The organism is Pollutimonas subterranea, assembly GCF_002849655.1.
GTDB lineage: Bacteria > Pseudomonadota > Gammaproteobacteria > Burkholderiales > Burkholderiaceae_B > Pollutimonas > Pollutimonas subterranea.
Map to the genome: position 1 here is coordinate 57672 of NZ_PDNW01000015.1, position 56103 is coordinate 113774.

The 56103-nt window shown below is 61.2% G+C and carries 56 protein-coding genes and 1 pseudogene (1 of these 57 cut by a window edge); 35 read left to right on the top strand and 22 right to left on the bottom strand.

From position 1 onward, the window contains the following. Both CR159_RS16050 and alr read left to right on the top strand, forming a co-directional pair. Nucleotides 1–153, top strand: partial view of an ATP-binding protein gene (locus CR159_RS16050; RefSeq protein ID WP_102074976.1) — the end only. The gene continues 291 nt to the left of window position 1, outside the view; 153 of the gene's 444 nt are visible here — the last part of the coding sequence; its start codon lies off the left edge, out of view; it ends in the stop codon at nt 151–153. 3 nt (nt 154–156) lie between these two features. After that, nucleotides 157–1266 carry an alanine racemase gene (gene alr / locus CR159_RS16055; protein ID WP_102074977.1) on the top strand — a complete coding sequence of 370 codons (1110 nt, stop codon included), beginning with the start codon at nt 157–159 and terminating at the stop codon, nt 1264–1266. Here alr and CR159_RS16060 read toward each other — a convergent pair. After that, complete coding sequence (locus CR159_RS16060; protein ID WP_102075035.1) at nt 1226–3616, bottom strand: MFS transporter; 2391 nt, start codon at nt 3614–3616, stop codon at nt 1226–1228. The genes alr and CR159_RS16060 overlap by 41 nt on opposite strands. Before the next feature lie 180 nt (nt 3617–3796). Between CR159_RS16060 and CR159_RS16065 the strand changes: the two genes are divergently transcribed. Together CR159_RS16065 and CR159_RS16070 are read left to right on the top strand one after the other, a co-directional pair. Continuing rightward, on the top strand, nt 3797–5818 hold the full coding sequence (locus CR159_RS16065; RefSeq protein ID WP_102074978.1) for a SpoIIE family protein phosphatase: 2022 nt from the start codon (nt 3797–3799) through the stop codon (nt 5816–5818). After that, nucleotides 5815–6993, top strand: a complete 1179-nt coding sequence (locus tag CR159_RS16070; protein ID WP_102074979.1) for an ABC transporter substrate binding protein — start codon at nt 5815–5817, stop codon at nt 6991–6993. The genes CR159_RS16065 and CR159_RS16070 overlap by 4 nt, the downstream gene beginning before the upstream one ends. On the opposite strand, the gene CR159_RS16075 is transcribed toward CR159_RS16070, so the two are convergent. Together CR159_RS16075 and ilvA are read right to left on the bottom strand one after the other, a co-directional pair. Then, nucleotides 6975–8438 (bottom strand): glutamate-cysteine ligase family protein, encoded by a 1464-nt coding sequence (locus tag CR159_RS16075; protein WP_439650557.1) that lies wholly within the window; start codon nt 8436–8438, stop codon nt 6975–6977. The genes CR159_RS16070 and CR159_RS16075 overlap by 19 nt on opposite strands. Nucleotides 8439–8484: 46 nt before the next feature. Further along, complete coding sequence (gene ilvA, locus CR159_RS16080) at nt 8485–9993, bottom strand: threonine ammonia-lyase, biosynthetic (protein WP_102074981.1); 1509 nt, start codon at nt 9991–9993, stop codon at nt 8485–8487. A gap of 101 nt (nt 9994–10094) precedes the next feature. On the opposite strand from ilvA, the gene CR159_RS16085 reads away from it, so the two are divergent. The 5 genes from CR159_RS16085 to CR159_RS16100 all read left to right on the top strand — a co-directional run bounded on the left by CR159_RS16085 (nt 10095) and on the right by CR159_RS16100 (nt 15589). Further along, nucleotides 10095–10616 carry a YqaA family protein gene (locus CR159_RS16085; RefSeq protein ID WP_102074982.1) on the top strand — a complete coding sequence of 174 codons (522 nt, stop codon included), beginning with the start codon at nt 10095–10097 and terminating at the stop codon, nt 10614–10616. Between the two features lie 71 nt (nt 10617–10687). Further along, on the top strand, nt 10688–14629 hold the full coding sequence (locus CR159_RS16090) for a DUF3683 domain-containing protein (protein ID WP_102074983.1): 3942 nt from the start codon (nt 10688–10690) through the stop codon (nt 14627–14629). A 209-nt stretch (nt 14630–14838) separates the two neighbouring features. Beyond that, a complete protein-coding gene (locus CR159_RS21600; RefSeq protein WP_158238553.1) occupies nt 14839–14991 on the top strand; it encodes a hypothetical protein in 153 nt (50 codons plus the stop codon). A gap of 29 nt (nt 14992–15020) precedes the next feature. Further along, nucleotides 15021–15308 carry a CopG family ribbon-helix-helix protein gene (locus tag CR159_RS16095; RefSeq protein WP_102074984.1) on the top strand — a complete coding sequence of 96 codons (288 nt, stop codon included), beginning with the start codon at nt 15021–15023 and terminating at the stop codon, nt 15306–15308. Next, nucleotides 15305–15589: a type II toxin-antitoxin system RelE/ParE family toxin gene (locus tag CR159_RS16100; RefSeq protein WP_199173339.1), complete on the top strand. Its 285-nt coding sequence runs from the start codon at nt 15305–15307 to the stop codon at nt 15587–15589. Before CR159_RS16095 ends, CR159_RS16100 begins: the two co-directional genes overlap by 4 nt. Nucleotides 15590–15644: 55 nt before the next feature. Here the strand turns inward: CR159_RS16100 and CR159_RS16105 are convergent, their stop codons facing one another. Both CR159_RS16105 and CR159_RS16110 read right to left on the bottom strand, forming a co-directional pair. Then, on the bottom strand, nt 15645–16535 hold the full coding sequence (locus CR159_RS16105) for a DMT family transporter (protein ID WP_233208356.1): 891 nt from the start codon (nt 16533–16535) through the stop codon (nt 15645–15647). Between the two features lie 438 nt (nt 16536–16973). Next, complete coding sequence (locus CR159_RS16110; RefSeq protein ID WP_102074985.1) at nt 16974–17519, bottom strand: adenine phosphoribosyltransferase; 546 nt, start codon at nt 17517–17519, stop codon at nt 16974–16976. Between the two features lie 230 nt (nt 17520–17749). Between CR159_RS16110 and CR159_RS16115 the strand changes: the two genes are divergently transcribed. From CR159_RS16115 to CR159_RS16160, 10 genes are all read left to right on the top strand, one after another. Next, a complete protein-coding gene (locus CR159_RS16115; protein WP_102074986.1) occupies nt 17750–18751 on the top strand; it encodes a KpsF/GutQ family sugar-phosphate isomerase in 1002 nt (333 codons plus the stop codon). A 15-nt stretch (nt 18752–18766) separates the two neighbouring features. Then, entirely contained in the window at nt 18767–19366 is a 600-nt protein-coding gene (locus CR159_RS16120) for a KdsC family phosphatase (protein WP_102074987.1), read from the top strand. A gap of 4 nt (nt 19367–19370) precedes the next feature. Continuing rightward, nucleotides 19371–19985: an LPS export ABC transporter periplasmic protein LptC gene (lptC, locus tag CR159_RS16125; RefSeq protein ID WP_102074988.1), complete on the top strand. Its 615-nt coding sequence runs from the start codon at nt 19371–19373 to the stop codon at nt 19983–19985. 5 nt (nt 19986–19990) lie between these two features. Then, nucleotides 19991–20644 carry a lipopolysaccharide transport periplasmic protein LptA gene (gene lptA / locus CR159_RS16130; RefSeq protein WP_102074989.1) on the top strand — a complete coding sequence of 218 codons (654 nt, stop codon included), beginning with the start codon at nt 19991–19993 and terminating at the stop codon, nt 20642–20644. 60 nt (nt 20645–20704) lie between these two features. Continuing rightward, nucleotides 20705–21499, top strand: a complete 795-nt coding sequence (lptB, locus tag CR159_RS16135) for an LPS export ABC transporter ATP-binding protein (RefSeq protein WP_102074990.1) — start codon at nt 20705–20707, stop codon at nt 21497–21499. A gap of 150 nt (nt 21500–21649) precedes the next feature. Next, nucleotides 21650–21979: a ribosome hibernation-promoting factor, HPF/YfiA family gene (gene hpf / locus CR159_RS16140; RefSeq protein ID WP_102074991.1), complete on the top strand. Its 330-nt coding sequence runs from the start codon at nt 21650–21652 to the stop codon at nt 21977–21979. Between the two features lie 158 nt (nt 21980–22137). Beyond that, complete coding sequence (locus CR159_RS16145) at nt 22138–22593, top strand: PTS sugar transporter subunit IIA (protein ID WP_102074992.1); 456 nt, start codon at nt 22138–22140, stop codon at nt 22591–22593. 10 nt (nt 22594–22603) lie between these two features. Further along, nucleotides 22604–23533, top strand: a complete 930-nt coding sequence (gene hprK, locus CR159_RS16150) for an HPr(Ser) kinase/phosphatase (protein ID WP_102074993.1) — start codon at nt 22604–22606, stop codon at nt 23531–23533. Between the two features lie 96 nt (nt 23534–23629). Further along, nucleotides 23630–24502, top strand: coding sequence for an RNase adapter RapZ (rapZ, locus tag CR159_RS16155; protein WP_102074994.1), 873 nt, complete (start codon nt 23630–23632; stop codon nt 24500–24502). After that, a complete protein-coding gene (locus CR159_RS16160; RefSeq protein ID WP_102074995.1) occupies nt 24499–25578 on the top strand; it encodes a septal ring lytic transglycosylase RlpA family protein in 1080 nt (359 codons plus the stop codon). The genes rapZ and CR159_RS16160 overlap by 4 nt, the downstream gene beginning before the upstream one ends. A 371-nt stretch (nt 25579–25949) precedes the next feature. Here the strand turns inward: CR159_RS16160 and rsmI are convergent, their stop codons facing one another. Further along, nucleotides 25950–26882: a 16S rRNA (cytidine(1402)-2'-O)-methyltransferase gene (gene rsmI / locus CR159_RS16165; protein ID WP_102074996.1), complete on the bottom strand. Its 933-nt coding sequence runs from the start codon at nt 26880–26882 to the stop codon at nt 25950–25952. A 33-nt stretch (nt 26883–26915) separates the two neighbouring features. Between rsmI and CR159_RS16170 the strand changes: the two genes are divergently transcribed. From CR159_RS16170 to CR159_RS21930, 6 genes are all read left to right on the top strand, one after another. Then, nucleotides 26916–27419 (top strand): YraN family protein, encoded by a 504-nt coding sequence (locus tag CR159_RS16170; protein ID WP_102074997.1) that lies wholly within the window; start codon nt 26916–26918, stop codon nt 27417–27419. Between the two features lie 77 nt (nt 27420–27496). Further along, a complete protein-coding gene (locus CR159_RS16175) occupies nt 27497–28090 on the top strand; it encodes a phosphoheptose isomerase (protein ID WP_199173340.1) in 594 nt (197 codons plus the stop codon). Beyond that, nucleotides 28090–28809: a BON domain-containing protein gene (locus CR159_RS16180; RefSeq protein ID WP_102074999.1), complete on the top strand. Its 720-nt coding sequence runs from the start codon at nt 28090–28092 to the stop codon at nt 28807–28809. The genes CR159_RS16175 and CR159_RS16180 overlap by 1 nt, the downstream gene beginning before the upstream one ends. A gap of 21 nt (nt 28810–28830) precedes the next feature. Beyond that, the gene (locus CR159_RS16185; RefSeq protein ID WP_102075000.1) at nt 28831–29322 is read left to right on the top strand and encodes a peroxiredoxin family protein; all 492 of its coding nucleotides are present in this window, start codon (nt 28831–28833) and stop codon (nt 29320–29322) included. Between the two features lie 116 nt (nt 29323–29438). Beyond that, nucleotides 29439–30338 (top strand): acetylglutamate kinase, encoded by a 900-nt coding sequence (argB, locus tag CR159_RS16190; protein ID WP_102075001.1) that lies wholly within the window; start codon nt 29439–29441, stop codon nt 30336–30338. 5 nt (nt 30339–30343) lie between these two features. Beyond that, nucleotides 30344–31204: a pyrimidine 5'-nucleotidase gene (locus CR159_RS21930; protein ID WP_102075002.1), complete on the top strand. Its 861-nt coding sequence runs from the start codon at nt 30344–30346 to the stop codon at nt 31202–31204. Here CR159_RS21930 and CR159_RS16200 read toward each other — a convergent pair. From CR159_RS16200 to gpmA, 4 genes and pseudogenes are all read right to left on the bottom strand, one after another. Further along, nucleotides 31167–31913: pseudogene (locus CR159_RS16200) on the bottom strand (HesA/MoeB/ThiF family protein); the annotation flags it as partial. The gene CR159_RS21930 and the pseudogene CR159_RS16200 sit on opposite strands and share 38 nt — an antisense overlap. Further along, nucleotides 31913–33466: a S41 family peptidase gene (locus CR159_RS16205; protein WP_102075004.1), complete on the bottom strand. Its 1554-nt coding sequence runs from the start codon at nt 33464–33466 to the stop codon at nt 31913–31915. The pseudogene CR159_RS16200 and the gene CR159_RS16205, both read right to left, overlap by 1 nt. A gap of 90 nt (nt 33467–33556) precedes the next feature. Next, nucleotides 33557–35041 (bottom strand): murein hydrolase activator EnvC family protein, encoded by a 1485-nt coding sequence (locus CR159_RS16210; protein ID WP_102075005.1) that lies wholly within the window; start codon nt 35039–35041, stop codon nt 33557–33559. 1 nt (nt 35042) lies between these two features. Then, nucleotides 35043–35795, bottom strand: coding sequence for a 2,3-diphosphoglycerate-dependent phosphoglycerate mutase (gene gpmA / locus CR159_RS16215; RefSeq protein ID WP_102075006.1), 753 nt, complete (start codon nt 35793–35795; stop codon nt 35043–35045). Nucleotides 35796–35884: 89 nt separating this feature from the next. Here gpmA and CR159_RS16220 point away from each other — a divergent pair, with 89 nt between their 5' ends. The 5 genes from CR159_RS16220 to CR159_RS16240 are packed head-to-tail and all read left to right on the top strand — an operon-like array spanning nt 35885 to nt 39264. Continuing rightward, nucleotides 35885–36295, top strand: coding sequence for a rhodanese-like domain-containing protein (locus CR159_RS16220; protein WP_233208357.1), 411 nt, complete (start codon nt 35885–35887; stop codon nt 36293–36295). Between the two features lie 30 nt (nt 36296–36325). Continuing rightward, the gene (gene grxC / locus CR159_RS16225; protein ID WP_102075007.1) at nt 36326–36583 is read left to right on the top strand and encodes a glutaredoxin 3; all 258 of its coding nucleotides are present in this window, start codon (nt 36326–36328) and stop codon (nt 36581–36583) included. A gap of 41 nt (nt 36584–36624) precedes the next feature. Beyond that, a complete protein-coding gene (gene secB / locus CR159_RS16230; protein WP_102075008.1) occupies nt 36625–37155 on the top strand; it encodes a protein-export chaperone SecB in 531 nt (176 codons plus the stop codon). A gap of 23 nt (nt 37156–37178) precedes the next feature. Beyond that, a complete protein-coding gene (locus CR159_RS16235) occupies nt 37179–38237 on the top strand; it encodes an NAD(P)H-dependent glycerol-3-phosphate dehydrogenase (protein ID WP_102075009.1) in 1059 nt (352 codons plus the stop codon). 25 nt (nt 38238–38262) lie between these two features. After that, entirely contained in the window at nt 38263–39264 is a 1002-nt protein-coding gene (locus CR159_RS16240; RefSeq protein WP_102075010.1) for a Bug family tripartite tricarboxylate transporter substrate binding protein, read from the top strand. A 108-nt stretch (nt 39265–39372) separates the two neighbouring features. Here CR159_RS16240 and CR159_RS16245 read toward each other — a convergent pair whose 3' ends face one another. From CR159_RS16245 to CR159_RS16255, 3 genes are all read right to left on the bottom strand, one after another. After that, a complete protein-coding gene (locus CR159_RS16245) occupies nt 39373–40212 on the bottom strand; it encodes a DUF4351 domain-containing protein (protein WP_102075011.1) in 840 nt (279 codons plus the stop codon). 477 nt (nt 40213–40689) lie between these two features. Further along, nucleotides 40690–40998, bottom strand: coding sequence for a BrnA antitoxin family protein (locus CR159_RS16250; RefSeq protein WP_102075012.1), 309 nt, complete (start codon nt 40996–40998; stop codon nt 40690–40692). Then, nucleotides 40979–41284 carry a BrnT family toxin gene (locus CR159_RS16255; RefSeq protein ID WP_102075013.1) on the bottom strand — a complete coding sequence of 102 codons (306 nt, stop codon included), beginning with the start codon at nt 41282–41284 and terminating at the stop codon, nt 40979–40981. Before CR159_RS16255 ends, CR159_RS16250 begins: the two co-directional genes overlap by 20 nt. Before the next feature lie 554 nt (nt 41285–41838). Between CR159_RS16255 and CR159_RS16260 the strand changes: the two genes are divergently transcribed. Beyond that, nucleotides 41839–42084 carry a CcdB family protein gene (locus CR159_RS16260; protein WP_255398914.1) on the top strand — a complete coding sequence of 82 codons (246 nt, stop codon included), beginning with the start codon at nt 41839–41841 and terminating at the stop codon, nt 42082–42084. Here the strand turns inward: CR159_RS16260 and CR159_RS16265 are convergent. From CR159_RS16265 to CR159_RS16275, 3 genes are all read right to left on the bottom strand, one after another. Next, complete coding sequence (locus tag CR159_RS16265) at nt 42081–42551, bottom strand: tRNA (cytidine(34)-2'-O)-methyltransferase (RefSeq protein ID WP_102075015.1); 471 nt, start codon at nt 42549–42551, stop codon at nt 42081–42083. The two genes, CR159_RS16260 and CR159_RS16265, sit on opposite strands and share 4 nt — an antisense overlap. Before the next feature lie 24 nt (nt 42552–42575). Next, complete coding sequence (locus CR159_RS16270) at nt 42576–43394, bottom strand: N-formylglutamate amidohydrolase (protein WP_233208358.1); 819 nt, start codon at nt 43392–43394, stop codon at nt 42576–42578. Nucleotides 43395–43460: 66 nt separating this feature from the next. Beyond that, nucleotides 43461–44441, bottom strand: a complete 981-nt coding sequence (locus CR159_RS16275; protein WP_102075017.1) for a Bug family tripartite tricarboxylate transporter substrate binding protein — start codon at nt 44439–44441, stop codon at nt 43461–43463. 178 nt (nt 44442–44619) lie between these two features. Here CR159_RS16275 and CR159_RS16280 point away from each other — a divergent pair, with 178 nt between their 5' ends. After that, nucleotides 44620–45564 carry a LysR substrate-binding domain-containing protein gene (locus CR159_RS16280; protein ID WP_102075018.1) on the top strand — a complete coding sequence of 315 codons (945 nt, stop codon included), beginning with the start codon at nt 44620–44622 and terminating at the stop codon, nt 45562–45564. Here the strand turns inward: CR159_RS16280 and CR159_RS21940 are convergent. Beyond that, the gene (locus CR159_RS21940) at nt 45534–46328 is read right to left on the bottom strand and encodes a ComF family protein (protein WP_233208359.1); all 795 of its coding nucleotides are present in this window, start codon (nt 46326–46328) and stop codon (nt 45534–45536) included. The two genes, CR159_RS16280 and CR159_RS21940, sit on opposite strands and share 31 nt — an antisense overlap. Before the next feature lie 105 nt (nt 46329–46433). On the opposite strand from CR159_RS21940, the gene CR159_RS16290 reads away from it, so the two are divergent. Then, nucleotides 46434–47408, top strand: coding sequence for a methyltransferase domain-containing protein (locus tag CR159_RS16290; RefSeq protein ID WP_102075019.1), 975 nt, complete (start codon nt 46434–46436; stop codon nt 47406–47408). Nucleotides 47409–47484: 76 nt separating this feature from the next. Here the strand turns inward: CR159_RS16290 and CR159_RS16295 are convergent, their stop codons facing one another. Genes CR159_RS16295 through rsmB form a run of 4 tightly spaced genes read right to left on the bottom strand, consistent with a single transcriptional unit; the run spans nt 47485 to nt 52520 of the window. After that, nucleotides 47485–48183: a response regulator gene (locus CR159_RS16295; RefSeq protein ID WP_102075020.1), complete on the bottom strand. Its 699-nt coding sequence runs from the start codon at nt 48181–48183 to the stop codon at nt 47485–47487. 6 nt (nt 48184–48189) lie between these two features. Beyond that, nucleotides 48190–50583, bottom strand: a complete 2394-nt coding sequence (locus CR159_RS16300) for a sensor histidine kinase (protein WP_102075021.1) — start codon at nt 50581–50583, stop codon at nt 48190–48192. Beyond that, nucleotides 50535–51110 (bottom strand): DUF4390 domain-containing protein, encoded by a 576-nt coding sequence (locus tag CR159_RS16305; protein WP_102075022.1) that lies wholly within the window; start codon nt 51108–51110, stop codon nt 50535–50537. Before CR159_RS16305 ends, CR159_RS16300 begins: the two co-directional genes overlap by 49 nt. Nucleotides 51111–51161: 51 nt before the next feature. Next, nucleotides 51162–52520, bottom strand: coding sequence for a 16S rRNA (cytosine(967)-C(5))-methyltransferase RsmB (gene rsmB, locus CR159_RS16310; RefSeq protein ID WP_102075023.1), 1359 nt, complete (start codon nt 52518–52520; stop codon nt 51162–51164). 104 nt (nt 52521–52624) lie between these two features. On the opposite strand from rsmB, the gene rimO reads away from it, so the two are divergent. Together rimO and ertE are read left to right on the top strand one after the other, a co-directional pair. Next, nucleotides 52625–53938, top strand: a complete 1314-nt coding sequence (gene rimO, locus CR159_RS16315; protein WP_102075024.1) for a 30S ribosomal protein S12 methylthiotransferase RimO — start codon at nt 52625–52627, stop codon at nt 53936–53938. Nucleotides 53939–53978: 40 nt separating this feature from the next. Further along, the gene (gene ertE, locus CR159_RS16320; protein WP_102075040.1) at nt 53979–55250 is read left to right on the top strand and encodes an N-carbamyl-l-glutamate amidohydrolase ErtE; all 1272 of its coding nucleotides are present in this window, start codon (nt 53979–53981) and stop codon (nt 55248–55250) included. A 15-nt stretch (nt 55251–55265) separates the two neighbouring features. On the opposite strand, the gene CR159_RS16325 is transcribed toward ertE, so the two are convergent. After that, nucleotides 55266–55958, bottom strand: a complete 693-nt coding sequence (locus CR159_RS16325; protein WP_102075025.1) for a response regulator transcription factor — start codon at nt 55956–55958, stop codon at nt 55266–55268. Nucleotides 55959–56103 lie beyond the last annotated feature (145 nt).

Below are 56103 nucleotides of genomic sequence, written 5' to 3' on the forward strand. Positions count from 1 at the left end.
GCTGCGCTTGCAGAGTCGCTTGACGACGCAACTATCGGCGGTCACGGTCTGCGGCTCATGCAACATTATCTGGAAGACATCGAGTATCGGCGCGTCAACGAGCAGAATCACCTGCGCCTGACTGCGACGCCTGAACCCGATCCCGTCGGCTGAACCATGCACGGGGCTTTTACCTGCATAGACCGCGACGCCATTGCCCATAACCTTCTGGCAATCCGGCGGCATCTGCAGGTGGAGCCGGGCGCAAAGCGCCCCTTAATGTGGGCCGTCGTCAAGGCCGATGCGTACGGCCATGGCCTTGAACACGTCCTGCCAGCCCTGCATGCGGCCGACGGACTGGCGGTGCTGTGCGCCGCCGACGCCTATCGTTGCCGCATGCTGGGTTGGACCAAGCCCCTGCTGGCCATGTGCGGCCACTTCACCCTCGATGAACTCAACGACCCTGCTCTTTACCCTTTGCATGTGGTGATCGAACATGCCGGCCAACTGGAACAGCTGGAGCGCCTTGCCGGCGGTGTTTCACCACATGCGTGGCTACGCCACGCCGGCCGGCTGCACCATGCCGGCTTTCAGGCGAAAGACTACCCACTCGCCTATGCCCGGCTCCAAGGGCTGTTGGCCGCCGGCCACGTGTCGGGCATCGGGCATTTCCAGCACTATGCCAATGCGGAGGACGCTGCGGACTTGGGGCTTGAACGACAGTCGTTCAAGCAACTGACGACTGGCTTGCCGGGCCGGATCTGTACCGAGAACTCCGCTGCTCTCCTAATCGATTCCGCATCGGCGGCGAGCACGGACTGGTTGCGCACCGGGATTGTTCTTTATGGCGTAAGTCCCTTGTCCGGTCACACCGGCCCCGACCTGGGGCTCAAACCCGCCATGGCCCTATATGCTCCGATCTATGGTATTCAAGAACTAGGCAGCGGCGACGGCGTAGGGTATAACAGTGCCTTTCGGGCCGACCGGGCGCTGCGTATCGGATTAGTGCGCTGCGGCTATGCGGATGGTTACCCGCGCACCGCACCCAGCGGCTGTCCCGTCCTGGTGGGGGGCATGAGGGCCCGCATTCTGGGCCGCGTGTCCATGGATACGCTCACCATTGATCTCACCAACTTGCCCCACGTGGCTACAGGCGACAGCGTCACGCTGTGGGGCACGGTGAACTTGCCGGTGGAAGACGTCGCACGTGCCGCCGGGACTATCGCCGCGCAGTTGCTCACCGGTCTTACAGCACGGGTGCCACGGCGGCTTGCGGGCGCTGCCTGAGACCGGGCGCGAACACCAGAAAGGCCAGGGTCGCGATCAGGTAGATCCCACCGGTCACGACAAGTCCGCCGGAAATTCCCATGGAAGCAAACAGGCCTCCCACCAGCAAGGGACCGAGCATCTGGCCGAATTTATCCGCGGCCCGCATAACGCTGGTGGCGCCGGCGGCGCCATAGTCTTGTACGGCTTTCAGGTCCAGCATATAGGCAGCCTGGGCGCCCCCCGCAAAACAGCTGGCCAACGCAAGCAATACCACGGCCGCCGCGGCGGCCAGCAGGCCGCTGGCAAAATACAGGCTAAGCAGGCCAGCGCTGCCTATCAGCCCGCCTGCCACGATCCAGTGTTTCTTGCTGGCGCTTTGATCCGCGACGCGGCCCATATAGGGCCCGATATAGATCACAAACAGGCCGTACAGCATGAGGACCCGCCCGACGCTGGAGGCCGTAGCCCCATACGCCTCGAGATACAAGGGAAGCGCGTAGGTAAGCAGCCCGACCTGGGCAATGGAAAAAGGAATGACACAACCCAGCAGCAATAAGCCGAAGTCCCTGGTCAGCAACAGGCGCCGCAGCGCCGTCCATGATTTCCCGGCCCTGGACGAGACCGCCTGCGCCGAGAGCTGGCGATAGGGCCACATCAGGGTAAGGACGCCCACCAACGGCAGGCACAACAGCGCCGCGCCAATATAAAAAACAGCAGCAAAACCCAACTGCTGCATCAGCATGGCACCCACTGCCGCGCCAGACAGGTGACCGGCAAACAGTCCGGCGATGACCGTGGCCATGTTGCGTCCACGATAAGCGGCGGGACTGCGCGTCACGATAAAACCCTGCAAGCCCATCCAGGCAAGGCCGTAACCCAGTCCAACCAGGCCGCGGGCCAATACCAAACCGGGCAGGGTATCAACGCCGGCGCAAGCAAGGTTGCCCAGGACCGATACCAGCACACCAGCCAACACCGGCGTCTGCCAGCCACGGCGGTCCGTCAGCCGCCCTGCTAGCAAGGCAGTCATCAGGCCGCAGCCCATTTCGGCGGCAATCGGCAATGCCATCAGGAACTCGGCCGCCGGACCGTTACCGCCATCGGGCAACAGGGTGCGCGCCAGGATAGGGAGGAAACTGAGTGGCAGGGCCAACGCAAACAGGAAGCCGAACATGACCGGCCGCACTACTTGTCCTACACCGGAGAGGTCATCCAGGCCTTGCGTTTCGCCCGTCGCCGTCTGCTTGCGCACGGCAAAGGCCCGATCCATGAGCAGTGTCAACAACAGCAACAGCTCGATGGCGGCAACCAACGCGACCACTGCGACCGTGGCTGCGTCCATAATCCGTTCACGCACGCCGGCAGCAATCAGGTCCTGGTCCAGCATCACGTCCAGCCGGGCCAGTACCGGACCGGTCCCTGCTGCCTGCAGGGGAAACACCAGGATGTTTTCGGAAGCGATATCCGCATCGGCCAACCCAGGCAGTAATCCCTTTGCATCGGCGCGGACCAATACCCGCCCATCGGCATCCTGCAGCTGCAGCTCCTTGATCAGCGGAAATGAACGGGCGAGCCGCATCATGGGCCGCTCGACGCCGGCAAGCCGCTCGGGCTCGATGCCGTAGCCCAGCACGCGGTTCAGGTCATGCCGCAGCCCTTCACCCAGCATGCGCGTGTTATCGCGGCTTACGCTTACCCATACATCGCGAAAAGTCTGGATCGTGTAGGCGGCATACAAGCCCTGTGCTAGCAGAAGCACCAGCAGAGGCGCCACCATCCTGGCCTTGCTGGCGGCGGCTACGCGGTGCAAGGGCAGTCCATAACGAAACGTCAGCACCAACAGCAAGGCAGCGCCCAGCGTGGTGACCGCCAATACCCTGAGGTTTTCAAGAAGCAATGCGCTGTCCCCCGCATTCCCGGCTTGCACCTGAAGCACGAGCGCCCCCGTGATGCGTCCGCCGCCCTCACCCAGCGGCAGCGCGAGCTGCAAGGCCTTTCCTTCGCGGCGTTGTACCGTAGCGGACCGTTGCGGCCCGGAAGAAAGGAGATCCAGCAGAGGGCCTGGTGTCGGCGCCTGAGCGAGCGTGGCGATCACACGCCCGTCAGCCAACACCACACTGGCGCCCAGCATATCGGGAACGCGGACCTGCAAATCGGCCAGCAATTGCGACAAACCAAAAAACTGTGGCAGGGGCTTGCCCAGGTCGAGCCCGGTTTGTATTTGCGCCGATGTCTGGCGAGCCATCAAGCCGACCCGCTCGGCCGTGTTGTCGGACACCAATCGATTCAGGGCGGAAAGACTCAATGCACCGATCAAACCCTGCGCCAGCAGGAGCACCACCATACACGCCAGCAATATGTCTCGCATGGGCCGGCGGCGCCTGGATACCTTGTGTAGCGGCTTGTCATTCATCATATTGCGGCCGACAATGCGGCACCACCTTGCTTTTAGGGTTACTGCAACCGCAATAGTAATTTACAATTTGCCGCAAAACTACTATTCCTCGCCCACACTCGGCGCATTTCCCGCCCAACAGAGCATCCATTCATGCGTTTGACCTCGTTGCGCAGCAAAATCTTCCTACTTGTCGGAATCACCCTCCTGGCAGGCGCAATTGCCGTCATGCTGGTCACACAGCGCGACGTGACGCGCACCGTGGTGGCCAGCGAAGAAGTGGCCGTACGCAATGTGCTGAACTTGCTGATTAAAGATAGCGAGGCCCGCTGGGGCGGCTTGCTCACCGACAAGATATCCACGGTGCGCGCCGGACGCGGTGAACTGGCCAGCCTGGGCGCCACCATGCGATCCGTGCTCGACATGTACGTCGAGCAGGTGGAGCAAGGCAGCCTTGACACGGAACAGGCGCAAGCGCTGGCAAGGCAATGGATTGCCGACATGCCCGTAAACGCCCAGCGCTTTGCCTTTGCCTTCGGGCCGGAACTCGTCACCCTGACCAGTAGCAGGCACGAAATGACCGGGCAGGACTTGTCGACAGTTACCGATTTCAAGGGCAATGCATTAGCCGCCGCAGCCTATCAGGAAGCACGAACCGTCGGCCAGAGTTTTGCCATTTACCGATGGCCGGCCTCAGGCGACCCGGGCGCGTCCGGTCTGCGTTATGCCTGGTTCGGCTACTTCGAGCCCTGGGACTGGCTGTTTGCCATCAGCGGTGACGCCCATGCCATCGTCACGCAGTTCGACCAGCGCCGCGATGAAATGGAAACGTCGATCAAGGAGGTGCTGCAGTCATTGCAGATCGCACGATCCGGATTTGCCTTCATTCTTACCGGCGAAGACCAACCGCTCGCCCCCTTGCCGCAGGCCCACACAGGACTATTGGACGAACAGGACACGGCCACCAGCCGAACGCTGCGCCAACTTTTGCGCAGCGTACCAAGCAATGGCGATATCGAAACCCTGCAATTCGATCCAGTCGATAACGGCGAACCCTGGCAAATCAGCGCAGCGCATTTCAAGCCCCTGGGCTGGACGATCGTGGCGGCCGTTCCTGCACAGGACCTTACCAGTGCGGCCACATCGCTGCGCAATCGCCTGGGCTGGATCTTCCTGCTGGTATTGGCGGTTACGCTGGCCGTTGCGTGGGCCCTGTCGGCACGGCTTACGCGCCCGCTGCAGCAGCTCAGCGATTTCGCCCGCGCTTTGCCGGACCAGGACCTCAGCGTGGCCAGCCCCATACCTGAACACATTTCTCGCCTACCCCTGAAACAGCCCGACGAAGTGGGACGCCTGGCCGCCACCTTCATCTTCATGGACCAGCAACTGCGCGAGAAAATCGCCAGTCTGCTGCTCGAAACCTCCAGCCGGGAGCGCTTCGAAAGCGAGCTGAATATCGCACGGGACATACAGATGGGCCTACTGCCCACTCCGCTGGCGAGCGAGGTCCTGCGGCAGGTCGACCTCTACGCCACCATGATTCCGGCCAAGGAAGTGGGCGGCGACCTATACGACTATTTCATGCTGCCTGATGGCCGCCTGTGTTTCGCCATTGGCGATGTATCCGGCAAGGGCGTGCCGGCCGCCTTGTTCATGGCCATCACCCGTACCCTGATCCGTGCCTCGGCCGAAGACGAAACCGATCCGGCCATGCTTATGGAACGCGTCAACAATCGCCTGTCGGAAAACAACCCTAACATGATGTTCGTTACCCTGGTGATCGGGGTTCTGGACCTCGTCACCGGCGACCTGGACTGGTCCAACGGCGGCCACCCCGCGCTGTGCCTGGTGCAGACGGACGGCCAATTACGCCTGCTGGAAGGACGTAGCGGCCCTGCCTGCGGCGTGCAGGAAGACCTTCCCTACCGAAGATTCTCAACCAGGCTTGAACCCGGCGAAATTCTCCTGGGCTATACGGACGGTGTCACCGAGGCGGTGGGGCCGGACGGCACGCTTTACGGCGAAGAACGTCTATTCGCCAGGCTTGCCGGACTGCAGGAAAGCAGCGCTGTGGACTTCTCCACCACGCTGCTGCAGGACTTGCACGAATTCGTCCAGCAAACCGAACAATCGGATGACATCACTTTGATTGCCGCAAAAAGGGCCACGCCATGATCCGCCATTTCATGCTTGCTTTATTGACGTGCGCCAGCCTGTTCGGCGCCCCCATCCTGCACGCCCAGATCGCGGCCGAACCCAGCCCATCATCCGCCAAGGTCTTTGCCACGACGCCGGCGACCAAAGCGGATGGGACGCGCTGGCGCCTGGGCTATGTGGAAAGCGGCGACTATGGCGATTATCCGTTAACACTGGGCGAGATCGCCGACGGCCTGCAAAACCTGGGCTGGTTGCGCTACCGGGGCAGCCGCCCCGATGGCTTGTCCGGCCAGGCACTGTGGCAATGGCTGGCGGCAAATATCGATAGTGACCATCTGCACTTCGTGCCTGACGCCTATTGGCAGCCCGGCAACTTCGATGCCGAAAAGCGCGAACCCATGCGCGCCGCGATCGCCGCACGCATCAAGGAGAAGAGCGACATCGACCTGATGATCGCCATGGGCACATGGGCGGGACAAGACATGCGCAAGCTGGGTCCGCCCCTGGCCACGGTCGTGGGCTCGACCAGCGACCCGATCGGCGCAGGCATTTCCGACAGCGTGCAAGACAGCGGCCTCGACCAGTTGCACGCGCGTATCGAGCCCGAGCGCTATCCGCGCCAACTGCGCCTGTTCCGGGAAATCGTCCCCTTCAAGACGCTGGGCATCGTCTATGAAGACAGCCCTGAAGGTCGGACATACGGCGCGGTCGCCGCCGTGGAAGAAGTAAGCCGCAAGCTGGATTTCAAGGTCGTGCATTGCCACGCCCGCTCCAGCAGCGTCCCGATCGAAACGGCTGTGGATAATGCGCTGCGCTGTTACAAGGATCTCGCCGAACAACATGTCGACGCTGTCTATGTCACAACGCATCGCGGCGTGAGCAGCAGCTCGATCGGCGCCATCGCCCGTGTCCTGGCGCAGGCCAAGATAGCCAGCTTTTCGATGGCGGGGTCGAAGGAGGTGGAGCAAGGAATACTCCTGAGCCTGGCCCAGGCCGACGTCTCGTACGTAGGGCTGTTCCATGCCGAAACCATCGCCCGGATACTGAATGGCGCAAAGCCCCGCGAAATCAGCCAGGTATGGATAGACCCGCCCAAGATCGCCCTGAACCTCGCCACGGCGCGCACCATAGGCTTTGACCCTCCGGTGGACATCCTGCTGGCCGCCGACGAAGTCTACGAGGCCCGGCCGTAGCAATCCGGGTGTAGCGCCGTATGTAAGGGCAGTAAGCCCTGCAGGCGGCCTTCGCCCCCCGGCAGGCTGTTCCACGTCTCCATCAAGCGATCAGCGCCGCTACGTCCGGATTGCAAGACGTAGTCGGCATAGGCCAGGTGGTGTGCATCATCGGCGTGCAAACCTCCATGTGCGACCGCAAGCACGTCCGCGCACAGCGCGCGCACACGCGTATCCGCCAAGCCATCGCGTATGGCCACTTGCCTGAGCCGGCCCAGTTCGTCCCAGCCCCAATCCTGCACCAGTTGCCACGAGGCTTCCGGCTCGGCCAGCAAGCCCTGCTGCAAGGCCGTCGGCGCAACAAGTACCGAACGGGCTTCCTGCCTGCCTGCCTCGCGCACCAGGCAGGCGTCGGCGAAGCCCGCGCCCGGCGCCCTGCCTTCGATATAGCCGTCTACGCCGCAGGCTGCAAACAAAGCCTCCAGGCCTCCGTCCCTGTCCCACGCAGCCAGCACATCGGCCAGGCAGGGCAGCTCGGCCAAGCGATAGCGCCATCGTGCATCCAGGAACTGGGCGATCTGCGAATGTTCGAAGTGCATGGCATGCGCGGTGATCGACGCGGGCTCTCCGTTATCGGTCCGCCGGCCAGTCCATAGACCGGTGCGCAGGAAATCGCTCAGGCAAGGGTCGCCGTCCAGGATCACCGTAGGCGCCGACTTGTAGTCATAACGATGAAGCAGGGGCAGGCTGCGCGATACCGTACCCGCCTGGAACATCCAGCGAAAATAATCGCCCAGGTCGCGGAATGGGCGTGCCGGATACTGGGCCAGCATCGCGTCGCCGACAAAGCGCGCCGGCTCGAACACCCGCGGCCAGATCGTGAGCCGATTCTCCTTGAGACCCGTGGCTGCACCGGATTCCAGCGGACTGTTGGCAAACAGCGCAATGCTGGCGGCCGCCAGGCCCAGCACCACATTCAAGGACCGGGCCGCGCCTGCGATCGGCACCGAGGTATTCGCGCCGTTCTGCGCCTTGGCATCCATGCCTTCCCAGTGATGCCAGCCGCGATGATCCCGCAGCTCGCGATAAATGGGCCTGGGCACGCAGACACGGTCATACCAGGCGGCATCGCGGGGGCAGTCGGGGTGTTGGGAAACATTCAGGACACAAGCGCCGTCCGCATCCAGGGCGCCCAGCGTATCGGCCAACTCACGATGCGCCAAGGCGCTCAGGCGCGCCAGGCCTCCGGGACCGCCTTCCACCGCAACGGTGGCGGTCTCCAGCAGATTGAAGCCATTGTCCAGGCCGCAGTAGGCCTCATCGGTTTGCAGGCCCACGCAGCGTCCGGAAAGCAGGACAGGCGTGGAGGATACGCCTCTTGTCCGTTTGATACGGCTCAACGCGTCGAAATAACGGTCGACCGGGAGGCTCGCGCCGCTGACCGCGTGCGCCACCACCATTTCCATTTCCAGCCCCAGGCGGGGCGGGTAGGCTACTGAGGCAAGGGATCGGCTACAGGAAGAGCTGGTAGGCGGGATTTTCGGATTCATTCCAGTAAGGGTAGCCCAGGCCGTCCAGGAAGTCCTTGAATTCTTTCTTGTCGGCCGGCGGCACCTGTATGCCCACCAGGATGCGGCCGTAGTCGTCGCCCTGGTTCCGATAGTGGAACAGGCTGATGTTCCAGTCCGGGCTCATGGCACCCAGGAACTTGATCAGCGCGCCGGGCCGTTCAGGGAATTCGAAGCGAAACAGCAGCTCGTGCTCGGCCAATGCCGATCGCCCGCCCACCATATAGCGCAAATGGGTCTTGGCCATTTCATTGCCGGTGAGATCCAGCGTGGGAAAACCTTTCTTGCGGAAACTATTGGCCAGCTTTTCAGGCTCCGCCGCCGAGGCGATCTGCAGGCCCACGAATACATGCGCCTGTTCCGCGTCGGAAATCCGGTAGTTGAATTCCGTCACGCTGCGATTACCCACGGCTTCGCAAAGACGCAGGAAGCTGCCCCGCTTTTCCGGCAAGGTCAGCGCGAACAAGGCTTCACGGGCTTCGCCCACATCGGCGCGTTCGGCCACAAACCGCAGCCGGTCAAAATTCATGTTGGCGCCGCAGGTAATGGCCACCAGCGTCTTGCCCTTCCACTTGTGTTCCGCGGCATAACGCTTGGCCCCCGCCAGCGCCAAGGCACCGGCCGGTTCCAGCACGCTGCGGGTGTCCTGGAATACATCCTTGATCCCCGCGCAGATGGCGTCCGTGTCGACCAGTACAAAGTCGTCGACGTATTTCCGGGTGAGCTTGAAGGTTTCGGCACCCACCTGCTTGACCGCCGTACCGTCGGAAAACAAGCCCACATCGGTCAGCGTGATGCGTCGACCGGCCTTGACACTGCGCCTCATGGCGTCGGAATCGACCGTCTGTACGCCTATGACCATGGTTTCGGGCCGCAACTGCTTGATATAGGCCGCCACACCGGATATAAGGCCGCCGCCCCCTATCGCCACGAATACGGCATCGATAGGTCCGCTGTGCTGGCGCAGGATCTCCATGCCCACCGTGCCCTGGCCCGCGATGACGTCAGGATCGTCAAAGGGATGGACGAAGGTCAGTTTTTCCTTTTTCTCGATTTCCCTGGCGTGCTCGTGGGCGTCGGAAAAGCTGTCGCCGAACAACACCACTTCGCCTCCAAAACCGCGCACTGCATCGATCTTGACGTTAGGCGTGGTAACCGGCATGACGATGACCGCACGACAACCCAGGCGCCTGGCCGACAACGCCACGCCTTGGGCATGATTGCCCGCCGACGCCGCAATGACGCCGCGCTTCAGGTCCGCCGGGCTGAGATTGGCCATCTTGTTATACGCCCCGCGCAGCTTGAAGCTGAATACCGGTTGCGTATCTTCGCGCTTCAACAGAATCTTGTTATTAATTCGAGCCGAAATCAGGGGAGCAAATTCTAGGGCCGACTCGATAGCGACGTCGTAAACCTTGGAGTTCAGGATGCGCTTAAGATAATCTGTTGACATGGAAAAAGAAGGGGTTCATAGGTAAACGAGCAGAATACCATAGCGTCCGCGACGCATCGGGGCAGGCGCAAGACGGCATTTCAGCGATACACTAACGCGCTATGGAAGCAATGTTGCAATCGTCGGTACACTGGCTGCTCCTTACTCTTGCCTTGCCAAGCGTAGGGCTCAGCGCCATTTTCATCGTCGCCCTCATCTCCGCGACCCTGCTTCCGCTGGGTTCCGAACCAGCCGTTTTCGGCTTAGTAAAGATTGCGCCCGACATGTTCTGGCCCGCCATCCTGGTTGCCACCCTGGGCAATACCACGGGTGGCGCCATCAGCTACGGCATGGGCCTGGGTGCTGAAAAAGCCTACGAGCGCTGGCGCGAAAAGCATCCGGAAAAACAGCATCACAAGGCCGGCGGCCGCTGGCACGACTACATCAGCTACTGGCTGCATAGACTGGGTCCGCCCGCTCTGTTTTTTTCATGGGTTCCCGTTTTCGGTGATTTGCTGTGCGCGGTCGCCGGCTGGCTGCGCCTGCCTTTCTGGCCCAGCGTCGCCTATATGGCGTTCGGCAAGTTCCTGCGCTACGCCATCATGACCGCAGCCCTCATCTGGTTCTTTCCCGGCAAAGTCTGAGCCGGTTTGGTCCAAACCTGTCGTTATCCCTTACACTATGTCTTTAAGGGCCACCTTCTTTTCCTTCCCCCATGAACGCCCCCATCGCCAGCCAATTACTCGCCGCTACGCTTCCTCTCTCGGCCACCACGCGCCTGCGTGAAATCCCCTACAACTACACGTCGTACTCCGATCGTGAAATCGTGTTGCGCTTGCTGGGGTCCGAGGCATGGCAAATGCTTTCCGAACTTCGCGAGGAACGCCGGACCGGCCGTTCGGCCCGCATGCTGTTCGAAGTGCTGGGCGACATCTGGGTGGTACGGCGCAATCCTTACCTGGTCGACGACCTGCTCGACAACCCCAAGCGCCAGAACCTGCTTATCCAGGCGCTGAACCACCGGCTGGGCGAAGTCGACAACCGGCGCGACAATAGCGTGGCCGAACGCGACAGCAAAGTGGCCCGCCTGCTGGCGGCGGCGCGCACCGCGGTAGCCGAATTCGAAGAAGAATTCAGCCGTACCCGGGACCTGCGCAAGAAGGCCGTACGCACCCTGTCGCGCATCACCGCCAAGGACAACATCAAGTTCGACGGACTGTCGCGCGTCTCGCACGTCACTGACGCCACCGACTGGCGTGTCGAATATCCCTTCCTGGTGCTCACACCCGACACGGAAAACGAAATGGCCGCGCTGGTGCGCGCCTGTATCGAGCTCGAGCTGACCATCATCCCGCGCGGAGGCGGCACCGGCTATACAGGCGGCGCCATTCCCCTTACCTGGCGCTCGGCCGTCATCAATACCGAGAAGCTCGACACCCTGGGCGCCGTCGAAGTCTCGCAACTGCCCGGCGTCGCCGACCCGGTCCGCACCATACACACCGGCGCGGGCGTCGTGACGCGCCGCATTGCCGAAGCCGCCGAAGCCGCCGGGCATGTATTCGCCGTCGACCCCACGTCCGCCGACGCCTCCTGTGCGGGCGGCAACGTGGCCATGAATGCCGGCGGCAAGAAAGCCGTCCTGTGGGGCACCGCCCTGGACAACCTGGCCGGATGGCGCATGGTCGACCCCGACGGCAACTGGCTGGATGTCACCCGCCTGGATCACAACATGGGCAAGATCCACGACGCGGCCGAGGCACGATTCCTGTTGCAGTGGTCCGACGGCAAAGCGCTGCCCGGCGCCCTGCCTTTGCGCAACGAAACACTGGTCATCGACGGCTCGCGTTTTCGCAAGGCCGGCCTTGGCAAAGACGTCACCGACAAGTTCCTGTCAGGCCTGCCCGGTGTGCAGAAAGAAGGCTGCGACGGCCTCATTACCTCGGCACGGTGGGTGCTGCACCGCATGCCCGCCCATACGCGTACCGTCTGCATGGAATTCTTCGGGCAGGCGCGTGACGCGGTGCCGTCCATTGTCGAGGTCAAAGACTATCTCGACGGGCCGGGCCGGGAACGCGGCGCCATTCTCGCGGGCCTGGAACACCTGGACGAACGCTACCTGCGCGCAGTCGGCTACGCCACCAAAAGCAAGCGCGGCGGACTGCCAAAAATGGTGTTGATCGGTGATATCGTCGGCGATGACGCCGATGCCGTCGCCATCGCCGCCAGCGAAGTCGTACGCATTGCCAACACCCGCCATGGCGAAGGTTTCGTCGCGGTCAGCCCTGAAGCCCGCAAGAAATTCTGGCTGGACCGCGCCCGCACCGCCGCCATCGCGCGCCACACCAATGCCTTCAAGATCAACGAAGACGTCGTCATCCCCTTGAATCGCATGGGCGAATACACCGACTCCATTGAACGCATCAACATAGAACTGTCCACGCGCAACAAACTGCGCCTGCTCGACAAGCTCGAAGACTTCCTCAATGGCGACCTGCCCATCGGCAAGATCGAAGATCACGACGATGCCGAGCACACCCGCGCCGAGATCCTCGCCAGCCGCACGCAAGACGCCATAGGCACGATCCAGGCCGTGCGCCGCCGCTGGACCTGGCTGCTGGACAACATGGATGCGCCGCTCGCCCAGAACATGGACGTCTTCGGCACCCTGGGCATGGACGAACTGGCTCCCATGCTCACCCAGCGCCTGGCCGAACAGCCGGACGCCCGCGTGTTCGACGTCGTGCAGGATCGCAGCATACGCGTGTCCTGGAAGACCGAAGTCCGTGCCCTGATGGAACGCTATTTCGCCGGCGCCGATTGCGCCGCCGTGCTGGCCGAACTGCAGGCCATCCACGACCGTGTGCTCAAAGGCCGCGTGTTCGTGGCCTTGCACATGCATGCCGGCGACGGCAACGTCCACACCAACATCCCGGTCAACTCCGACGACTACGAGATGCTGCGCGAAGCCAACGAGGCCGTGGCGCGCATCATGCAGATCGCCCGCGACCTGGACGGCGTAATATCCGGCGAACACGGCATCGGCCTGACCAAGTACGAATACCTGACGCAAGAAGAGCTCCAGCCCTTCCAGGACTACAAGCAGCGCATCGACCCGGAAGGCCGCTTCAACAAGGGCAAGCTTATGCCCGGGGCCGACCTGCGCCACGCCTGGACGCCCAGCTTCAACCTGCTGGGCCATGAATCGCTGATCATGCAGCGCAGTGAAATCGGCTCGATTTCCAACGCCATCAAGGACTGCCTGCGTTGCGGCAAGTGCAAGCCGGTGTGCGCCACCCATGTGCCGCGCGCCAACCTGCTGTATTCGCCCCGCAATAAAATCCTGGCCACGTCCCTGCTGATCGAAGCCTTCCTGTATGAAGAACAGACCCGGCGCGGCGTCAGCCTGAAGCACTGGGAAGAATTCGAAGACGTCGCCGACCACTGCACCGTTTGCCACAAGTGCTACAACCCCTGTCCGGTCGACATCGACTTCGGCGACGTTTCCATGGAAATGCGCGCCCTGCTGCGCGGCATGGGCAAGAAATCGTTCAATCCCGGAACGACCGCCGCCATGTTCTTCCTGAACGCCAAGGACCCGCGCGTCATCAAGGCCACCCGTACCGCCATGATAGACATCGGCTACAAGGCACAGCGCCTGGCCCATGACGTCCTTGCACTGCCCGCGCGCAAACAAGTCGCCGCCCCGCCCGCCACCGTGGGCAAGGCGCCCATGCGCGAGCAGGTCATCCACTTCATCAACAAGAAGATGCCCGGCGGCCTGCCCAAGCAGACCGCCCGCAAGCTGCTGGACATCGAGGACGCCGACTACGTCCCCATCATCCGCAACCCGGCCGCCACGACGCCCGAAACCGAAGCCGTGTTCTACTTCCCCGGCTGCGGTTCCGAGCGCCTGTTTTCGCAGGTAGGCCTGGCCACCCAGGCTATGCTGTGGCATGCCGGCGTGCAAACTGTGCTGCCTCCCGGCTACCTCTGCTGCGGCTACCCGCAGCGCGGCAACGGCATGACGGACAAGGCCGAGAAAATCATCACCGACAACCGCGTGCTGTTCCATCGCATGGCCACCACGCTGAACTACCTCGACATCAAGACCGTCGTCGTCAGCTGCGGTACCTGCTACGACCAGTTGTCCGGCTACGAATTCGAGAAAATATTCCCAGGATGCCGCCTCATCGACATCCACGAATACCTGCTGGAAAAAGGGATAGAAATGAATGGCGTGCAAGGCGTGCGCTACATGTATCACGACCCCTGCCACACCCCCATGAAGCTGCAGGAGCCCATGAAAACGGTCAAGGCGCTGGTGGGCGATACCGCCATCAAGACCGACCGATGCTGCGGCGAATCAGGCACCCTGGCCGTATCGCGCCCCGACATCTCGACCCAGATACGATTCCGCAAGGAAGAAGAACTCGCCAAGAACACCGCCACCATACGCGCCGACGGCTTCGAGGGTGAAGTCAAAATGCTCACCTCCTGTCCGTCCTGCCTGCAAGGCCTCTCGCGCTTCGAGGGCGACACTGGCATGGATGCCGACTATATCGTCGTCGAAATGGCCCGCCACATCCTGGGTGCCGACTGGATGCAGGACTACGTACGCGACGCGAATGCCGGGGGGATAGAGCGGGTGTTGGTGTAGCGGGCACGCTTCATGAAGCGCCGTACACTTCTTTTTCTTGCCCGCATGAGTGACGGCCAACGCATTACATCCATCATGGCCGGGTTTGACGTGGCCTGGCGCCTAGCGAAGGCCAAAAGATCGAGTTTCCGGCTGATCGCCAACTGTATTGGGAGCCAGACCCGGCAACGCTCCCAGTCGGTTGGGTGGCCCTTCCCGCCGTCGAGCAAATGCAAATTACCACCATTTACGACTTTACCTTTGACGAGCGCCTGGCGTCGCTGGGTACCGACGCTGCTGGACAGCGACTACGCGACCTCATGGGCCAAACCGCTACTCGTAGCGGCCATCATTCGGACAGCAGCCGACGTGCTACCATATAGTAATCCTGTAACACATAAGGGCGAGAGCCATGAGTGAAGCAACTTTTACTTTCCGGGTTGATGAGTCTCTTAAATCTGACTTTGCCACTGCCGCCAAAGCCCGCGACCGTAGTAGCGCGCAGCTCCTGCGCGACTTCATGCGCGAGTTCGTACAGCAGCAAGAAGATGTGGCCGCACAGAACGCCTGGTTCCGTCGTCAGGTGCAAATTGGCATTGATTCGGCCAATGCTGGCAATCTTATACCAGCAGCCGACGTTGAAGCCAAGTTCGCGGCCAAACGGGCGGCCACACGCCGCCGACTTGAAACGTCGAAATGATAGAACTGTACTGGACGCTTGAAGCTACCCAGGACCGCGAAGCGATATATCATTACATTGAGGCCGACAATCCTGCTGCCGCACTGGCCCTTGATGAGCTGTTCGCAGAGAAGGCCGGCCGCCTGATCGATCATCCCGGTCTTGGGCGTGCTGGTCGCGTCGCCGACACTCGCGAGCTGATAGTGCACCAAAATTACATTCTGGTTTACGACTTGGCCGACGGCCAGATACGCGTGCTCCGTGTGCTGCATGCAGCTAGGCAATGGCCGCCGCAGAAGTGAAACAAGCATGACTTCATCAGCAAGACCCCATGGGCCGCTGCGAATAAGACTATTCTTATTTACTTAACTTTCGCCCGCCATATTCAGCAAGGCCTATCCCCATCAGGATCATCGTCAGGGCAGCCGCGTGATAAACGTGAAATACCTCTCCGAGTATAGTGACTGCCAGCAATGCACCCCAGACGGGCAGCAGGTTGATGAACAAGCCGGCACGATTGGCCCCGATCAGCTCCACAGCCCGGATGTAGAAAACCTGCCCCAAAAAAGTCGGAAATATGACGATGTAAATAATCGCGGACCAACCGTGCATATCCGGGAATAGGGTCGCCCCTTGCGCCATTTCAACCATCAGCAAAGGCACGGACGCCAACGTTGCCCCCAAACAGAAAATGAACATCAAACTGGTCCAGTGCACCTGGGGCTTGCTACGTAGTGCAGCCGTGTAGACGCCATAGGAGATGATCGCGACAAGCATCAGCGCATCGCCAACATTGATATTCAGAGCAATCAAATCAGCGAAGTCACCCCGTACTGCGATGACGATCACCCCTACAAACGAAATCAAAAACCCTATCGCCTGCTCCACGCCGATGCGGCTGGCAAACATAATGAAGCTGGCACAAAATACGAACAGCGGCATGCCTCCCTGCAAAATGCTGGTATTGATTGCGGTGGTATGGATCAATGCGTAATAGAGCGCGACGCTGAAACCTGTGAACCCCATCGCCCCCAGCAACAGCAAATAGACCAGCCGTGACCGGATCACCGGCCAATCTGCAGCGATCTGGTGTCTCTTGAAGAAATACAGTGCCACCATCACACTTGCCCAGCGAATAGTGACGAGGACCATCGGCGAGACATGGCCAACCGCCAATTTGCCCGCGATTGAATTACCCGCCCAGAACAGGGTGGTCAATGCCAGGAGAGCATACGCTTTATAAATCACAGCAGCCGCTCAGTCATAGACGCACAATAGACAAATAGACAGTGGATAGTAGGTAGTAGGTAGTAGGTAGTAGGTAGTAGGCGGACAACACCGACAGCCCTTATTTTCACTCTTCATCGGCTTCGTCGTCCAATATCCACATCTTCAAGGCGCCGGTGGCCGCTGCGGGCCAGGCGAAATTTGAGCGCGCCCTGCGGTCGGCCTGGATCGGGGATACAAGCCCGCGCTGTCCGAGCGGGACGCTTACGGACAGCCAGTGGCTGTCCGTTCCGCGAGTTCGCGGGCGCCCCGATCCGGGCTGACCGCAGGGTCTGCCCCGGCGAAGCACGGGGCCGCAGCGATATTGAGCAGGGTCCGCAGCGGCCACCGGCGCCGCTTAAGAAAGAAGATGGCAGCTCCAACATGCGAGTCGCCACAGCATCCCAAATCAGTAGCGGGTCAATCCCCGTCGAACGAGCAAACCGTATAAATATCCAGCCCCGTTTCCTTCAGCGCCTTCGACCCGCCCAAATAAGGCAAATCGATAATCGCCGCCGCCTCCACCACATTCGCCCCAAGACGCTGCAGCAGCTTCGACGCCGCCACCATCGTCCCGCCCGTCGCGATCAAATCATCAATCAGCAACACCCGCTGGCCCGGACGCACCGAATCCGTATGCATCTCCACCGTTGCATTCCCATACTCCAGCGAATACTCCTCCGCCACCGTATCGAACGGCAACTTCCCCTTCTTGCGCACCGGCACGAAACCCAGGTTCAGCTCATACGCCAGCACGGCACCCAGAATAAAGCCCCGCGCATCCACACCCGCGACCAGGTCCAGACGCTGCCGCATATACCGGTACACGAACAAATCGATAAGCACCCGGAACGAACGCGGGTCTTGAAGCACAGGCGTGATATCGCGAAAGGTAATGCCGGGCTTGGGCCAATTGGGAACGCTACGAATCGCGTTGCGAACGTAGTCGGCAGGATCAATATGCATGTGTTTCGCCAAAACTGAAAATAGCTGAAAAGAAGACAGCCCCTATTTTCGCATGTGCACTGCCATGCTCGGGCCAGCCATAACTATACGCGGCTATACGCGGGCCATCGCACCGGCGGCTTTCACAATCCACGCTTTTACAAATAAACCACACAAGCAATGATGAAATCGGCCGCACCTTCGCCATCATTGCCCGTCCACAGCCATGGATGTACGTTTAAAATCATCGCATGGACAAAACACCCACCTCCGCACCAGCCGCCCCGGCAGGCGAAACACTGGCCTCCGCGCACCGCACCTTCGCCATCGAGATCGCCGCGCTGCAGGCCTTGGACGCCTCCCTTGACGACACATTCCGCCAGGCCGTCGCAATGCTGCTCGACTGCCAGGGCCGCGTCGTCGTCACCGGCATAGGAAAATCCGGCCATATCGCCCGGAAAATCGCCGCAACCCTGGCGTCCACCGGCACGCCGGCTTTTTTCATGCACGGCGCCGAAGCGGTCCATGGCGACCTGGGCATGCTGACCCGCCAGGACATCGTCCTTGCCATTTCCTATTCCGGCACCGGCCAGGAGCTCCTCACGGTCCTCTCGGTCGCCAAGCGCATGGGTGCGCCCCTTATCTCGATCACGGGCTATCCCGAGTCCGAACTGGCGCGCAGCGCCGACCTGCACCTTAACGCCCACGTCGAGCAAGAGGCCTGCCCCTTGAACCTGGCGCCCACCGCCAGCACCACGGCCGCCCTGGTGCTGGGCGATGCGCTGGCCGTAGCGTGCCTCGAGGCGCGCGGGTTCAGCCGCGAAGACTTTGCCCGCTCGCACCCGGGCGGAGCACTGGGACGGCGCCTGCTTACCTTCGTGCGCGATGTCATGCGTCAAGGCAGCGCGCTACCGATCGTTCCGGCCCATGCCAAGGTACCCGATGCACTGGTCGAAATGTCGGCCAAGGGCATGGGCATGACTATTGTCGTCGACGACAAGCAGGCACCGGTGGGCATCTTCACCGATGGCGACCTGCGCCGCCTCATTGCCCGCCACGGCGACATCCGCCTGCTTACCGTGGCCGACGGCATGACCCGCAATCCGAAAAGTGTGCCGCCCGGGGCTCTGGCCATCGAGGCGGCCACGCTGATGGATGCCGGCCGGCTGAACCAGATGCTCGTGCTCGACGATACCGGGCTATTATTAGGAGCTTTACACATGCATGACCTGCTCGCTGCCAAGGTCATCTAGAACCTGCGTGCCCAAATGAACTTTCCCACCATTTCACATCCCGCCGAAGCTCTCGTCCTGGCCAAGATCGCGCCCGCAGTACTCGAGCGCGCGCGCCAGGTCCGCGTCATGGCCTTCGACGTCGACGGCGTACTGACCGACGGCTGCCTCTGGTATGGCGAGCACGGCGAGCTCATGAAGCGTTTCAATGCCCTCGATGGCCATGGTTTGCGCCTCATGCGGGAAAGCGGCATCACCGTCGCCCTGATCACAGGCCGCGAAGGCCCTATCCTGGCGCGCCGCGCCGCCGAACTGGGCATTGCGCTGGTCCAGCAGGGCATACGCGACAAATCGCAGGCGGTCGTGGCGCTTGCCCGGGACCAGGGATGCTTGCTCAGCGAAGTCGGCTATATGGGCGACGACATCATCGACCTGCCGGCGCTGCAGCGCGTGGGCTTTGCCGCCAGCGTACCCAATGCGCCCGCTTATGTCTCGCAGGTGGCGCACTGGGTGTCGACCAAGCCGGGCGGATCGGGCGCCGTGCGCGAATGCTGCGATCTCATCCTGGCGGCACAAGGCCGCCTCGGCGCCTTTTTCTCGCCCACAGCCATGCTGATGAGCGGCGCCATCCAATAAGACCATGAAAGAACGCGCCCCCGCCCTTATTGCCGTAGGCTTGCTGATCGCACTGGTGTTTGGCACCTTCTGGGCGGCCGACTACGCGCAACGGGCCATCGCTATCGATCCCCCCCGACGCATCACGCACGAACCCGACTCGTGGGCCAACGATTTCGTCATGATACGCACCGACCCCGCAGGCGTTGCCATCAACCGCCTGGAAGGCACTTTCATGCAGCATTTTCCGGACAATGACTCCTACGAGATCACTAAGGCAAAAGCCATAGGCCAGCAGCCCAATTCTCCGATTACCATAGGAACGTCCGACACGGCGGTCATGGACCAGAATGGCGAGCGTATCGTCATGACGGGCAATGCCCATGTACACCGCATGCCGGGCGAAGGCAGGGCCGCCATGGACGTCACCAGCGACGTGCTTACCATCAGGCCGGATGACAATTTATTATTTACCGATCATCCGGCGCTGGTGGTCAATGGCAACTCGACCATGAACGGCAAAGGCATGCGTTACGATAACAATACCCGTCAGCTGCAAGTGTTTTCGGCGACCGACGTAAAGATCTCCGGCCAAGACTCGCAGCCAGGCTCTTCCACCAAACCTGATACGACAAAATAAAAACCATGAACCTTAAGCGACCTATCTCCCTTGCTGCGTGGCTGTTCGCATCCGCGCTGGTTGGCCTTGCGGGCACAACGCACGCCCAGGCGCCGGCTCAAGCGCCGGCCCAGCAGTCCGCTCCCGCTCCCGCCGCCTCGCCAGGCACCGCGCCAGCCGAAGAACCCGACACTCTGATCCTGTCCGACACCTTGAATTACGACGACATCAAGAAGGAAAGCGTTTTCACGGGCAATGTCATCATGACGCGCGGTCTCATGACCCTGCATTCCGACAAACTCACGATGCGCGAAGATGCCGAAGGCTTCCAGTTCGGCACCGCCACCGTCGAACCAGGCAAGCTTGTATTCATCCGCCAGGAAACCCCCGAGAAATTCGAAGTCCTTGAAGCACGCGGCCTACGCGCCGAGTACGATGGCAAGAAAGAGCAGATCGAAATGATAGGCCAGGCCGTGGTCACCCGCTACATCTGCGGCAAGGCGTTCGACAACGTCAAGGGCGAGCGCGTCATCTACCACCAGACTACCGGCACCTACCAGGCCTACGGCGGCGCAAATTCAGCCGCCGCGGGCGGCAGGGTTCGCTCGATGGCTCGGCCCCAGGCCAAAGCCGACGCCGCCGCCGCCGAATGCCGGGAAAAGTCGGCGCCGCGCAAATAAAACGCCGCTACGCAGCCAGCTTGCGCCCCGGCATTACCTGATATCAAAAAGCACCTGTTTATGTTTCCTTCGAACAAGCCGGCCTCCGGTGGAACCCGCTCTCCCAGCGCCGCTGCGGGCAGCCTGCATGCCACCGGTCTGCGCAAGACCTACGGCAAGCGTACCGTCGTGCACGACGTCTCGCTGTCGGTCGACAGTGGCGAAGTCGTGGGCCTATTGGGCCCGAACGGCGCAGGCAAGACCACCAGCTTCTACATGATTGTGGGCATAGTACCCACCGATGCGGGGCGTATCGAGATCGACGGCAAGGCTATTACCAGCATGCCCATGCACAAGCGGGCGCGCATGGGTTTGTCCTACCTGCCGCAAGATGCGTCGGTGTTCCGCCGCCTTACCGTTGAAGAAAACATCCGCGCCGTACTCGAACTGCAACTGGACGACACCGGCCGGCCGCTCACGTCCGCGCTTATCGGCGAGCACCTGGAATCGCTGATCGACGAATTGCAGATCGGCCATATCCGGCGCAATACCGCCATATCGCTGTCGGGCGGCGAACGACGGCGCGTCGAAATCGCCCGCGCACTGGCTACGCATCCGCGCTTCATCCTTCTTGACGAGCCCTTTGCCGGCGTGGACCCCATCGCCGTCATCGAAATCCAGCGCATTGTCCACTTCCTGAAGGGCCGGAATATCGGCGTGCTGATCACCGATCACAACGTGCGCGAAACCCTGGGTATTTGCGACCGCGCCTATATCATCAGCGAAGGCAAGGTGCTGACCAACGGCCATCCCAGCGAAATTATCGACAACGAGGCCGTGCGCAAGGTTTATCTGGGCAAGAACTTCAAAATGTAGCCGGGTGATTCGCCCCGGCTTGATCTGGCGCACTTGATTTACTCTGCATAATCTATACACTGAAATCATTAACAACGCATTACAAGGAGAACCATCACACCCCTGAACGCGCATACCGCGCACCCCTCATTTCTGCAAGGAGAGCACAATATGAACCTGAGTCTTACTGGCCGTCATCTAGAAGTCACTCCCGCTATCCGCGAGTACGTAATGAACAAAATGGCACGCATCACGCGGCATTTTGATAACGTTATCGACACCCAGGTCATTCTCTCGATCGAGCGTCTCAATCACACCGCCGAAATCACCATGCGCTTACGTGGAAAAGACATCCACTGCGAAGCCGTCGACGAAAACCTCTATGCAGCCATCGACTTGCTCGCCGACAAAATAGATCGGCAGGTCATCAAGTACAAGTCCAAGGTGCAAGACCACGCTCACGAGCCTGTCAAGCGGCAAGAAATTCCTGCCGTGGAATAATCCCATCCAGCTTTACGTGCGCCCCGGCCGGCACAAACCGCGCCCACTCTGACTAGCGCTTCGTAATCCTGGCAAACTGGCCTCAATCGCCTCAAGTGATTGGGGCCTTGGTTATCCTGCTTTGTATGGCGGCACCCAAACCCCATATAATAACCACTATGAACTTAATGTCGCGTATCTTGCCGCTGTCGAATGTTGTGCTTGATTTGGCTGCCACCAGCAAGAAAAGAGCATTCGAACAAGCCGGCCTGCTCTTTGAAAATCAGCACGGAATAGCCCGCACGGCAGTTTTTCAAAGCCTCATTGCCCGCGAACGGCTCGGCTCCACAGCGCTCGGCCATCACGTGGCGGTTCCGCACGGACGCATCAAGGACCTCAAGGAGCCTTGTGCCGCCTTCATCCGGCTGGCTGATCCGGTGCGCTTTGACACCACCGACGGGCGCCTGGCCAGCCTGCTGTTCATTCTGCTGGTTCCCGAAACGGCCACACAGACGCACCTGGAGCTGCTGGCCGAGATTGCCAAGCTCATGTCCGACCCCAAGCTGCGGCAAACCCTGTCCACCGAAACCGACCCGGCCGCCGTCCACAGGCTTCTCACCTCCTCGCCCGCCTAAGGCCATCCGCATGCTGACCATACATGAACTCGTCAGTGACAACGCGGACAAGATCCCGTTCACCTGGATCGCCGGCGCCAATTCGGCCAACCGGCTTATTCCAGACGTAGGCATGTCGGGCGCCGACCTGGTGGGTCACCTGAACCTGATCCACCCGGCACGCATACAGGTGTTCGGCGCGGAAGAGCTCTCTTACTACACACGCTTCGAGATCAGGCGTCGCGTCCATCACCTTGAAGACCTCGTAACGGGGGGGGTGCCGGCCATACTCATTGCCGACGGAATGGCCCCGCCCGACGACCTGCGCGACTTCTGCAACCAGCAGAACATCCCCCTGCTGTCGACCTCCATAGAAGCCGCCCAGCTGATCGACCTGCTGCGCATCTACCTGGGCAAGCGGCTGGCGCCAAAAACCACCGTCCATGGCGTGTTCATGGACGTGCTGGGCGTGGGCGTACTCATTACCGGCGAATCCGGACTGGGGAAAAGCGAACTTGCCCTCGAACTGATTTCGCGCGGGCACGGTCTGGTGGCCGACGATGCCGTCGAACTTTCGCGCACCGCACCGAACATGATCGAGGGCCACTGCCCGCCTTTATTGCAGAATCTGCTCGAAGTCCGCGGCCTGGGCCTGCTTGATATACGTACGATTTTCGGCGAGACGTCGGTGCGCCGGAAAATGAAGCTCAAGCTGTTGGTGCATCTTATCCGGTCCACCCCCGACGCCTTCGAACGCCTGCCTGTGCAGGACCAGACCGAAGACGTCCTGGGCATACCGATACGCCGCGTCATGCTGCAAGTGGCAGCCGGGCGAAATCTGGCGGTACTCGTCGAGGCCGCAGTACGCAATACCATCCTTGCCTTGCGCGGCATCGACACCATGGGCGAGTTCATCGAGCGCCAGGCCCTGGCCATCATGGAAAGCAGTCGCCGCGAATAAGGCCGCGCCGGCTGCAACGCGGCTTGTAGCCATTCTTCGAACACCCGGGATGCACGCTCTTGACCGCATCCTTCAACGTGGAAAACCCCCATCGTCATGTTGAACATTGTCCTGATCACAGGAATCTCCGGCTCCGGCAAATCGGTTGCCCTGCGTTTGCTTGAAGATGCGGGTTATACCTGCGTCGATAACCTGCCGGTGCGCTTTCTCCACGAATTCATTGCCAACACGCGCGAAAGCGGCCTGGAGCGTGTCGCTGTATCGATAGACGTGCGTTCGCCCGGCGAAATCAACGAGCTTCCCGACGTCATTACCGGTTTGCGGGCGATGGGCACCGCATTCCGGGTCATTTTCCTGGATGCCAATGACCATACCCTGCAACAGCGTTATTCCGAGTCGCGGCGCCGTCATCCCCTGACCAACCGCCTGCAGGCGGGCGGCAAATCGCCTTCCCTGCAAGAGTGCATCGATACCGAGCGCGAACTGCTGGCGCCCCTGCGCGAGCAGGAACACGTCATCGACACCTCCGACCTCACACCCGGACAGCTGCGCGCCTGGGTACGCGACCTGGTCCAGGCGGACCGGGCGCCTGTCGTGCTGACCTTCGAATCTTTTGCCTACAAACGCGGCGTACCCGGCGATGCCGACCTGGTGTTCGATGTGCGCTGCCTGCCCAACCCCCATTACGACAGCGCCTTGCGCCCGCTGACGGGACGCGACGAACCTGTGGCAAAATGGCTGGGGCAATTCGGCAGCGTTGAAACCATGATCGAAGACATTGCCGGATTTATCCGGCGCTGGCTGCCTCTTTACATGCAAGATACCCGAAGTTACCTAACGGTGGCGGTGGGATGCACCGGCGGCAAGCACCGATCGGTCTACGTTACCGAGCAGCTCGCCCAGCGCTTTGCCGATCACTCGCCGCTTTTGATTAGGCATCGCAACCAGCCGCCACCCGACCTGCCATGACATCACGACGCCTTCCCATCCCGCTTCTTGCCTTATGCATCATCCTCGCCATCCTGGCCGGCTGCTCCACGCCGAAGAAGACCGGCACCAAAGGCAGCACCACGCGCGGCGGCGGCTATTACATGGATGACGGGCCTGGCTCGAACATACCGCCCGGCATCGAAAACATCCCCGATGCAGTTCCACAGATTGAAGTACACGCCCCGGCAAACTTCCGGCCTTATGTCGTGTTCGGCAAGAAATATGTTCCGGTCAGCGACGAAAAACCCTTCCGCGAAGAAGGCACGGCGTCCTGGTACGGACGCAAATTCCACGGCAAGAAAACCGCCAATGGCGAAGTCTACGACATGTACGCAATGTCGGCCGCCCACCCCACGTTGCCCATACCCAGCTATGCCCGCGTGACCCACGCCAATACTGGAAAATCCGTGGTCGTACGCGTCAATGACCGCGGACCGTTCCACAGCAAGCGCATCATCGACGTTTCCTATGTCGCGGCCAGCAAGCTGGGCCTGATAGGCCCCGGCAGCGGCCAGGTCATCGTCGAAGCCATCACCAACGACGACATACGGAATACGCGAGTGGCCAGTACGCCTGCCGCGCCACGAACGGTCCGAGTCAGCGAGTCGCGGCCGGCCGAGACGCGACCGGCACCAGTGAAAATTGCACAAATGACGCAGCCGCTGCCCGACGCGCTCGAGGTACTGCGGCTCAGCGAGGCCCGACCTACCGAAGCCAACCCGGACGCCCTGCATGCTCTGAAGACCGACGACCAGATCGGCCATATCACCCCGGCCGGCACAGGCACCCAGGCCGAGGTGGTGCAGGACCAGCCCAGTCCCGGACAAATCTATCTTCAATTCGGCGCGTTCAGCGCCTCGCACACCGCCAACGGCCTGGCCCAAAAAATTAATCAGCAAATCAGCCAGGTTGAAAGCCGCCCGGCCAAGATCCGAACTGTCAACGAACTGCACAAAGTTCAGATAGGCCCTTATTCCTCACGCACCGAAGCCGTGAATGCGGCCTTTCGCATCCGGGAAGTCACAGGCATACAAGCCACGCTTGCCTTGAGCTAACGGATTTTCGGTGCAAGTGCTTACGGCTTGAGGCGCACGGTGGCTAGTAGGCTGGCCCAAGCTTCGCTCATGCAAAAAGGCGGGTGTGTCGGGGGCTGTGCAGGCGCCTCGCGCACGCCGTTTCGGTCAGTCCCATCGAGGAGGCGAGGCCGCGGCTGTCTGAGCCCGACGGGTGTCGGGCCACTGGCCCGACCGGGCGAGTTCCGCGGGCGCCTCGATGGCACTGACCGAAACGGGCACCCTGGCAACGCCAGGGCGTGACGCGTGAAGCCGAAACAGCCCCCGACTCACCCGCCTTTCTAAAGAACAGATAGCCGCCCCAACGCCTCGGCAATGCAGCCATCCTTATAGCCACCTCGACCAAAAACCCGCTAATCCGTCTTCTGACGCCCCAGCGCCAAGGCATACAACACATCGCGCGGCATTCCCGTGACCTTGGCCGCCACCTTGCTTGCATCGCGCAGCGACATGGTCTCCAGCAAGGCGTCCAGCAACACCAGGGTGGACGGATCGATATCTTCCGTCGCCTTGGCGTCATCCGCTTCGTGCACGATCAGTACGAACTCTCCCTGGCTGCGATGAGCGTCCTCGGCCAGCCAGGCCGCCGCGTCGGCCAACGGCATGGTGACCACCTGCTCGAAGCGCTTGGTCAATTCACGCGCGATCGTCAATTTGCGCATGGGCCCGCAGACCTGCAGCATGTCCTTTACCGCGGCGCCCAACCGGTGCGGCGACTCGAACATCACGATAGGTGCCGGCACGGCACACCAGCGCTGCAGCCACTTCTGGCGTGCGCCGGCCTTGGGCGGCATGAAACCGGCAAAGACATAGGCGGGATTTTCGTCGGACGTAACGCCGCTGGCCATCAACGCCGCAATGACGGCGCTGGCGCCTGGAATGGCAATCACGCCATAACCGGCATCGCGCGCGGCGCGCACGATGCGGGCGCCCGGGTCGCTTACCGCGGGCGCTCCCGCATCGGACACCAGCGCCACCCGTTCACCGTTGGACAAGCGATCGACAATGGCCTGCGCCGCTTCGGCCTCGTTATGCCGATGCGCCGCAATCAGCGGCGTACTGACGCCCCAGGCATCCATCAGCGGCCGGCTTGCGCGTGTGTCCTCCGCCGCGATCACGTCGCAGCGGGCCAGCGTCTGCCAGGCACGCAAGCTCATGTCGCCCAGGTTTCCTATGGGTGTCGCCACGACGTAGAGCGTGGCCGTGGGCCAGTGCTGCGCGTCCACGCGCTCGGTGAGACGTTTCCATGTCGCTGGAGTGTCCAAGAAATCGGGCGTTTCATTCATACTAGGAAACAAAGCCTTTAGAAGGATAAAAAGATGGCCCAGGACCCGAGCCCGTATGACCTGGCGCAGGCGGCGCAGAAGGTAGCGCTTCGGGCGCGACGGCGCGCGCAACAGCGTAAAAGCCGGCAAGCCTTGCTGACGTCGCAAATCGATGCCGAACGCCCGCGGCCGCAGCGTTCGCCCACGCAGAAAGCCGGCTACCAGGGCGAGGAACAGGCCGGGCGCCATCTGCTAGCCAGCGGCCTGATCATAGTAAGCCGAAACCTGCGCGCCAAGACCGGCGAAATCGACCTGGTGGCGCTGGACGGCAACATACTGGTGTTTATCGAGGTCCGCCAAAGGCACTCGCAGCAATACGGTGGCGCGGCCGCCAGTGTAAACCGGGATAAGCAGCGCCGCCTCATCCATACGGCACAGTACTTCCTGCCGCGCCTGACCCAGCGCTATTGCGGCGGCGTTACACCCGCCTGCCGCTTCGACGTCGTCAGCCTGGAGCCCGACGGCCTGGTCTGGATCAAGGGTGCATTTGCCCTATAGCCGCGGCTTGCGGCATGAGTGACACAAGATTACTTCCGTTCACGAATTTTGCATTCGAACATGAGATAATGGCCGCTATGGACATGACCTCTCACATGACGTCGCATTTCAACGACGCTATCGACGCCTTCAAACTGAGTGCGCGCGAACTCGCCGCGCCCTTGTCCGCGTCCGTAGACCTCGTCTTCGGATCGCTGGCCAATAACGGCAAGATCCTGGCTTGCGGCAATGGCGGCTCAGCGGCCGATGCCCAGCACTTTATCGCCGAACTCGTCGGCCGATTCGAACGCGACCGCCTGCCCTTGGGGGGCGTGGCGCTCAATACCGATACCTCCATCATGACCGCGGTCGGCAACGACTACGGGTTCGACGCCATCTTCGAACGCCAGGTCACGGCCCTGGGCCAGCCGGGCGATGTCCTGGTGGCCATCTCCACCAGCGGCAATTCCGCCAACGTCATCCGGGCCATCGACGCTGCACACGACCGCGAAATGCCGGTCATTGCCCTGACCGGCAAAGGCGGCGGAAAAATCGGCGAAATCCTGTTCGACACCGACATCCATCTTTGCGTACCGCACGATCGCACCATGCGCATCCAGGAAGTACACATCGTGCTGCTGCACGCCTTGTGCGACGGGATCGACGCGCTATTACTAGGAGACACGCTTTAATGTCTACATCACGACGCGCTCAACGCCTATGGCTGGCCACGCTTGCTCTCGCGGGCATCACCGCCCTATCGGGCTGCGGATTGCTGGTGGTGGGCGGAACCGCCGCCACCACCGCCACGGTTGCCACCGACCGCCGCACCGCCGGCGAACAGGTCGAGGACCAAGCCATTGAAATGAAAGTCGGCGCAGAAATGCGCAAGCTGTTCCCCGGCGATAACGCTCGCGTCAATGCCACCTCGTACGCGGGCCTTGTGCTGCTGACGGGCGACATCCCCGCGGGGCAAGATAAACAGCAGGCAACCACCGCGGCCAAGCAGGTCGAAAAAGTAAAGAACGTCATCAACGAAATCCGCATAGGTGAAATCACCCCGGTCAGCGTGCGCAGTAATGACACCTGGCTCACCTCCAAGGTGAAAGCCACCCTCATCAACACCAAGGGCGTACCCACGCGTACCATCGTGGTGACCACCGAACGCGGCATTGTTTATCTGCTGGGCAGGGTCACCGCCACAGAAGGACAAATGGCCGGCGTCGCGGCATCCGGGGTTACCGGCGTCAACAAGGTAGTAAAATTGTTCGAGATCGTTCCGGCATCAAGCATTAACGAACCCGTCGCCACGCCGGCGGCCCCCGTGCATAACGGAAACTCCGGCACCATGTCGGCGCAGCCACCCGGTACCGGGGCCAGCGACGGCGTGGAAACCATGCCGGTTCAATAAAATCAGGCTTTACGAATCAACATGAAAAAAGCATTCATAGGCATCGTTGTCGTGCTAGCCCTGGCCGGGGCGGGCATTTGGCAATTCGCGGGCTCGGCCAAAACGGTGCCCGACCTTACGTTCACGTCCCTGACGGGCGAAAAGATCACCACGCAAGACCTTCGCGGCAAGGTGGTGCTGGTCAAGTTCTGGGCCACCAGCTGTGTGACCTGCATTGCACAAATGCCCGACGCCATACAGAACTATGTCGATCTATCGCCCCGGGGCTTCGAGACCATTGCCGTTGCCATGCAATACGACCCGGCCAATTACGTCAAGAATTACGCCGAAACGCGCAAACTGCCCTTTACCGTGGCCATCGACTCGCGAGGCGAGATCGCCAAGGCATTCGGCGATGTAAAACTTACTCCCACCTCCTTCCTGATCGACAAGGAAGGCCATATCATCAAGCGTTATCTTGGCAATTACGATAAAGCCGCTTTTCTGAGCACCGTCAACAAGGCGCTCGGGTAAGTTGGGCAGCCAGCCGGGCCCATATGGCCAGTTTCATATTCAGCACCCGGGCATGCCCAGCATCCCGGGTTTTGCACATCTAACGGGCCACCAAGCCCCAACCTTGAAAAGCGGACATGACCACTACTAGCGATTCCACAAGCCACTCTTCCACTGTCAAGGCAGCCGTATTGTCGGAAGCGCTGCCCTATATACGCCAGTTCCACGGCAAGACCGTCGTCATCAAATACGGCGGCAACGCCATGATCGAAGAATCGCTGCAACGCAGCTTTGCCCACGATGTCGTACTGCTCAAGCTTGTGGGCTTGAACCCGGTAGTCGTGCACGGCGGCGGCCCGCAAATCAATGCAGCGCTCAAGCGCATCGGCAAGGAAGGCACCTTCATCCAGGGCATGCGCGTGACCGACGCCGACACCATGGAAGTGGTCGAATGGGTACTGGGCGGCCAGGTCCAGCAGGATATCGTCATGATGATCAATGAAGCCGGCGGCAAGGCCGTGGGGCTTACCGGCAAGGACGGCTGCCTGATCCAGGCCAAGAAGATGATGATGGACGACAAGGAACACCCGGGCCAGATGCTGGACATCGGTTTCGTCGGCGATATCACCCGTATTGAGCCCGCCGTGGTCAAGGCCCTGCAAGACGACCAGTTCATCCCGGTTATATCGTCCATCGGCTATGGCGACGACGGCACGGCCTACAACATCAACGCCGACGTGGTGGCCGGCAAGATGGCCGAAGTCCTGGGTGCTGAAAAACTCATCATGATGACCAACACGCCCGGCGTGCTGGACAAGAACGGCGAACTGCTGCGCAAGCTGTCGGCCCAGTCGATCGACGAACTCTTCGCAGACGGCACGATCTCGGGCGGCATGCTGCCCAAGATCTCGTCCGCGCTCGAAGCCGCGCGCAATGGCGTGAATGCGGTGCATGTGGTGGACGGGCGCGTCGCCCATTGCCTGCTGCTGGAAATCCTGACCGACCGCGGCGTCGGCACCATGATCAGTTCGCACTAATCGCAATGCGGGCACTCCGGACTGTTGTCGCGTCGCATCGGCCAGCGCGCACGATGCGCGCGACGGACACGGCGGGTTCAGCGCAAACTGTGTGGCTGTTCGACCTGGACAACACACTGCACGACTGCTCCAAGGGCATATTCGGGGCCATCGACAGCGCCATGGCCCAGGCGGTGGCGACCACGCTGAATATCGACATGGACGCGGCCAACGTGCTGCGCAAGACCTACTGGAAGCGCTACGGCGCCACGGTCATCGGCATGGCGCGCCACCATAACGTCGACGCCAACGCCTTCCTTGAATTAAGCCATAACTTCGAAGTTGCGCCGCTGGTGCATTGTGAAACAGGCCTGTCGCGCAAGCTGCAGCTTCTGCGCGGCCGCAAAATACTGCTTACCAACGCACCGTTGAAGTATGCGCGCGAAGTCCTGAAAACACTGGGCATCCTGCATCACTTCGAAGGGCTGTGGGCCATCGACCATATGCGACTGCAAGGGCACATGCGTCCCAAGCCATCGGCGGCCCTCATGCGTCAGGTCCTGGCCCGGCTGCGAGTGCCGGCCAGCCAGGTCGTGCTGGTGGAAGACACGCTGCGCAACCTTAAGACCGCCCGCCAGGTTGGCATGCGCACCGTGCATATCTTTCACCCGGGCACGCCTTTTTCCAGCCTGCACAAAGGCCGTTGCGACTATGTGGACGTGCGCGTCAACTCTGTCGGGAAACTGCTATCGGGCCGGCATCGGATTGGGCATCGGGGTGGCAGCCATTGCTGCGGTCGCCGCTGCGATGGCAGCCATTGCTGCGGTCAGCGCTGCGATGGCCTTCGCTACGGTGGGCACATACCGGGCACGCCGGATCGCGCTTGAAGCGTATGGTGTTCCACTGCATAGTCAATGCGTCCAGGCACAGCATGCGCCCGACCAGCGGCTCGCCGATGCCGGTCAAGACCTTGATGGCTTCGGCGGCCTGCGTACTGCCCACAATGCCCACCAGGGGGGCCAGCACGCCGGTGGTGGCGCAACGCAACTCTTCGACGTCATCGGCCTCGGGAAACAGGCAGTGATAGCAGGGCGCGTCATCGTGCCGCAGATCAAACACGCTGATCTGGCCGGCAAACCGTATGGCCGCACCAGACACCAGGGGCTTGCGCTGCGCCACGCACGCCCGGTTAACGGCATGCCGCGTAGCGAAGTTGTCGCAGCAATCGAGGACCAGGTCCGCGGCCGCCACTTGCTCGGCCAGATCGTGGTCGTCCAGGCGACGCACCAGCGCCTGCACCCGCACCTCGGGATTTAGCGCCGCCAGGGTCTGCTTGCCGGATTCGGCCTTGAACTTGCCGATGCGGTCGCTGGTATGCAGGATTTGCCGTTGCAAGTTGCCCAGGTCGACCTCATCGTCGTCGGCCAGCACGATGTGGCCAACCCCCGATGAAGCCATATAGAAAGCGGCCGGCGAACCCAGGCCGCCCGCCCCCACTATCAGCACCCGGGCCGCCAGCAGGCGTTCCTGCGCTTCGATCCCGAACTCGTCCAGCAGGATATGCCTGGCATAGCGCAGTAGCTGCTGGTCGTCCATTATTGTGCCTTGATCAGGCCGTCCGGTGTGATCCTGTAGCGCTCGAATTGGCCATCATTTGATTTCACTGGGCTTTTTTTTTCAGCGGCTGGGGCGGTCTTGCTGGCCGGCGAAACCAATTTTTCGGGAGTGCCGGACTTGCCGGCCTTGGCCGCTTCATTGGCCTTGTCGGCGTTCAGCGCCAGGGTGGGGTCTGTCTTCTTCACGGGCCGCCCTTCAAGGAAATTGATGGCCTGCTTCAGTTGATAGTCGTCGGCGCCGCCGAACTCGAACATCTTGGGTTCGATCTTGTTTTCTTCGGCCGCGGCCGTGGCAGCCGCTTCCTCGGCCTGCGCGGCGTTGACCAGATGCCTTTGCAGGTCGACTTCGCGCGGCAGGCGGAACAGGTCGCCCTGGGCGGTGTCATCGACTTCGATGTCGGGCTCGACGCCTGTTACCTGGATGGATCGGCCGGACGGCGTGTAGTAGCGTGCGGTAGTCAGCTTGATGCCGGTGTCTTCGCTGAGCGGCAGCACACTTTGCACCGAGCCCTTGCCGAACGTGCGGTTGCCCATGACTTTGGCCCGCTTATGGTCTTGCAAGGCGCCCGCCACGATTTCAGATGCCGACGCCGAGCCGACGTTGACCAGCACCACCATGGGCACCGTCTTGCTCCAGGGAGCGATATTGGCCAGGGAGTCGGAAGGGCCGCCGCTGAGGAATCCGCGCATGTAGTCCGACGGCTTGGCGTAGTATTCGCGATTCGACGATGGCACGCGGCCTTTGGTGGATACGACCATGACGTTGGGCTGCAGGAAAGCCGACGACACGCCGATGGCACTGTCGAGCAGGCCGCCCGGGTCGTTGCGCAGATCGAGCACCAGCGCTTTCGGCGGGGCCTTGGCGCCCAGGGCCGTCAATTGGGTGGCCAGATCGGAAGCGGTGCGTTCCTGGAACTGCGCAATGCGTATGTAGGCGATATTGTCATCCAGCATCTTGCTGCGCACGCTGCGCACCTTGATGAGATCGCGCACGATGGTCACGACCACGGGCTTGTCGCGACCCTGGCGCATGATGGTCAGGATAATGGACGTTTGCGGCTCGCCGCGCATCAGCTTGATGGCGTCGTTCAGCGTCATGCCCTTGGTGGGCTTGCCGTCGATATGGGTGATCAGGTCGCCGCTAAGAATGCCGGCGCGCGCCGCAGGGGTGTCTTCGATAGGCGCGATAACCTTGGGCATGCCGTCTTCGCTGCCGATTTCGATGCCCAGGCCGCCGAAGCCGCCTTGCGTAATGGCTTCCATTTCCTTGAATGCCTCGGCATCCAGGTAAGTGGAATGCGGATCCAGGTCGGCGAACATGCCCTTGATGGCGTCGTTGATGAGCTGCTCGTCGCCCACGGGCTCTACGTAGCTGCTTTTGATGGCCGCAAACACATTGGCGAACTGCTGTAATTCTTTAAGCGGCAAAGGTTCGCCGCGCTGCGCGGCCGCCGTTATGCCCAGGCTTATCAGTACGCCGCCAAGCGCGCCCGCCACCACCAACCCAAAACCGCCAAACCTGCGAGCGCTCATGCACATTCCCGAATTAATTGAACTCAAATTACCCGCCGCCACAACCCTGCGGAGTGCCGGATAAACGTCGTTATCCAAATAGTACCGAATTTACTGACGTAACCAAAGCAGCGGATTCACCGGCGTGCCCTGATGCCGGATTTCAAAGTATAGACCCGAGTCCACCTGCCCGCCCGTCGCGCCCACCGTCGCAATGGTGTCGCCAGTATCGACCACGTCGCCCACGCGCTTCAATAGGCTCTGGTTATGGCCATACACACTAAGGTATTTGGCGCCGTGGTCCACGATGATGATATTGCCGAAACCTCCGAGCCAACTGGCGTACACCACTCGTCCCGGTGCAATGACCCGCACCTTAGTGCCTTCAGGGGAACGCAGCACAATGCCGCGCCACAGCCCGCCGTCGGGCCGGTCGGCGCCGAAACGCCCCAGCACGTCGTTGCTGCGCACCGGATACGGCGCGCCTTTTTTCAAGCCCGCGAAGCCGCCGGGAGGCGCCAGCTGCGGCTGCGCAACACCGGGCGCGGTGCCCTTGATGGACTCGGTGCCCAGGTCTTCCGGAGGCGGCACCGGCTTGGGCGGCGGACGGGCAGCCGCCTCTTCGGCGGCGCGCGCTTCGGCACGGGCCCGTTCAACCTGCAGCCTTGCCCTTTCCGCCTCTTTTTCGTCCTGCAGGCGCCGTGCGCGCTCTTGCGCGGCCGTGGCTTCTTGCTCGGCCTTGCGGGCCGCCGCCCGCGCGCGTTCGAGCTCGCGGCGGCGCTCCAGCGCAGCCTGCCTGGCCTGTTCGGCTTTGCGCGCCTCGTCGGCCTTGCGTTTTTCTTCAGCCAGCCGCGCCTCTTCGGCCTGCTTGGCGATGGCTTTTTCCAGGCCTTCAACCAGGTTGCCCAGGCGCTGGTCGTTGCGCTGCAGGCGCTCAGCCTGGCTGCGCTGTTCCTTCAATGCGCCGCTGATGCGCTCCAGCACTTTTTCACGCTCGGCTTTCTGTTCTTCAAGCGCTTCTTTTTGCTGGACGGTGTCTTGTGCGAGCTTCACGAGCTCTTTCTGGTGGGTTTCCGACCTGCCCTGCAGCACGGCAAGCTCGTCCAGGGCGTGGCGCACGGCCCGCACGGCGTCGGCCTGCGCCTTGGAGATATAGCCCAGGTAGCTGAGGTCGCGCCCGATGGTTTGCGGATCGTCGCCCGACAGCAATGCCGTCCACGGCGACAGGCCGCCGGCATACTGGGCCCGCAACTGGTCGCCTAGTTCTTGCTGACGCGTTCCCAGTTGCTGCTTTTGCTTGGCGATTTGCGCCGCCAGTTTCTTGAGCTCGAGCTCGACGCGATCCCGCCGTTCGGCCAGTTCCGCCAATCGCCTGTTGGTGGACGAAATGGCGGATTCGGATTCCTTCAAGGCATCGGCCGCGTCCTGGCGCGAGGATTCCTGGCTATCGATTTCCTTTTGCAGGGCCTGGATCCGCGCGCGCAATTCGGATTGCTGTTTCCTGGCCTCGGCCTGCTTCTGCGCAAGCGTTGGCTCGGCCGCGCAGGCCATTCCCGCCCACAAGGCCAGTACGACAGAACCGAACACACGCCGCATGCTATTCCTTGGAGGCTTTGCCCTGGTTGGCCACGGCGGCCATTGCCGCCTCGATCTCGGCCGGGTCGCCCAGATAATAGTGGCGTATCGGGCGCAAGTCGTCGTCCAGTTCATACACCAGGGGCTGGCCCGTGGGAATATTCATGTGGACGATGTCTTCGTCTGAAATGCCGTCCAGGTGCTTGATGAGCGCGCGCAGGCTGTTGCCATGCGCGGACACCAGCACCCGGCGGCCCGCGCGGATGGCGGGCGCAATGGATTCATTCCAGAAAGGCAATACGCGCTCGACCGTATCGGCCAGGCATTCCGTGGCCGGCAGCTTGTCGGCGGCAATCTTGGCATAGCGGCGATCGAAACGCGGATGGCGCGGATCGTCGTGGTCCAGGGGATTGGGTGCAATGGCATAGGCGCGGCGCCAGATCAAAACCTGTTCATCGCCGAACTTTTGCGCCGTTTCGGCTTTGTTCAGGCCCTGCAGGGCGCCGTAATGGCGCTCGTTCAGGCGCCAGCTGAGCCCCGTGGGCGTATGCATGGCATCCATGGCGTCCAGGGCGATCCACAAGGTGCGGATGGCGCGTTTCAGGACCGAGCAATACGCCAGGTCGAACTCAAAGCCTTTTTGCTTGAGCAGTTCACCGGCCAGCCACGCCTGTTCGCGCCCGGTGTCCGTCAGGTCGACGTCGGTCCAGCCGGTGAATCGGTTTTCAAGGTTCCACTGGCTTTCGCCGTGTCGCATCAGAACAAGTTTATGCATAAGAAAAGACGCCTAAAAGTTGAAATTCGCTGTCCATTTTATAATCGTCTGATTCTGTCCTTTTTCCAAGGACATATTCGGGATATATCGTGGACTTTTTTCTTGATCAGAACAACCTTATTGTTATATTCGTTGCCATCGCATCGGGCGTCATGCTGATGCTGCCCAACATCCTGAAAGGCGGCGGAAAATCCGTCGGCGTGCAGGAAGCCGTACAGCTGGTGAACCACAAGCAAGGCATTTTCCTGGACGTACGCAGCCCTGACGCCTTCAAGACCGCAAGCATACCGCAGGCGCGCAATTTGCCGGCTGCCGATGTAACGAGCAAGCTGGGCACCTTGCCCAAGAACAAGCCTATCATCGTTGTATGCGACCAGGGCCGGGACTCCGCAAGAATTGCGGGCTCCTTGCGCAAACAAGGCTATGAAGAAACTGTCAGCCTTGCCGGCGGCCTGCAGGCATGGATCAAAGACGGCCTGCCTTTGTCCAAAAAGTCCTGATCGCTTGTTTTTTCATCTTGAGGAACCATCATGGCAACCGTAACAATGTACAGTACCGCCGTATGTCCATACTGCGTCCGTGCCGAAATGCTGCTCAAGCAGCGCGGCGTGACTGAAATCGAAAAGATCCGCATCGACTTGAACCCCGAGCAGCGCGCCATCATGATGGAACGCACGGGCCGTCGCACGGTACCGCAGATCTATATTGGCGACACCCATGTGGGCGGCTACGACGACCTGGCAGCGCTCGATCGCGCCAACGGCCTGATGCCCCTGCTTACTGCCTGACCCCCACGGCATCCATCAACCCACCCCTTTCAGGAAACACTATGGCCGACCAGAACCAAAACAGCCAGGAAAACCAAGATAGCCAGGACCCCAGTTTCAGCCTGCAGCGCACCTACGTCAAAGACTTGTCGCTGGAAATGCCCAATGCACCCCAGATCTTCCTGGAACAGGAAGGTCCGACGGTGGAAGTATCGATCAATGTCGGCGGCCAGCGCCTTGCCGAAACCGTCTACGAAGCCTCTGTAACGGCCACGGTGACCACGCGCATCGGCGACAAGGTCCTGTACCTGGTCGAAGCCACGCAAGCCGGTATTTTCGAAGCGGCCAACATTCCGGCCGACCAGCTCGATCCGCTCATCGGCATTGTGTGCCCCACCATGCTTTATCCTTACCTGCGTGCCAACGTGGCCGACGCCATCACGCGCACGTCGCTGCCGCCGCTGCACCTGGCCGAAGTCAACTTCCAGGGCCTGTACGAACAGCGCGTTGCCCAGCTGGCCGAAGAGCAACAGGGTCAGCAAGGCCAGCAGGACTCCGGCCTGATCCTTCCTCCCGGCATGACCCGTCAGTAATGACCCGTCAGTAAAAGGACACCATGAGCGCTACCACCCAGCGTATTCACGTCGCGGTACTCGGCGCGGGAAGCTGGGGCACAGCGCTCGCGGCACTGGCCTGCTCACAGGCCGACACCCTTATCTGGGCGCGCGACCCGGCGGCCGTGCTCGAACTGAACACGCAGCATCGCAACACCCGTTATCTGCCCGACATCACGTTGCCGCCTACCTTGCGTGCGACGGCCAGCCTCCGGCAAGCCATCGATCACGCATGCGCCGACGGCGTGGATCATGGCGTCATCATCCTGGGTGTACCCGTAGCAGGTCTGCATGAAATCTGTACGCAGATAGCCGCCATGCTGCGCCGACCTTGCGCCACGCGCATCACGCTGGCATGGACCTGCAAGGGCTTTCAGCACGAAACCGGCTTGCTGCCCCACCAGATAGCACAGGACGCCTTGTCCGACTGGCCAGAACTGAACCTGGGTGTGCTGTCCGGCCCCTCCTTCGCCCACGAGGTCGCCCAAGGGCTTCCGGTCGCGCTTACCCTTGCCACCCTGGGCCCACGGCACGAAAGCGCCGCAGGCGCCGTCCTGGCCGCACTGCACGGCACCAACGCCCGCATCTATACCAGCACCGACGTCATCGGCGTGGAGGTCGGCGGCGCCTTGAAGAACATCATGGCCATTGCCTGCGGCATTTCCGACGGGCTGGGCCTGGGCACCAACGCGCGAGCCGCGCTGATTACCCGCGGCCTTGCCGAAATGCAGCGCCTGGGCCTGGCCTTGGGCGGACAGGCAGAGACCTTTGCCGGGCTTGCCGGCCTGGGCGACCTGGTGCTTACCGCCACCGGTGCGCTGTCGCGCAACCGCCAAGTGGGGCTGGCCATCGGCGCAGGCGAGCCCCCGCAGCAAATATTGGCGGGCGGTGTTACCGCAGAGGGGGTGCGCTGCGCGCGCGCCGCCCTGCAGTTGGGTCGCCTGCACAACATAGATTTACCTATTACCGCCGCCGTCTGCGGCGTGCTTTTCGACGGCCTTGCTCCGCGCGAGGCCGTATCCAGCTTGCTCGCGCGCGAAGCCCGCGCCGAAGCGGCCTGACGCCCCCCTCAACAAGGAAACCCCGATGACTGGCTTCTCAACGCTGCGCCGCCACCTGAATTTATCCGTACTGGGCATGGCGACACTGGGCGCATTGCTGCTTGCTCCCGCCGCCGGCGCCGCCGACTGGCCCACCCGGCCCGTACAACTGGTCGTTCCCTTTCCGGCCGGTTCATCGCCCGACACCCTGGCGCGCGCCATTGCAGAGCCGCTGTCCAAAGACCTGGGCCAGCCGGTGGTGGTGGAAAACAAGCCGGGCGCCGGCGGCAATATCGGCACGCGCCACGCCAGCAAGGCCAAGCCTGACGGCTATACCTTGCTGCTGACCATCAACGGACCCATGGTCACCGCGCCCACGCTGTACAAGAACACGCTGGGATACGATCCCCTGACCGATCTCGATCCCATCAGCCTGGTCGGCACCAGCCCCAACGTACTGGTCGTGCCCAACGACTCGCCGGCCAAGACGCTGAAGGAATTCGTGCAACTGGCCAAAGACCAACCAGGCGCCCTGAACTACGGCACCGTAGGCCCCGGAAGCTCTTCGCATCTGGGAATGGCCATGCTGGAACACGAAGCCGGCATCACGCTGCAGCAAATTCCTTATACCGGGTTTCCGCAAATCACCACGTCGATCATTGCCGGCGATATCCAGGCCGGATTCATGGTGCCGGGCGTTGCCATGCCTCAAGTCAATGCCGGCAAGATGCGCGCGCTGGCCATCACCAGCCTGGAGAGCAGCGAACTGCTGCCCGGCGTGCCCACCATGGCCTCACAAGGCTACCCAGGCTTTGAATCGATTTCATGGGACGCCATCTTCGTGCCTGCCGGAACACCGGCCGATATCGTGAAGCGCTTGAACACGTCGATTACCGAAATCCTGGCCTTGCCCGATGTGAAGAAAAAGATGGCATCGTTGTACTTCACCCCCGCTGCGTCCACGCCGGCAGAACTGACCGCGATGATCAAGGCCGAAAAAGTTCGTTGGGACGAAGTGATCAGCCGCCTGAATTTGTCGCTGGACTGATCTGAAGGATGTAAAACGAGGACAAGCCGAGTTCCTGGCCCGTAACCCGTATCGCTGGATGCGTTAGCGGGTAAGGAGCTTCTTGCCGCGTCGAAATAGGGCTGCTATCTACAGAGCAAACACATCGTCCAGCGTTTTGGCATCCAGAATGTTCAGCGACCACGTTTCGAGCTGAGCTGGTGTAGCGGTATTGATACGTTCCCGTAGCGCTGGTGACAAGGGGCCGAATTTGCGAACAAGCTGGCGTTGTAGAAGCATGGTTTCGCCCTGGCGCAGGCCTCTTTTCATGCCTTTCTCGATACCTCTCTCGATACCTTTTTCCAGCCCTTCTTCCATCCCAAGAGCCATGCCTTTTTCCAGGCCACGCTTTTCACTCCGGCGTTCTATGCTGGTAACGAATGCCATTTTATGCTCCTGTTCTATCTTGATCATTGCCTGATCGAAGGCGGGTTCAAGTCCGGCGGGAAGTGTCATCATCCAGTCAACCAGGCGAAATATCTGCAAGAGGTTCTCGCGCCCATATTCGTATTGATACATCAACCGTACGATTCGGGTCTTGGATGCCAGGCGTTGCGTGCCGTTTTGACGGGTTTGCTGGGCCTGCAACTGGGCCATTACCACCACCGCAAACGGGTTGTGTTGCGCCTGGCGTACCAGTTCCTCCCAGCGATCCAGCCATGAGGCCAAGTGTACGACAGGAAAGTAAAACTGGACATGGCAGGCGTTCAAATTGCTCTGGGAATAGAGCAGGTGAGTGTTGCCACCGGTGCTGGCGGTCAGCACGCCCAGACTGATTAAGCTCGTCTGCTGTGGCGTGCCGTCGGGTGCCGCCCGATGTTTCGGATAATGATCGTTGATTCGATAAAAGTACTGAAACATGCGTTGGCCGAAACGCTGCAAAGCCGCTGCACCCATGGTGCCGCCCTGGTCGCACCAGCTTATCGGCATAGCGCCGCCTGGATATCGCGTCGCGGCCAATGGCCTGAAGCTCCTTATCCAGGAAAACGGGCGGGTCAGACCAATCGATCTGCCCGTGCAGCCAAGGCGCGAGTAAGGCCAGGAAGTCGGCAAAGTAAAACGCCAGCGCCTCTTTCCATGGGCTGTCGTAGTCGGCGGGCGGCGTGGCCATGGCGATGATCCTGGTGAATAATCAAGTCACACTCTAGGCCGAACTACTCCGTGTCAATAGGCGTAGTTCGCTCAAATGTCAGGGTCGGAAAATTCGGACTCAAGGGCCATACGACTTTCCATTTCACGCCTTTCACCCAAGCGTTCTAGCCGTCAAATTCATAAGCAGAATTTGAACCGAGCTTTTCCGGCGGATTCGATGATGGCGTGGGCACGATGGGATTAACGAGCAAAATGAGTCACGATTATCGCTGGACTGATCTGATTGACCTAAGGCGGGGCTGGCTCGCCCGCTGGCTACTTCAACGAAGACAGCATTTCCCGCCGCAAAATCGCATTGATGCGCGATTGATAGCCCTTGCCCTGCGATCGCAGCCAAGCTAGCACATCAGAATCGATCCGCACGGTGGTTGACGTTTTGGTAGGCTTGTAAAACTTGCCCTGTTCGGCATTTTTCCAGAATTCTGCCGACAGAGGTGGCATATCGCTGTAGTCGACATCCCCTTCACGGCGCGCCGCCAACGCCGCCAGTTCAGCCTTTTGCTTTGCGCTCAGTGGCGGTAGGTTGGCCAGTTCCACTTCGTGCTTAACGGGTTTCTTGCTCATAACGTCGCCTTTCTTTGCTATCGGCCGCTCTGGCCGAGACAATGCGGATGATATCGATGACCTGGCCGTCCTTGTTTACCTCAGAGACCGTGTGGGCGACCAGAAGCAGAAGATAGCCATCGACAGTCCCGAGCGTCTGCCAGCGTTGCTCGCCGTCCTGAACGCGCTCGGGTCCGGTTAACGCGAACGGATCGGCGAACACTCGCATCGCCATCTCGAAGCTCACGCCATGTTTGCGCCGATTGAATACCGCCTTCGCGGCATCCCATTCAAAGCGCATCAACATACAAAAACGTTACTACGAAATTGTATGCTATGCAATGGCATACTCCTGTACGGTTCGCCCTTGGAATTGTGGCTATCAACGGTGATTTGATGCCATAACATACGCAGAACAGGCCTATAACCATTTGATAGTAAATGGACTTTATTGTCTCGATGCTCTGACGCAATCTTATGAAATGAGGATCTGAACAGACTCGACCCCCGCTCCACTGGCTAGGCCAGCTAGGGTAGTGCTTCATTCTGTTTGAAACTTAAGCGGCAGTTGGGACGAATGACCTTTTGAAAGATATCGCGGGCCTTGGCGGTCCAGATAAATGGCCTGTGATTTCCATTGTGATGGGCGAGATAATCATCAATGGCAGCAGAGCTGCCAGTTTCTGGATAAATTGCAGATCACGCAAGACCTTGAAGGCCTCTACCCTTTTGCGGCTTAAGGCCGTGGGGCAAGCCGCCTTGCACATAGCGTTCGAGCCAGCGCCCGGCGAACGCTCGTTGTGCTCGACCGTGAAAGTCGTTCCAGCGTCCTCTGTTCGTCGGCGCTAAGCATGAGTGTCGGTGCGATACGTATATCAAGGCTCCGGGTACCTCATCAATGTCCAAGCAGACTTGATGCGCCAGTTCAATACACGTATGGTGATTCCGCTGCTACCCCTTGCCGAAGCGCTGAAGCCGGCAAAGACGCTCAACCCCTTGTTTAATATAGAAGGCATCGAGCACTCAATGGTGACCCAGTACATGGCTGCGGTTCCCGTCAAAGACCTCAAAGTCGCGGCATGGGCCCCAATCCGACGATCCGTCTAAACGCCGCCCGCGAACCCTGACTGTCGCCAGGCTTCGAACACCGTAACCGCCACGGCATTCGACAGATTAAGACTGCGCTGTTGCGGCATCATGGGCAGACGCAGGCGCTGCCCTTCCGGAAAAAACGTCATTTCCTCGGGCGTCATGCCGGCGGTTTCCCGGCCAAACACGAAAACGTCGCCCGGCAGGAATACGGTTTGGCCGATCAGCTGCGCGCCTTTGGTCGTCAGTGCGAAACGCCGCTCCGGCGCCCCGCCTATTTTTTCCAGGGCCAGCGCCAGGTTGTCATGCACCTGCATGGCGGCCCATTCGTGATAATCCAGGCCGGCGCGTTTCAGGCGCGTGTCGTCCAGCTCGAACCCCAGGGGTCGCACCAGGTGCAGGTTGGCGCCGGTATTGGCCGCCAGTCGGATCACATTGCCGGTGTTCGGAGGAATTTCCGGCGAGACGAGAACGATATGAAACATGCGTGGCGGGATGGGTCCGGTGGATCAGGAACGCGAGGTCCAGGCAAGAAGGTCGATGACCAGGTTCTTGAACAGCTCGCGCAACGCCTGGTAGCCGTCGGTAGGCCGCAGGGTGACTTCATCCATATACAGCTTGCGATTGACTTCCAGCTGCAGGCTGTGGCGATTATGGGCCGGGTCGCCGTAGCGGCGGACGAGTTCTACGCCTTTGTAGGGCGCGTTGATGGCAACCTCGTAGCCGCGTTCACGCAGCCACGCGGCGATAAATTCGCGGAATTCCGGCGCACTGGTGGTGCCGTCGCGGTCGCCGAGAACAAAGTCGGGGTGCACCAGGCCGGGCGTATCGGTGGCATAGGCCCCGGCAACGCTGGGCATGGAGTGGCAGTTGATGTGCCAGACTTTGCCATGTGCCGCATGGACGGCGTCAAGCGTTTGCTTGACCGCGCCATGGTATGGCTTCCAGCACGCGTCGATACGGTGCCGAACTTCGTTGATGGACAGCTTGCGATCGTACAGCGGCGTGCCGTCGTCCAGCATGCGCCAGATCAGGCCCTTGCCCAGGCGAACCTTGGGCGAGTCGGGCACAGGTTCAGGCCACGCCGCGTCCAGCAGCAAGCCGTCGATTTCTTCTTCACCGCGATTGGCGTCGATATAAGCACGCGGAAAGCGCGCCTCGATCAGGGGAACGCCCAGCGATGGGGCATCGCCCCACAGGTCGGCGACCCAGGTGTCTTCAGCGGTACGCAACACACCCGCCCCCACCGCGGAATCAAAATCCGGCGGGTAAGTCGTGCCGCTGTGCGGCGAATCCAGGACCAATGCTGCCGGTGCGGATTCCGGCATATGAAGCCGGTACGAAAGAGGATGGGTGTGTGAGCGCAACGTCATAGTAAGTACAACAAAAAGAGGTTAGTCGATGGAAATGCCGGCTTGCTTGGCCACGATGGCGCTCTGATCGATACGATCGGAGATCTGCTTGGCGTATTCGGCTGGCGTGTTGCCGATAGGCGCGGCGCCCAGGGAAGCAAGGCGTTCAATGACTTCAGGCGACTTCAAGACCTTGACCGTAGCCGCATTGAGCTTTTCCAGGATGTCGGCAGGCAGGCCGGCGGGGGCGATAAGGCCGAACCACGATGCATCGTTGACTTCAGGAAGGCCCACTTCGGCAAAGGTGGGAACGTCTGGCAATGCGGCTACGCGCTGCGGCCAGGCCACAGCCAATGCACGCAGCTTGCCGGCCTTGATGTGCGGCAGCGATGTGGGCAGGTTGTCGAAGAAAGCATCGACTTGTCCGGCCAGGGTATCGGTCAGCGCCGGGCCTGATCCACGATATGGCACGTGCAGCAGGTCTGTCTTGGAGGCCATCTTGAACAGTTCACCCATCATGTTGGCCACCGAGCCGTGGCCGGCCGATGCGTAGCTGAGCGCACCTGGCTCGGACTTGGCCAATGCCACGAACTCTTGCATGTTCTGGGCCTTGACCTTCGGGTTTACCGTCATGACGTTAGGAACGGCGGCAACGTTGGTGATGGGGGTGAAGTCTTTCTTGGCATCGAAGGGCAGCTGCTTGTAGACAGCGGGATTGATGCCGTGCGTGCTGACCGTGGCAATGCCCAGCGTGTAGCCATCCGGCTTGGCCTTGGCGATGGCATTGCTGCCGATCGAGCCGCCTGCGCCGCCACGGTTTTCCGCGATAACGGTCTGGCCCAGTTCAGCAGTCAGGCGTTCAGCCACGATACGGCCCACGACGTCGGTGGTGCCGCCTGCGGGAAATGGAATGATCAGGGCGATGGGGCGGCTGGGATAGCTCTCGGCCTGGGCGGATGCAACCATGGGCATAATTGCCAGTGCGCCGATCATAAGGCCGAGAATACGTTTCTGGTGTCGCATGGGGATGTAGCTCCTGTGGGTAAAACGGATCGTCGATGACGCCGCATGGACCGATTTTAGTTCGTAGGTATTGTTGCAGCGACGTAACAATGGCACAAGCGAAAGAAAGTGAGTATCATATTCCAGGTAGGAATACCTGGAACCACGCTGCTTTCACTGTCCATGACAAGGATCTTCTTTGCGCCGCCACTGCCCCTCACTGGTTGCCTTGCAAGCCTTCGAGGCCGTTGCAACCCACGGCAGCCTTACCCGCGCGGCGCAATCGCTGCATATCAGCCAGGGCGCGGTCAGCAAGCAGATCAAGCAACTGGAAACCTTCCTGACGATCGAGCTATTCCAACGGCAACGCTACGGCCTTGAACTCACCGCCGCCGGCCAGCGCTACTTGCAGGAGATCGCACCGGCGCTCAGCCGCATCGAAGCCGCCAGCCTGGAAGCCATGGCGCCCCCGGTCAAGGGCGGTGAACTGCGCATCACCTGCATGCCCACCCTGGGCGCGAAATGGCTCATACCCAAGCTGCCCGACTTCTTCCAACACTGGCCCGAGATCAACCTTACCTTCCTGCCCCACCGATACGGCTATGACTTTTCCACGCCGCAAGTCGATGCCTCCATGCGCTTTGGCGACGGCGTCTGGCCGGACTGCCAGGCCGACTATGTCGTAGGCAGGGCCATCGTGCCGGTGGCCAAGCCCGGGGTATTTTCCCTGCCGGTGGCCAGCCCCGAACAGCTCGCCGCCCTGCCGCTGCTGCAGCACGTATCGGCGCCGCATGCCTGGCATGACTGGATGCATGCAGTGGCGGCCCATCCCAAGCAATTGAATACGGGCCCCAGCTTCGACCAGTTCTCGCTATTGACCGAAGCCGCCATTGCCGGCCTGGGCGTGGCGTTGATCCCCGCCTGCCTTATCGAGGAGGAGCTGCGCAGCGGCAAGCTGGAACAGGTCTATGACATGGCGATCCTGGACCGCCAGGGCTACTACCTGTGCTACCCGCCTGATCGCGCCGAACTGCCCGAATTACAGGTATTCCGTGCCTGGCTGCGCGAGCAGGGCCTGGAAAACCAGGCACGCATGCGCCTGGCCTCGATGCATCATAGCCCTGGCTTGCCCGCGCCCGAATAAGGCGTGCGCGCCACGACCAGGCCATACACAGCCGCCGCCCCCGCCGACTTGAATTGCTGCGCAATGCGATGCAGCGTGCTGCCGGTGGTCAGCACGTCGTCGACCACGGCAATGACTGCACCGTCGACACGCGAGGGGCAGTCATACAAGTGCTGCACACTGCCGGCCCGTTCACGGCGGGTCAGATGCGTCTGGCGTCCTCCTTCCCGAGCGCGTCGCAGCAAGCCCGGCCGGCACGCCATATTCAGCTCACTGGCCAGGCCCCGGGCAATTTCGGCCGCCGGGTTGAAGCCCCGCGCCAGTATGGATGCCTTGCTGGCGGGCACCGGCACCAGTATGGCGTTTGCAGGCAAGGCAGGCGCCGCCGTGCGGACCGTCTGGGCCAACAAGCCCACCAGCATGGCGGCACTGGTAAAGCGCCGACCCGCTTTCAGGTTGTGAATCAGCAAGTCGCCGGGCGGCGCGTAATCGAAGGCGGCAATGATGCGATCAAACGCCGGCGCCCGCCCGCTGCAATCGGCGCAACAGGCCGGGTCCGCCAGGGCCAGGAAGCACACTGGGCAGCGCGCTGTGTTGGCATTTATTGAACGCAATACCGCGGCCATGCAGAACCGACACAGCGAGCCGCCGCGTGCGTCGCCCTGGCACAAGCCGCAAGCGCTGGGGATGCGCGCCAGGCATGCCCGGCCGGCCAGGTAAAGCCGGCGACGCATACCCCCACGGCGAGCCTGCCCAGACTCGCACGGCACGAATAGATCGGCCATAATAGATCCCTGATGCAAATCGGTCGCGCCTGGCGCATATCGCCGTGGCGGCCCTGACGCTATCTCAGCACGTTCCAGCCTCCCATTCCATACCTTTGCCGATAAATGTCACAGCCTCCTTCACTGCGCGTAAGCCCGAACCATGTCAGCCAGCAGTTCGCCCGGCGCAGTCCGCTTGATACCGCCCAATTCCTGTACGGCGAAATTGCACAACGGATGCTGCAGCGCCTGAGCTATATACGGATACAACCCGTCTTCGTGCTCGACGCCGGCTGCGGCGCTGGCCATGCTGTGGAACCCTTGCGCGGCCGCTATCCCGAAATGAACTACAAGGGCCTGGACAGTTGCGCCCCCTTGCTCGAGGCCGCGCGTCAACGCTACCAGGCCAAGCCCGGTTTCTGGCACAAGCTGCGCAACAAGCCGACGTTACCGGTGGAATTCATCAAGGCCGACATGGCCGAATCCGGCCTGCCCGCCGAAAGCCTGGACCTGGTCTGGTCCAACATGGCGCTGCACTGGCACCCCGAACCCCACCAGGTACTCAGCGAATGGCGACGCATTCTTAAGCCCGGCGCCCTGGCCATGTTTTCCTGCCTGGGTCCCGGCTCCCTGGCCGAATTGCGCCGCGCCATCGTCGACGCCGACCTGCTCACCACCACACCGCAGTATGTCGACATGCACGACTTTGGCGACCTGCTGGTCGAACGGGGCTTTTCCGACCCGGTTATGGACCAGGAAATCCTCACGCTCACCTATCGCACGCCGGAAAAGCTGCTGGAAGACATCCAGGCGTTGGGCGGCAACCCCAGCCTGGACCGCAAGCGCGGCCTGTCGGGGAAGCAATGGAAGCAAAGGCTGCTGGACGCGCTCGAAAACCAGCGCCAGCTCGACGGCACCATCCACCTGACCATGGAAGTGGCCTACGGCCATGCGTGGCGCTCGGCCAGCATGCGCGGCAAGCTCGGTGAAACCCGAATCTCGGTGGCGTCCATAGGCAAGGCTTCGCCAGGCAAGGCCTCGACGGAGCGCGCCGGCGACAAACCGGGGCCTACGGTCAGGCCCCGAAAAATAGACGAATAATCAGAACGCCCATAATAATAAGAACGCCTTGCCTACGTAAGAACGCCCCGCCTACGCGGGCCGTTCGTCCCGGCGGTCAGGAGGCCAGGTTCTTCTTGCGCGACGACTCGATACCCAGCTGCTTGAGCTTGCGATACAAGTGCGTGCGCTCCAGGCCGGTTTTCTCGGACACGCGCGTCATGCTGTGGTTTTCGCGGCCCAGGTGATATTCGAAATAGATGCGTTCGAATTCGTCGCGCGCATCGCGCAAAGGCTGGTCCAGCGAGATGCTGCCCAATAGCGAATTGTTCTGGTCGGGCACAACCTCGGGAACCGCCATGACCGGACTGCTTGTGACCAATGGCTGGTTCTGCTCGAACGCATGGCGTTCGGCAGGCACCCGCGCGTTAATGGCGTGCGATGCCCTTAACACCGGCCGGGCCAGGCCTGCCGCCACCGTTTTCAGCAGCTTTTGCAGCGTAATAGGTTTTTCAAGAAAATCCACCGCGCCGATGCGTGTTGCCTCGACCGCGGTATCCACCGTGGCGTGCCCGCTCATCATGATCACCGGCATATCGAGCAGGCCCTGCGAGCTCCATTCCTTCAGCAAGCTGACACCATCGGTGTCGGGCATCCAGATATCCAGCAAGACCAGATCAGGCCGAGCACGCAAGCGCGCCGCCCGCGCCTGCGCGGCGTTTTCGGCAAGCTCTATTGTGTGTCCTTCATCGTAAAGAATCTCGGACAAGAGCTCACGGATACCAATTTCGTCGTCAACAACCAGGATTCTGGCCATAAAGCGTCACCTACCTATTTTTTTCGCATTATCGTTCCCTTGCGTAGCTACGTCCAGCGACGCAGCATCGACAAGGCGCGTCAAGAGGATGGAAATGCGAGCTCCCCCTTCACGGCGGTTCGAAATATCGATTCGGCCGCCGTGCTCCTCGATGATCTTCTTAACTATAGCAAGCCCTAGACCTGTACCCGCCGCCTTGGTGGTGACATAAGGCTCGAACACACGTGCCAGCACTTGCGGTGCAAACCCAGAACCATTATCGGACACCGTAAGGCGCACTGCCAAATGCTCGGGCCCATCGTCGCTTTTGGTCTTGGTCAACCTAGTCTGCACATAAATGCGCGCGTCGGCAAGTGCATGGTCCTGAAGGGCCGCATCGCGCGCATTCGCCAGCAAGTTATGAATGACCTGGCGCAACTGGGTCACGTCGCCTTCGATCTCCGGCACCTCGGCATCGAAATCCACGGCAATGGGCACGCTGGCACCGTCTTCGCGAACCGCTCCCCCGGCGGGATCCCAGCCATACAGGCCCAGCACTTCGCCGATCAAGCCATTGATGTTGATATGCTGCATCTGCGCCGGCGGCGTACGCGCATACTCGCGAAAATCATCGACCATCTTCTTGAGCGATGCCACCTGGTTCACGATTGTATTCGTGGACCGCGTCAGGATAGCCGCATCGGCGTCGTTCAGGCGCCCGCCCAGTTTCATGGCCAGGCGCTCGGCCGACAATTGTATGGGCGTCAGCGGATTCTTGATTTCGTGCGCCAGCCTTCGGGCGACCTCGCCCCACGCCACAGTACGATTGGCCGAGATCACTTCGCTGATGTCGTCAAACACCACCAGGTAGCCGTTGCCCCGCCCGTCCACGCTCAAATGCGTGCCGCGCGCCAGCAAGGTCACGATGTGCTTCTTGGTTTCATTGTCGGCGGCCGCTTCCAGCTCAAGCTCGAACTGCTGCTGCCAGTACAGCTTCTCCGAGCCCACCGCAGTGTGCGCGGCAAAGGCCTGGCGTATCAGCTGAGACAAGGCGAAAGCGCCGTCCACGGTCTCCAGCGGCCGGCCTTTCACCGAGCGCAGATCGACACGGAGTATGCTTTGCGCGCCCTGATTGAACATGGTCACGCGGAACATCTCATCAAACACCAGCACGCCCGACGAAAGATTGCTGAGCACCGATTCCAAATACACATTGGATCGCTCAAGCTGCTGGCGGTTATTCTCGACCATATGCCGCGCCTCATCCAACTGACGCGTCATGGCGTTGAACGATCGCGTCAGCTGTCCGATCTCGTCTTTCTCGGGCGGCTCAGGCAATGGCCGGTAGTCGCCCACCCCCACCGCCTGCGTACCGGCGGCCAACGTCAGCAAAGGCCGCACCAGCCGCCTGGACACGGCCAGCGCCACGGCAACCGCCGCGAACACCGCGAAGATCAAGGCCAGGGTCAGCGTGATGCCGTACAACTTGCGCAGTCCCAGGCGCGACAGCGCCAGCTCCTGGTAATCGCGAAAGCCCTGCTGCACCTGGTTGGCATTGCGCGCTATCTGGTCGGGCACCGGCTGTATGACCTGCAGCCAGCGCGTGTCGGACGCCACGCCCAGCGTGGTTGTCAGACGGTCCGGCGTGACGATGGGCGTGACCACCCGCAAGTGCAGGCCGGCCTCGTCCGGCACATCGGGATCAGCACCGCTGGCGGGGACCTCATCGGCTTCGGCGGCCGAATAGCCCCGCGAAACCCGCAACTGGTTCATCACGCTGGATGGCGGCAGATCAGGCAGCAACTGTCCGTAGGCAGCCGATGAAAACGCCACCAGCCGGCCATTGCCGGTAAACACCAGCGCCTCGGACACGTCGCTACTCTCGCGCAGGCGGGTGATGGCCATGGCCATATCGGCATCGCTGCCGCTGCCCAGCCGGGTCGCCATATCCCTGGCGCGCGAATTAAGGTCGGCAAGCTGCGAATCGAGCGCAGCCCGTCCCAGGTTAAGTCCGGCCTCCAGCGCACTGTCGACGCGCACATTGAACCAGGACTCGATGGACTTGGACATGAATTGCACGGACAGCACGTAAATGAAGGCGCCCGGCAAGATTCCGATCAGCGTGAAATACAAGGCAAAACGGGCGGTCAGGCGTGCACCGAATTGGCGCCTACGTATCTGGCGCAGCAGGCGCGCGGCCAATATGGCCACCCAGGAAATCAGCGCAACGGCCAGTATGCCGTTGAGTATCAACAAGGCCTCGTACTGCTGGGCATACCGCGACGCATTGCCGGTTGACCACACCAGCAGGGCGAGCAAAGCCAGCGCGCTGCATGCAGCAACGAACAAAGCCAGCCGCAAGCCCCAGCGAACTAAGGCCGGGGCTCGTCGAGCGAGATTGAAAAAGTGAAATTTTTCCATGGGGTAGCAAGAGACCATGCACTGCTGTTAAAGGCATCGACCTGAAATGGCCGTGCCAGCAGCGAGGTGTTCAGACGCAAGCGCAGTCGTCCTTCGTAGAGTTCATCGGTTTCCAGGTCTTTAATATCGGCCACGTCCCAGCCGCGTATATTGCGCAGCAGCGACAAGGCATCGTCCAGCGATGATTCGGGCAATGACAAATCGCCCGACCCCACGCGCCACTGGCGGGTCAGGGCGTTGTAGACCACGCGCCAGGTCTTTTGCTCGCTGATCACCGTCTTGTCGAACCACCACCAGCGCTTGGACACGACTTCCAGGTCGGCGGTGAAATAAATGGGAACGCCCTTTTGCGCGGCATTGCGCAAGTCGCCACTGACGGCAAAGTCGATATCGGCGTCGATATACAGCTTGCCGTCGCGCACGACAGGCTCCACGCGCACCACGCGTTCGGCTTCCGGCTGTGCGCCGGCATCGACGAACGCGACCAGCGACACGCACAGGAACACAGACAGCAAGAGTCGTAGCATTACCACTCAGCGATACCCTATAAGGAAAATCTATCCGTTATTTTTGACGACTCATGCTTTCTTGGCAAACAAGGCATAGAAGAAACCGTCGGACGACAGTAATGGATCACTCGCCAAAGGCAGCAATTGTCCCGGCGCGGGTTTGCGGACGGCGTCAGCGTGGCGCGCCATGAATTGCGCCGCCTGCTGTTCGCCTTCTTGAGGAAAGATGGAACACGTTGCATATAGCAGATGCCCGCCCGGCTTCACTGTTTGCCACAAGGCATCCACGATGCCGGCCTGCAGGGCAGCAGTCTTGGCAATGTCGGTATCGCGGCGCAACCAACGGATATCTGGATGGCGGCGCACGACACCGGATGCCGTGCAGGGCACATCGGCCAATACCGCATCGAAATGACGCCCGTCCCACCACGCATTCACGTCCATGGCGTCGGCACAGCGCATCGTAACATTGGCGCCGCCCAGCCCCAGGCGATGAAGATTCTGCTCGACCCGCTCCAGGCGCATGGCATCGGAGTCCAGCGCCAGCAGCTCAATGTCGGCGAGCTCCAGCAAATGGGCCATCTTGCCGCCCGGGGCGGCACAGGCGTCCAGAACCCGCATGCCGGGCTCAACCGGCAGCAACTGCGCGGCCTGCTGGGCGGCGAGGTCTTGCACCGACCACCAGCCTTGTTCGAAACCCGGCACCGACTGGACCGGGCGTGGCGTAGAAAGAACAATCGCCCCCGGGGCAGGTGACATGGCCTGTATGCCTGCCGCATCGAGTTCGGCCAGCATCTTTTCCACCGACGAACGCCTGGCATTCACCCGCAGCGTCATAGGGCCAGGACGGTTGGCGGCCGATAACAATTCCTGCCATTGCGCCGGGTAAGCACGGCGCACCTGGGTGATCCACCACTTGGGATGATTGAAAACCGCTACCGGGTTTTGCCTGGCCTGGGCTAAAATAGCATTTCTTTCCCGGATAAAGCCCCTAAGCGTCGCATTAAGCAAGCCTTTATAGGACTGCAGCTTGCGTTGGCCGGCCACGGCATTTACCGCCTGGTCCACCACCGTATGCACGGCGTACACGGGTACATCGCGGCGCGCAACGTGGTCGGGCGACGCATCGTCGGCAAATTCCACCGCGGCATCCAGCAATGCCAGCGACACCAGCAGCACGGCGTCGAACAAGGCATTGGGCGGCGTGCGCTGCACCAGCAGCTGCTTTATTTCACGCACCAGGCCCAGTCGGCGCATTACATGAAACGCGATGGCCTGGCTGGCAGCGCGCAACGGCGCAGGAGTAGCCGCAAGGCTATCGGTCAACGATGCGCCCGCCAGCACGGCTTGCACATTTTGCGCGCTGGCCAGGATGGTGTCGGACAAGGTTACGGAGTTACGAGGGGGCTTGGAAGGAATATCGGTCACCGGGCAAAGACCTAAACAGGATTTGCTCTCGACTTTATCATCAATTGGCTAACGGTCATCTTTTTCTCTTTATCGAGCCTGCGGCTCAACGAGGTTATACATACATGAGTTCCCCAAAAGTCGGCTTTGTCAGTCTGGGATGCCCCAAAGCGCTGGTTGACTCCGAGCGCATCCTGACTCAACTGCGCACTGAAGGCTATGTCATCACGCCCGATTACGACAATGCCGACGTCGTGGTGGTCAACACCTGTGGCTTCATCGACAGCGCCAAGGCCGAATCGCTGGACGCCATCGGCGAGGCCATTGCCGAGAACGGCAAGGTCATCGTTACCGGCTGCATGGGTGTCGACGAATCGCTGATCCGCGAAATCCATCCTGCGGTGCTGTCGGTAACCGGCCCGCAGCAATACGAACAAGTGGTTCGCGCCGTGCACGAAGCCGCGCCGCCGAATCTCAATCACGACCCCTATATCGACCTGGTGCCGCCCCAGGGCATCAAGCTGACCCCGCGCCACTATGCCTACCTGAAAATATCCGAAGGCTGCAATCACCGCTGCAGCTTCTGTATCATTCCCTCCATGCGCGGCGACCTGGTCAGCCGCCCGATCGGCGACGTCATGGGCGAAGCCGAGCGCCTGGTCAAGGCCGGCGTCAAGGAATTGCTGGTCATCTCCCAGGACACCAGTGCCTATGGCGTGGACGTCAAGTTCCGCAGCGGCTTCTGGAACGGCCGTCCCATCAAGACCCACATGACGCAACTCAGCGAGGCGCTCTCGGAATTCGGCGTATGGACGCGGCTGCACTACGTCTACCCCTATCCGCACGTGGATGAAATCATTCCCCTAATGGCCGACGGCAAAATTTTGCCTTACCTGGACATCCCCTTCCAGCACGCCAGCCCCAAGATTCTCAAGCTGATGAAGCGCCCGGCCTTCGAAGACCGCACCATGGCGCGCATCAAGCGCTGGCGCGAGGCCTGTCCCGACCTTACCCTGCGCTCGACCTTCATCGTCGGTTTCCCCGGTGAAACCGAGGAAGACTTCCAGTACCTGCTGGACTGGATGACCGAGGCCCAGCTGGACCGCGTCGGCTGCTTCCAGTATTCACCCGTGCAGGGCGCTCGGGCCAACGACCTGGCCGATCACGTGCCCGATGAAGTCAAGCAGGAACGCTGGGACCGCTTCATGGCGCACCAGCAGGCCATTTCCACGGCGCGCCTGGCACAGAAAGTCGGCCGCGACATCGACGTACTGATCGATGAAGTCAATGAAGACGGCGCCATCGGCCGATCCAGCGCCGACGCGCCGGAGATCGACGGCAACGTCTTCGTGGACAGCGAGCGCGTGCTCAAGCCCGGCGACATGGTGCGCGCGCGCGTGACCGATTCAGACGAATACGACCTGTACGCCGAAGCCTGAGCGGCAGTGCAATGTGGCATCGCCCTACAAGCTTGAAAACATGAAAACTGCCAAAACCATGCCCGCGCTCAATCCCACGCGCCTGTGGGATCGCGTCGACGCCCTTGCCCAATACACCGTTCCCGGCCAACCCTGGACACGCCGTGCATTTTCCGACCTGTTCCTGCAAGGCCGCGCCTGGCTCAGGGCGGAATTCGAGGCCGCGGGACTGACGGTTCACCTGGATGCCGCCGGCAACCTGGTCGGACGGCGCGAAGGCCGCAACCCCGGCGCCAAGCCCATCGTTACGGGGTCACACTGCGATACCGTCATGAGCGGCGGGCGTTTCGACGGCATCATAGGCGTGCTCGCCGGCATCGAAGTGGCGCACGCGCTGCATGAACAAGGCATCACCCTTGAGCACCCCTTCGAAGTCATCGACTTCCTGTCCGAGGAGCCCAGCGACTACGGAATTTCCTGCGTCGGCAGCCGTGCGCTGGCCGGCCTACTGGACGACGCCATGCTTAATGAGCGTGACCAGGCGGGTGAAACGCTGGCCACCGGCATAGCGCGCATAGGCGGCAAGCCCGGGGCGCTGTCCATGCCCTTGCGCCCCGCCGGCAGCACGGCGGCGTTCGTCGAACTGCACATCGAGCAGGGGCCGGTGCTGGAAACCAACAACTTGCCTATCGGCATCGCCACGAATATCGTGGGCATCCGGCGTTTCAAGGTCGTGGTCGACGGCCAGCCCGACCATGCCGGCACTACCCCCATGGACATCCGCCGCGATGCCCTGGTGGGTGCGGCCCGCATTATTGAAGCCGTCAATGGCCATGCGCGCCGCATGCTGGACGGCCCGCACTATGTCGTGGCGACGATCGGACACCTGCTTCTTACGCCGAATGCGTCCAACGCCGTGCCTGGTCATGTTGAAATGATGCTGGAAGTGCGCAGCGACAGTCCGGCCGTCCTGGAGACCTTTGCGGAAGACGTCATGTCGGAGGTGCGCGCCAGCGTTGAATCCCTGGGCCTGCAGTTGGCCTGCACGCAGCTCAGCAATTCCCTGCCGACCGACTGCACGCCCTTCATGGTGGACCTGATCGAAGGCGCGGCCCGGGCACTGGGCTATGCGTCCATGCGCATGCCCAGCGGTGCCGGCCACGATGCCGTCTACCTTGCCAAGTCGGGCCCCATGGGAATGATCTTCATACCCTGCCTAAAAGGCCGCAGCCACTGTCCTGAGGAATGGATCGAGCCTCAGCAACTGCTGGACGGCACGCGCGTACTGTATGAAACCGTGATGGCGCTGGACCGCAGTCTGGCGGTGGACTGATCGTTTCGTCGAAGATTACAGCTCGAGAGAACCCTGCGGAGGCGTCCATCCCAGCCCGGCCCCCCGCGACCTTGCCACATAGACGGCGGCGTTCCGGTTATGGACGTCCAGGCGTTGATACAAGCCTTCCGTATGCGCCTTGGTCGTTGCCACCGAAATATTCAGGCGGCGCGCTATGGTCTTCAAGGCCTCGCCGCGAGCCAACAGCACCAAGACCTCGTATTGCCGCGGCGTAAGCCCCAGCAGCGACGACTCGTTGCGCACCGCTTCGAGTGTGACTTCGGGCAGAGCCGGAGCCGGCAATGACAATGACGCTGGTGCCGGCGCGCATGCTAATGCCGGCGTTGGCTCGGGGTCCAACATCCAGGGCGAAGACCTTCCTCCCGCCAGGATAAGCTCAATACAAGCCATAAAAACCTCGGGGGCCGCCGCCTTATCGACGAAGCCGCCGACAATGGGCGGCAAGGCGTGGTTCAGGGCTGGTGTCGGTTCGCCATCCAGCATCAGGATAATGCCTTTAGGCGAAAAAGCGCGTTCACTGGCCTGGATAAGCGAATCACGCCTTTCGGGCGAGGGTATGGACAGCAGCACAAGACCGCCTTGCTTGCTTTGATCGGGCGGCTGATCCAGCGTCGCATAGCCATACCCCTCGATGGTGGTATCGGGTAACACGTGCGAGAGCAATTGCACAATTCCTGTGCGCAACATGACATTCCGCTCTAACACGAATGGTACTTACTTAGCGCCCGAGAAGTTGAGGTCGTACGGCCAAGTGACTGATTAAACAGGAGGGCGGGCCGTCCCAAGGCTTGGTAGGATGGGAGTTCTCACACAACCGTCCATCTCGCCAAAG

What these genes read in the sequence shown, in the direction of transcription:
- CR159_RS16290 (WP_102075019.1), top strand. Translation starts at nt 46,434, where the DNA reads ATGTCACAGCCTCCTTCACTGCGCGTAAGCCCGAACCATGTCAGCCAG.
- CR159_RS16185 (WP_102075000.1), top strand. Translation starts at nt 28,831, where the DNA reads ATGAAAAAAGCATTCATAGGCATCGTTGTCGTGCTAGCCCTGGCCGGG.
- secB (WP_102075008.1), top strand. Translation starts at nt 36,625, where the DNA reads ATGGCCGACCAGAACCAAAACAGCCAGGAAAACCAAGATAGCCAGGAC.
- CR159_RS16180 (WP_102074999.1), top strand. Translation starts at nt 28,090, where the DNA reads ATGTCTACATCACGACGCGCTCAACGCCTATGGCTGGCCACGCTTGCT.
- CR159_RS16235 (WP_102075009.1), top strand. Translation starts at nt 37,179, where the DNA reads ATGAGCGCTACCACCCAGCGTATTCACGTCGCGGTACTCGGCGCGGGA.
- CR159_RS16090 (WP_102074983.1), top strand. Translation starts at nt 10,688, where the DNA reads ATGAACGCCCCCATCGCCAGCCAATTACTCGCCGCTACGCTTCCTCTC.
- hprK (WP_102074993.1), top strand. Translation starts at nt 22,604, where the DNA reads ATGCTGACCATACATGAACTCGTCAGTGACAACGCGGACAAGATCCCG.
- CR159_RS16160 (WP_102074995.1), top strand. Translation starts at nt 24,499, where the DNA reads ATGACATCACGACGCCTTCCCATCCCGCTTCTTGCCTTATGCATCATC.
- lptB (WP_102074990.1), top strand. Translation starts at nt 20,705, where the DNA reads ATGTTTCCTTCGAACAAGCCGGCCTCCGGTGGAACCCGCTCTCCCAGC.
- CR159_RS16240 (WP_102075010.1), top strand. Translation starts at nt 38,263, where the DNA reads ATGACTGGCTTCTCAACGCTGCGCCGCCACCTGAATTTATCCGTACTG.
- ertE (WP_102075040.1), top strand. Translation starts at nt 53,979, where the DNA reads ATGAAAACTGCCAAAACCATGCCCGCGCTCAATCCCACGCGCCTGTGG.
- CR159_RS16325 (WP_102075025.1), bottom strand. Translation starts at nt 55,958, where the DNA reads ATGTTGCGCACAGGAATTGTGCAATTGCTCTCGCACGTGTTACCCGAT.
- CR159_RS21940 (WP_233208359.1), bottom strand. Translation starts at nt 46,328, where the DNA reads ATGGCCGATCTATTCGTGCCGTGCGAGTCTGGGCAGGCTCGCCGTGGG.
- CR159_RS16275 (WP_102075017.1), bottom strand. Translation starts at nt 44,441, where the DNA reads ATGCGACACCAGAAACGTATTCTCGGCCTTATGATCGGCGCACTGGCA.
- alr (WP_102074977.1), top strand. Translation starts at nt 157, where the DNA reads ATGCACGGGGCTTTTACCTGCATAGACCGCGACGCCATTGCCCATAAC.
- CR159_RS16250 (WP_102075012.1), bottom strand. Translation starts at nt 40,998, where the DNA reads ATGAGCAAGAAACCCGTTAAGCACGAAGTGGAACTGGCCAACCTACCG.
- CR159_RS16205 (WP_102075004.1), bottom strand. Translation starts at nt 33,466, where the DNA reads ATGAGCGCTCGCAGGTTTGGCGGTTTTGGGTTGGTGGTGGCGGGCGCG.
- CR159_RS16265 (WP_102075015.1), bottom strand. Translation starts at nt 42,551, where the DNA reads ATGTTTCATATCGTTCTCGTCTCGCCGGAAATTCCTCCGAACACCGGC.
- CR159_RS16245 (WP_102075011.1), bottom strand. Translation starts at nt 40,212, where the DNA reads ATGCCGATAAGCTGGTGCGACCAGGGCGGCACCATGGGTGCAGCGGCT.
- hpf (WP_102074991.1), top strand. Translation starts at nt 21,650, where the DNA reads ATGAACCTGAGTCTTACTGGCCGTCATCTAGAAGTCACTCCCGCTATC.
- CR159_RS16270 (WP_233208358.1), bottom strand. Translation starts at nt 43,394, where the DNA reads ATGCCGGAATCCGCACCGGCAGCATTGGTCCTGGATTCGCCGCACAGC.
- CR159_RS16120 (WP_102074987.1), top strand. Translation starts at nt 18,767, where the DNA reads ATGAACTTTCCCACCATTTCACATCCCGCCGAAGCTCTCGTCCTGGCC.
- CR159_RS16060 (WP_102075035.1), bottom strand. Translation starts at nt 3,616, where the DNA reads ATGCGAGACATATTGCTGGCGTGTATGGTGGTGCTCCTGCTGGCGCAG.
- lptC (WP_102074988.1), top strand. Translation starts at nt 19,371, where the DNA reads ATGAAAGAACGCGCCCCCGCCCTTATTGCCGTAGGCTTGCTGATCGCA.
- CR159_RS16095 (WP_102074984.1), top strand. Translation starts at nt 15,021, where the DNA reads ATGAGTGAAGCAACTTTTACTTTCCGGGTTGATGAGTCTCTTAAATCT.
- CR159_RS16255 (WP_102075013.1), bottom strand. Translation starts at nt 41,284, where the DNA reads ATGTTGATGCGCTTTGAATGGGATGCCGCGAAGGCGGTATTCAATCGG.
- ilvA (WP_102074981.1), bottom strand. Translation starts at nt 9,993, where the DNA reads ATGTCAACAGATTATCTTAAGCGCATCCTGAACTCCAAGGTTTACGAC.
- rapZ (WP_102074994.1), top strand. Translation starts at nt 23,630, where the DNA reads ATGTTGAACATTGTCCTGATCACAGGAATCTCCGGCTCCGGCAAATCG.
- CR159_RS16085 (WP_102074982.1), top strand. Translation starts at nt 10,095, where the DNA reads ATGGAAGCAATGTTGCAATCGTCGGTACACTGGCTGCTCCTTACTCTT.
- CR159_RS16295 (WP_102075020.1), bottom strand. Translation starts at nt 48,183, where the DNA reads ATGGCCAGAATCCTGGTTGTTGACGACGAAATTGGTATCCGTGAGCTC.
- grxC (WP_102075007.1), top strand. Translation starts at nt 36,326, where the DNA reads ATGGCAACCGTAACAATGTACAGTACCGCCGTATGTCCATACTGCGTC.
- argB (WP_102075001.1), top strand. Translation starts at nt 29,439, where the DNA reads ATGACCACTACTAGCGATTCCACAAGCCACTCTTCCACTGTCAAGGCA.
- CR159_RS16115 (WP_102074986.1), top strand. Translation starts at nt 17,750, where the DNA reads ATGGACAAAACACCCACCTCCGCACCAGCCGCCCCGGCAGGCGAAACA.
- CR159_RS16300 (WP_102075021.1), bottom strand. Translation starts at nt 50,583, where the DNA reads ATGGAAAAATTTCACTTTTTCAATCTCGCTCGACGAGCCCCGGCCTTA.
- CR159_RS21930 (WP_102075002.1), top strand. Translation starts at nt 30,344, where the DNA reads ATGCGGGCACTCCGGACTGTTGTCGCGTCGCATCGGCCAGCGCGCACG.
- CR159_RS16175 (WP_199173340.1), top strand. Translation starts at nt 27,497, where the DNA reads ATGGACATGACCTCTCACATGACGTCGCATTTCAACGACGCTATCGAC.
- CR159_RS16170 (WP_102074997.1), top strand. Translation starts at nt 26,916, where the DNA reads ATGGCCCAGGACCCGAGCCCGTATGACCTGGCGCAGGCGGCGCAGAAG.
- CR159_RS16075 (WP_439650557.1), bottom strand. Translation starts at nt 8,438, where the DNA reads ATGGAAATGGTGGTGGCGCACGCGGTCAGCGGCGCGAGCCTCCCGGTC.
- CR159_RS16100 (WP_199173339.1), top strand. Translation starts at nt 15,305, where the DNA reads ATGATAGAACTGTACTGGACGCTTGAAGCTACCCAGGACCGCGAAGCG.
- CR159_RS16305 (WP_102075022.1), bottom strand. Translation starts at nt 51,110, where the DNA reads ATGCTACGACTCTTGCTGTCTGTGTTCCTGTGCGTGTCGCTGGTCGCG.
- CR159_RS16145 (WP_102074992.1), top strand. Translation starts at nt 22,138, where the DNA reads ATGAACTTAATGTCGCGTATCTTGCCGCTGTCGAATGTTGTGCTTGAT.
- CR159_RS16070 (WP_102074979.1), top strand. Translation starts at nt 5,815, where the DNA reads ATGATCCGCCATTTCATGCTTGCTTTATTGACGTGCGCCAGCCTGTTC.
- lptA (WP_102074989.1), top strand. Translation starts at nt 19,991, where the DNA reads ATGAACCTTAAGCGACCTATCTCCCTTGCTGCGTGGCTGTTCGCATCC.
- rsmI (WP_102074996.1), bottom strand. Translation starts at nt 26,882, where the DNA reads ATGAATGAAACGCCCGATTTCTTGGACACTCCAGCGACATGGAAACGT.
- rimO (WP_102075024.1), top strand. Translation starts at nt 52,625, where the DNA reads ATGAGTTCCCCAAAAGTCGGCTTTGTCAGTCTGGGATGCCCCAAAGCG.
- gpmA (WP_102075006.1), bottom strand. Translation starts at nt 35,795, where the DNA reads ATGCATAAACTTGTTCTGATGCGACACGGCGAAAGCCAGTGGAACCTT.
- CR159_RS21600 (WP_158238553.1), top strand. Translation starts at nt 14,839, where the DNA reads ATGCAAATTACCACCATTTACGACTTTACCTTTGACGAGCGCCTGGCG.
- CR159_RS16110 (WP_102074985.1), bottom strand. Translation starts at nt 17,519, where the DNA reads ATGCATATTGATCCTGCCGACTACGTTCGCAACGCGATTCGTAGCGTT.
- CR159_RS16210 (WP_102075005.1), bottom strand. Translation starts at nt 35,041, where the DNA reads ATGCGGCGTGTGTTCGGTTCTGTCGTACTGGCCTTGTGGGCGGGAATG.
- CR159_RS16065 (WP_102074978.1), top strand. Translation starts at nt 3,797, where the DNA reads ATGCGTTTGACCTCGTTGCGCAGCAAAATCTTCCTACTTGTCGGAATC.